45 protein-coding genes and 1 tRNA gene (2 of these 46 running past the window's edge) are annotated in these 57,671 nt (G+C 35.1%); 30 read left to right on the top strand and 16 right to left on the bottom strand.

The annotated features are described in order from the left end of the window. The 4 genes from IEV85_RS09480 to IEV85_RS09465 form a co-directional block, all read right to left on the bottom strand. Positions 1-2,244, bottom strand: the 5' portion of a protein-coding gene (locus tag IEV85_RS09480) for a SusC/RagA family TonB-linked outer membrane protein (protein WP_188462645.1). It extends 957 nt beyond the left edge of the window; only the first 2,244 of its 3,201 coding nucleotides appear in the window; its start codon is at positions 2,242-2,244; its stop codon lies beyond the left edge, outside the window. A 488-nt stretch (positions 2,245-2,732) separates the two neighbouring features. Continuing rightward, positions 2,733-3,605: an AraC family transcriptional regulator gene (locus IEV85_RS09475; RefSeq protein WP_188462643.1), complete on the bottom strand. Its 873-nt coding sequence runs from the start codon at positions 3,603-3,605 to the stop codon at positions 2,733-2,735. A 65-nt stretch (positions 3,606-3,670) separates the two neighbouring features. Then, on the bottom strand, positions 3,671-5,644 hold the full coding sequence (locus IEV85_RS09470) for a glycoside hydrolase (RefSeq protein WP_229712549.1): 1,974 nt from the start codon (positions 5,642-5,644) through the stop codon (positions 3,671-3,673). Between the two features lie 7 nt (positions 5,645-5,651). Next, on the bottom strand, positions 5,652-8,150 hold the full coding sequence (locus tag IEV85_RS09465; RefSeq protein WP_188462639.1) for a glycoside hydrolase family 9 protein: 2,499 nt from the start codon (positions 8,148-8,150) through the stop codon (positions 5,652-5,654). Positions 8,151-8,338: 188 nt separating this feature from the next. On the opposite strand from IEV85_RS09465, the gene IEV85_RS09460 reads away from it, so the two are divergent. From IEV85_RS09460 to IEV85_RS09430, 7 genes are all read left to right on the top strand, one after another. Continuing rightward, positions 8,339-9,712: an AGE family epimerase/isomerase gene (locus IEV85_RS09460; protein ID WP_188462637.1), complete on the top strand. Its 1,374-nt coding sequence runs from the start codon at positions 8,339-8,341 to the stop codon at positions 9,710-9,712. A gap of 152 nt (positions 9,713-9,864) precedes the next feature. Beyond that, complete coding sequence (locus IEV85_RS09455) at positions 9,865-11,076, top strand: glycosyl hydrolase (protein WP_188462635.1); 1,212 nt, start codon at positions 9,865-9,867, stop codon at positions 11,074-11,076. A gap of 19 nt (positions 11,077-11,095) precedes the next feature. Continuing rightward, positions 11,096-12,934 carry a sodium:solute symporter family protein gene (locus IEV85_RS09450; protein WP_188462633.1) on the top strand — a complete coding sequence of 613 codons (1,839 nt, stop codon included), beginning with the start codon at positions 11,096-11,098 and terminating at the stop codon, positions 12,932-12,934. Positions 12,935-12,943: 9 nt separating this feature from the next. After that, positions 12,944-14,140: a glycoside hydrolase family 130 protein gene (locus tag IEV85_RS09445; protein ID WP_188462631.1), complete on the top strand. Its 1,197-nt coding sequence runs from the start codon at positions 12,944-12,946 to the stop codon at positions 14,138-14,140. Further along, entirely contained in the window at positions 14,137-15,330 is a 1,194-nt protein-coding gene (locus IEV85_RS09440) for an AGE family epimerase/isomerase (RefSeq protein ID WP_188462629.1), read from the top strand. The genes IEV85_RS09445 and IEV85_RS09440 overlap by 4 nt, the downstream gene beginning before the upstream one ends. After that, positions 15,327-16,601: a glycoside hydrolase family 26 protein gene (locus IEV85_RS09435; RefSeq protein ID WP_188462627.1), complete on the top strand. Its 1,275-nt coding sequence runs from the start codon at positions 15,327-15,329 to the stop codon at positions 16,599-16,601. Before IEV85_RS09440 ends, IEV85_RS09435 begins: the two co-directional genes overlap by 4 nt. 44 nt (positions 16,602-16,645) lie before the next feature. Then, positions 16,646-17,614 (top strand): type I phosphomannose isomerase catalytic subunit, encoded by a 969-nt coding sequence (locus IEV85_RS09430; RefSeq protein WP_188462625.1) that lies wholly within the window; start codon positions 16,646-16,648, stop codon positions 17,612-17,614. A 31-nt stretch (positions 17,615-17,645) separates the two neighbouring features. On the opposite strand, the gene IEV85_RS09425 is transcribed toward IEV85_RS09430, so the two are convergent. From IEV85_RS09425 to IEV85_RS09410, 4 genes are all read right to left on the bottom strand, one after another. Continuing rightward, the gene (locus IEV85_RS09425) at positions 17,646-19,025 is read right to left on the bottom strand and encodes a sialate O-acetylesterase (protein ID WP_188462622.1); all 1,380 of its coding nucleotides are present in this window, start codon (positions 19,023-19,025) and stop codon (positions 17,646-17,648) included. Positions 19,026-19,062: 37 nt separating this feature from the next. Then, positions 19,063-20,058, bottom strand: a complete 996-nt coding sequence (gene mgrA / locus IEV85_RS09420) for an L-glyceraldehyde 3-phosphate reductase (protein ID WP_188462620.1) — start codon at positions 20,056-20,058, stop codon at positions 19,063-19,065. A gap of 522 nt (positions 20,059-20,580) precedes the next feature. Continuing rightward, positions 20,581-21,528, bottom strand: coding sequence for a YihY/virulence factor BrkB family protein (locus IEV85_RS09415; protein WP_188462618.1), 948 nt, complete (start codon positions 21,526-21,528; stop codon positions 20,581-20,583). Positions 21,529-21,571: 43 nt separating this feature from the next. Beyond that, positions 21,572-21,727, bottom strand: a complete 156-nt coding sequence (locus tag IEV85_RS09410; RefSeq protein ID WP_188462616.1) for a lmo0937 family membrane protein — start codon at positions 21,725-21,727, stop codon at positions 21,572-21,574. Positions 21,728-22,255: 528 nt separating this feature from the next. On the opposite strand from IEV85_RS09410, the gene IEV85_RS09405 reads away from it, so the two are divergent. The 4 genes from IEV85_RS09405 (at position 22,256) to IEV85_RS09390 (ending at position 26,037) form a co-directional block, all read left to right on the top strand. Beyond that, a complete protein-coding gene (locus IEV85_RS09405; protein ID WP_188462614.1) occupies positions 22,256-22,816 on the top strand; it encodes a helix-turn-helix domain-containing protein in 561 nt (186 codons plus the stop codon). A 31-nt stretch (positions 22,817-22,847) separates the two neighbouring features. Beyond that, positions 22,848-23,294 carry a response regulator gene (locus IEV85_RS09400; protein WP_188462612.1) on the top strand — a complete coding sequence of 149 codons (447 nt, stop codon included), beginning with the start codon at positions 22,848-22,850 and terminating at the stop codon, positions 23,292-23,294. An 84-nt stretch (positions 23,295-23,378) separates the two neighbouring features. Then, positions 23,379-25,574, top strand: a complete 2,196-nt coding sequence (locus IEV85_RS09395; RefSeq protein WP_188462610.1) for an ATP-binding protein — start codon at positions 23,379-23,381, stop codon at positions 25,572-25,574. A 235-nt stretch (positions 25,575-25,809) separates the two neighbouring features. After that, the gene (locus tag IEV85_RS09390; RefSeq protein WP_188462607.1) at positions 25,810-26,037 is read left to right on the top strand and encodes a hypothetical protein; all 228 of its coding nucleotides are present in this window, start codon (positions 25,810-25,812) and stop codon (positions 26,035-26,037) included. 179 nt (positions 26,038-26,216) lie between these two features. Here IEV85_RS09390 and IEV85_RS25070 read toward each other — a convergent pair whose 3' ends face one another. Further along, positions 26,217-26,348: a hypothetical protein gene (locus tag IEV85_RS25070; protein ID WP_262892142.1), complete on the bottom strand. Its 132-nt coding sequence runs from the start codon at positions 26,346-26,348 to the stop codon at positions 26,217-26,219. 188 nt (positions 26,349-26,536) lie between these two features. Between IEV85_RS25070 and IEV85_RS09385 the strand changes: the two genes are divergently transcribed. Further along, the gene (locus IEV85_RS09385) at positions 26,537-26,944 is read left to right on the top strand and encodes a hypothetical protein (protein WP_188462605.1); all 408 of its coding nucleotides are present in this window, start codon (positions 26,537-26,539) and stop codon (positions 26,942-26,944) included. A 104-nt stretch (positions 26,945-27,048) separates the two neighbouring features. Here the strand turns inward: IEV85_RS09385 and IEV85_RS09380 are convergent, their stop codons facing one another. The 3 genes from IEV85_RS09380 to IEV85_RS09370 all read right to left on the bottom strand — a co-directional run bounded on the left by IEV85_RS09380 (position 27,049) and on the right by IEV85_RS09370 (position 30,004). Continuing rightward, positions 27,049-28,482, bottom strand: a complete 1,434-nt coding sequence (locus IEV85_RS09380; RefSeq protein WP_188462603.1) for a sigma-54-dependent transcriptional regulator — start codon at positions 28,480-28,482, stop codon at positions 27,049-27,051. Positions 28,483-28,712: 230 nt separating this feature from the next. Beyond that, positions 28,713-29,234, bottom strand: coding sequence for a hypothetical protein (locus tag IEV85_RS09375; protein WP_188462601.1), 522 nt, complete (start codon positions 29,232-29,234; stop codon positions 28,713-28,715). 374 nt (positions 29,235-29,608) lie between these two features. After that, complete coding sequence (locus IEV85_RS09370; RefSeq protein WP_188462599.1) at positions 29,609-30,004, bottom strand: PRC-barrel domain-containing protein; 396 nt, start codon at positions 30,002-30,004, stop codon at positions 29,609-29,611. A gap of 366 nt (positions 30,005-30,370) precedes the next feature. Here IEV85_RS09370 and IEV85_RS09365 point away from each other — a divergent pair, with 366 nt between their 5' ends. The 14 genes from IEV85_RS09365 to IEV85_RS09300 all read left to right on the top strand — a co-directional run bounded on the left by IEV85_RS09365 (position 30,371) and on the right by IEV85_RS09300 (position 51,295). Beyond that, positions 30,371-31,603 (top strand): PAS domain-containing sensor histidine kinase, encoded by a 1,233-nt coding sequence (locus IEV85_RS09365; RefSeq protein WP_188462597.1) that lies wholly within the window; start codon positions 30,371-30,373, stop codon positions 31,601-31,603. Positions 31,604-31,818: 215 nt separating this feature from the next. Then, positions 31,819-32,682: an SDR family oxidoreductase gene (locus IEV85_RS09360; protein WP_188462595.1), complete on the top strand. Its 864-nt coding sequence runs from the start codon at positions 31,819-31,821 to the stop codon at positions 32,680-32,682. A gap of 19 nt (positions 32,683-32,701) precedes the next feature. Beyond that, positions 32,702-32,869, top strand: coding sequence for a hypothetical protein (locus IEV85_RS09355; protein WP_188462593.1), 168 nt, complete (start codon positions 32,702-32,704; stop codon positions 32,867-32,869). Positions 32,870-33,152: 283 nt separating this feature from the next. Continuing rightward, positions 33,153-33,226, top strand: a tRNA-Pro gene (locus IEV85_RS09350). 699 nt (positions 33,227-33,925) lie between these two features. After that, a complete protein-coding gene (locus IEV85_RS09345; RefSeq protein WP_188462591.1) occupies positions 33,926-37,141 on the top strand; it encodes a T9SS type A sorting domain-containing protein in 3,216 nt (1,071 codons plus the stop codon). Positions 37,142-37,236: 95 nt separating this feature from the next. Then, the gene (locus tag IEV85_RS09340; protein ID WP_188462589.1) at positions 37,237-38,763 is read left to right on the top strand and encodes a tetratricopeptide repeat protein; all 1,527 of its coding nucleotides are present in this window, start codon (positions 37,237-37,239) and stop codon (positions 38,761-38,763) included. A 1,605-nt stretch (positions 38,764-40,368) separates the two neighbouring features. Then, positions 40,369-42,813, top strand: a complete 2,445-nt coding sequence (locus IEV85_RS09335) for a WG repeat-containing protein (RefSeq protein ID WP_188462587.1) — start codon at positions 40,369-40,371, stop codon at positions 42,811-42,813. Between the two features lie 153 nt (positions 42,814-42,966). Further along, a complete protein-coding gene (locus tag IEV85_RS09330) occupies positions 42,967-43,596 on the top strand; it encodes a DUF2306 domain-containing protein (protein ID WP_188462585.1) in 630 nt (209 codons plus the stop codon). 387 nt (positions 43,597-43,983) lie between these two features. Next, complete coding sequence (locus IEV85_RS09325; RefSeq protein WP_188462583.1) at positions 43,984-44,958, top strand: ion channel; 975 nt, start codon at positions 43,984-43,986, stop codon at positions 44,956-44,958. Positions 44,959-45,230: 272 nt separating this feature from the next. Next, the gene (locus tag IEV85_RS09320) at positions 45,231-47,675 is read left to right on the top strand and encodes a TonB-dependent receptor (protein ID WP_188462581.1); all 2,445 of its coding nucleotides are present in this window, start codon (positions 45,231-45,233) and stop codon (positions 47,673-47,675) included. A gap of 11 nt (positions 47,676-47,686) precedes the next feature. Then, positions 47,687-48,922 carry a DUF4374 domain-containing protein gene (locus tag IEV85_RS09315; protein WP_188462580.1) on the top strand — a complete coding sequence of 412 codons (1,236 nt, stop codon included), beginning with the start codon at positions 47,687-47,689 and terminating at the stop codon, positions 48,920-48,922. A 96-nt stretch (positions 48,923-49,018) separates the two neighbouring features. Further along, positions 49,019-49,381 carry a hypothetical protein gene (locus IEV85_RS09310; protein ID WP_188462578.1) on the top strand — a complete coding sequence of 121 codons (363 nt, stop codon included), beginning with the start codon at positions 49,019-49,021 and terminating at the stop codon, positions 49,379-49,381. Between the two features lie 4 nt (positions 49,382-49,385). Next, complete coding sequence (locus IEV85_RS09305; protein ID WP_188462576.1) at positions 49,386-49,697, top strand: hypothetical protein; 312 nt, start codon at positions 49,386-49,388, stop codon at positions 49,695-49,697. Then, entirely contained in the window at positions 49,694-51,295 is a 1,602-nt protein-coding gene (locus IEV85_RS09300; RefSeq protein WP_188462574.1) for a PepSY-associated TM helix domain-containing protein, read from the top strand. Before IEV85_RS09305 ends, IEV85_RS09300 begins: the two co-directional genes overlap by 4 nt. A gap of 29 nt (positions 51,296-51,324) precedes the next feature. Here the strand turns inward: IEV85_RS09300 and IEV85_RS09295 are convergent, their stop codons facing one another. The 3 genes from IEV85_RS09295 to IEV85_RS09285 all read right to left on the bottom strand — a co-directional run bounded on the left by IEV85_RS09295 (position 51,325) and on the right by IEV85_RS09285 (position 54,263). After that, positions 51,325-52,527 carry a Gfo/Idh/MocA family oxidoreductase gene (locus IEV85_RS09295; protein ID WP_188462572.1) on the bottom strand — a complete coding sequence of 401 codons (1,203 nt, stop codon included), beginning with the start codon at positions 52,525-52,527 and terminating at the stop codon, positions 51,325-51,327. 162 nt (positions 52,528-52,689) lie between these two features. Then, entirely contained in the window at positions 52,690-53,724 is a 1,035-nt protein-coding gene (locus IEV85_RS09290) for a helix-turn-helix transcriptional regulator (RefSeq protein ID WP_229712548.1), read from the bottom strand. Beyond that, the gene (locus IEV85_RS09285; RefSeq protein WP_188462570.1) at positions 53,721-54,263 is read right to left on the bottom strand and encodes a DinB family protein; all 543 of its coding nucleotides are present in this window, start codon (positions 54,261-54,263) and stop codon (positions 53,721-53,723) included. Before IEV85_RS09285 ends, IEV85_RS09290 begins: the two co-directional genes overlap by 4 nt. Before the next feature lie 241 nt (positions 54,264-54,504). On the opposite strand from IEV85_RS09285, the gene IEV85_RS09280 reads away from it, so the two are divergent. Then, entirely contained in the window at positions 54,505-55,002 is a 498-nt protein-coding gene (locus IEV85_RS09280; RefSeq protein ID WP_188462568.1) for a DinB family protein, read from the top strand. A gap of 34 nt (positions 55,003-55,036) precedes the next feature. On the opposite strand, the gene IEV85_RS09275 is transcribed toward IEV85_RS09280, so the two are convergent. Further along, positions 55,037-55,777, bottom strand: coding sequence for a DUF3891 family protein (locus tag IEV85_RS09275; RefSeq protein ID WP_188462566.1), 741 nt, complete (start codon positions 55,775-55,777; stop codon positions 55,037-55,039). 303 nt (positions 55,778-56,080) lie between these two features. Here IEV85_RS09275 and IEV85_RS25065 point away from each other — a divergent pair, with 303 nt between their 5' ends. The 3 genes from IEV85_RS25065 to IEV85_RS09265 all read left to right on the top strand — a co-directional run. After that, the gene (locus tag IEV85_RS25065) at positions 56,081-56,209 is read left to right on the top strand and encodes a hypothetical protein (protein ID WP_262892141.1); all 129 of its coding nucleotides are present in this window, start codon (positions 56,081-56,083) and stop codon (positions 56,207-56,209) included. 202 nt (positions 56,210-56,411) lie between these two features. Beyond that, positions 56,412-56,894, top strand: coding sequence for a DUF4293 domain-containing protein (locus IEV85_RS09270; protein ID WP_188462565.1), 483 nt, complete (start codon positions 56,412-56,414; stop codon positions 56,892-56,894). 116 nt (positions 56,895-57,010) lie between these two features. Continuing rightward, a protein-coding gene (locus IEV85_RS09265; RefSeq protein WP_188462563.1) for a hypothetical protein crosses the window boundary here: on the top strand, positions 57,011-57,671 show its 5' portion. The gene runs 1,310 nt beyond the window's last position; 661 of the gene's 1,971 nt are visible here — the first part of the coding sequence; it begins with the start codon at positions 57,011-57,013; the stop codon falls past the right edge of the window.

Below are 57,671 nucleotides of genomic sequence, written 5' to 3'. Positions count from 1 at the left end.
AGGACCTGTTAAATACAATGGAAGAGGAAGTTGATATAAAAAGTCTTTTGAAGTTTTATCATATACTTCAATATTAAAGGAAAGGCTCTCTTTAAATAATGAAAAGTTTAACCCAATGTTAGTCTGGTAAGATTCTTCCCATTTCAAATCAGGATTAGGAATATTTGTAACATAATATCCTTGTCCTAAGCCTGTTCTTACATCAGCAAGACTTGCTCCATACAAATAGTTGGGAATCCCCTGATTACCTACTACACCATAACCAGCTATTAATCTCAAATTACTGAAAATATCTTTATTAACACCTTCCATAAAATTCTCGTTAAAAACTTTCCAGGAAGCTGAGAAAGATGGGAAAACACCCCACTGTGTATCGCCTAAGGGATCAAATTTGGAAGAACCATCAGCTCTCACAGTAGCAGTTACACCATATCTGTTGTCGAAATCATATAGTACTCTGGCATAGTATGAACTGAGCGCCTGACTTCCCTTATAAGCATCGGCATTAATTAAGGTACTGGCATTATTCATTGTTTGAATATCGTTACTTACGAAGCCCTGCCCTATAAGACTCCTACCTTCCCATGAGGATTGCTGAGCCTCTTGTCCAACCAACAAAGTGATATCATTCTTTTGACTGAAAGCTTTTTTGTATGTAAAGTAATTTTTGATGATCCAGAAAGTATTGTTTGCATTACTTTGATATAAAGTAGCGTTATCATTAATAAACCTTCCCCATTCATAAGTAGGAGTAAATAAGTTATTTTCATCAAACCCAAAATCACCACCAATTTCAGTTTTAAAACTTAAACCATCCATTAATTGTAATTCAGCATAAAAATTTCCCAAAACTCTACTCCTCACCAATGTGTTGGTTCTGCTCAGTGCCTGTGCTACAGGGTTAATATTTCCTTCCACTGCACTAGGGTTAGGTGGTGGACCGGCAAAAGAACCATCAGGATTTCTTACTGCCACGTCCGGAGCCTGTAACAGGCCTAAACTCACTATTCCATTCCTATTACTGTTTAATGTTATGTTTTCGTCTGTCTGACTTGCTGTTAAGCTAATTCCAACCTTGAACCACTCTTTTAATTTAGCATCAACATTAGATCGTAAGCTGATTCTATTAAAGTTAGAGCCTATCACTATACCATCCTGATCAGTGTAACCTCCTGAAATAAAATAATTTACATTATCCTTACTGCCGGAAAGAGATACTTCATGATTTTGCATGAAAGCTCTTTTAAAAACCTCATTTTGCCAATTGGTTCCTTCTCCTAATAGTTCAATATTAATAAATTCCACTCTAGGCTGAACTCCATAAATACCAGCTAAATCATTTTGTAACTTAGCATAAGCAGGAAGGTCCATTACATCTATCAATTTTTGAGGTTCCTGAATGGCAAAGTAATTACTATAAGTAATTTTACCGGTCTCCCCTCTTTGCCCTCTTTTTGTGGTTATAATAACTACTCCATTAGCACCTCTGGAACCATAAATAGCTGTTGCTGAGGCATCTTTCAAAATATCAAGTGAGGCAATATCATTCGGATTAATTGCAGCAAGAGGGCTCACTCCTGTTTGTCCGTTTCCATTAAATGAACTGGCCGCTGTTCTCCCGCTTGTGGCTGAGTTTGTGGCATCTCCTGAAACTGGCACTCCATCGATTACATATAATGGCTCATTGGAGCCTGTTATAGATGTAATACCTCTTACCCTTACAGAAACTGCTGCTCCTGGTTGACCAGAGTTTTGTGTAACTGTAACACCGGCAGCTCTTCCCTGCATTAATTGATCAAGACTTGGCTGCGGAATGTTTTCGATAACATTTGCATCAATACTTGCAACAGAACCATTTACATCTCCTCTTTGCTGAGTACCATAACCAATAACTACTACTTCTCCTAATTGTGCGATATCTTCCTCTAAAGCAACATTAATAACGGAGCGCGAACTAACAGAAATAGTTCTGGTTGTGAAGCCTATGAAACTAAATTTAAGACTAGCATCGTCAGGTACTTCTAAGGAAAAATTTCCGTCAATATCAGTAGTGGTTCCTGAAGAACCGTTAACTACTGTAATATTTACTCCCGGAAGGGACTGACCATCTTCAGCCGTGGTAACCTTTCCTGTCACCACATTCTGAGCTTCTGCCAAGTATGCAGTGAAAAAAATTAGCAACGTAAGGAATACTCTCTTTTTATGATGAAACCTTACCCATTTGTGACTTAAAATTTTATACATATTATTGTTTGTTTTGAAATAATAGAAATAAAAATTTTCCTATCGTTAATTAACCTAGTATTAATTTACCATTTATATATAGTATTTTGATTAATATACTACCAAATTTAAAGCATACATTACCCTTCTGTTAATATTATTTTATCAATTAATGATTAAATATATTCGATTATGAAGTGTAATTAAGCATAATGATTATGACAGCTTCTCTCGTGCAGGCTCAATTAGTATTTAAACACTTATAAGAATTCAAAAACAAAGCATTTATTACATCAACTTTTAACCAGAATCTACCTAGATGGTCACCCCAGCACCTAAATTGATTATAAAATATTTCTATCCACTTTGTGTAATATCAAATTATTCTTTCTCCTGAGATTGGACAATATTGAAGCTGGTAAACAGGGGTAGGCGATATATAATTTCTATCTGAAGCACCTTAATTTCTATTATCTCATAAATTGGGTAAGGTTTGATATTTGTATTTATCAGAGTACTCTTTTAATACCACTAAACTCTTCACGGTATTGGCTGGGAGTACAATTTTTATTTCTCTTAAATACCCTATTAAAATTGGCGATATTATTGAAGCCACATTTAAAAGCGGCTTCAGCTATACTTATGTCTTTTTCCAATAACCAACGCGCTGCATAGCCAATTCTGGTATCATTTACATAATCAATAAAAGTTTTTCCAGTTCTTTTTTTAATAAAGCGATTAAAAGAAACAGGACTCATATTTACCTGATCGGAGATTTCTGCAAGTGATATCTTTTTGTGATAATTCTCCTGAATATATTCGTAAACTTTTTTAATCTTTCCACTATTCTCAAAATCTTTGTTTGTAGCAGTATAAGAAGATAAAAGCTGTTGCTTTCTTGAATTAGCCAGATCGTGTAGAATAGAAACAAGCTCGAGGAAATAGTCTATACTATCAATCTTAGAAAGCTTGAGTATACGTGGCTTAATCTCTTCTGAAATTTTCTTAGAGAAGAGAATTCCATGTGTGGAGCGCTCAAACATATCTTTTATTGGTTTCATGATTCTGCGTTCCAATAATTTTATATCAAATAAATCATTATGAAACTGGATTGTTACTTCATGAATATTCTTCTTTTTACAGTTGTGCATTTCCCAACAATGCTGCAGGTTAGGCCCTACAAGCACTAATTCGATATCATCAATTTCCTCCATGTTATCACCCACAATTCTTCTTACCCCTTTCCCATTTAAAATAAAATTTAATTCATACTCAGGATGAAAGTGAATGGGGAAATCAAAATCATCCTTCATTCTATCAAAAACCAAAAAGCTATCTTCTGGAGAGAGTGGAGTAATTTCACGATGATAATCTTTGTACATTTTAATTATTTTAAGGATTCACCATATCTATTATTTAAAATAATTTAGTAAAAACTACTCATTTTCTACTTACTGAAAAAAGAAATAAAGCTAGCCCCCTCCAAATTGTACTCTGCAATTCCATTTTTCACCTTAATAGTTTTTACTTTTTTATTAGAATTGGTACGATTGGTAACACGCACATTTAACTTATCAATTCCATCAGGAATACCTTCTATTTTCACTTCTCTTGACGCGCCTTTATTAACCACATGAAGAGTGAAAGAAGTATTATTATCTTCCTTATATGCAGCAACAGTTAATCCTTTTTTGCTAATAGTTGCTGGAATAGAAAAACTTCCTTGAGGGGTTGCACCTAATTGTTGAAGATTAAAAAACCGTTGAGTAGGGTGTAATTCCTTTTCTGTATTACCAAAAACACCACCTCCTGACATCACAGAATAATCTGCTGTAAGCTGCCATTGCAAAATACTAAGGGGTTGAGCTTTCGCTAATATTTTAAGATAAACATCTATTTCATCTAAAGCATAAGTAGGCTCTTCTAAAATTCCAGGGTAGCGCCATGCACCAGCATCAATACTACCTTCACCTATGAATAATGGTTTCCCCACGCGGTTTGATATATCTAACCATTTAAGTAAATTTTCATCAGTCCAGCCTCTCCATGAATGAAAAGAAACTCCACCAATAAAGGGGCGGGTTTCAGGATCTGTTGAAGCTAAAGTTGTAAAAGGCCAGCCATCTGCATCAGCTGTATCCCCCAGCAAAAAGTCAGTTTCAACACCTCTTTTTCTAAAATAAGCCCCTAACTCTTTGATTAATTGATTGTGTTCCTCAGGAGTTTGCCTTACATCTATGCCTAAATCAGACTCATTAAACGAAAACATAACAGTTTCAACACCATACTCCTTTTTAAGGAATTGAATATAGGAAGTAATAGACTCATAGATTTCCTGCTTCTTAGTTTGATCCAACGCATTACCTCTTGAACCATCAATGTTCACGCCTTCAGCACGTTTGCCAATAATGGCCCATTCAGGAGCAAACCAAGTAGCTAAAATCACTGGAATACCCTGTTGATCTAATCGCTTAGCCATTTCCATAGCATCCCGAACTTTAGGATGAAGATTTCCTTTTTTAGCTTCATCAATCGGGTTTTTACTTAAATCAGGATGCCAGTATGACCAGGGTAACTCAACTCTTGACCATGAAACTCTTAAGTTTTTTAAGCTATAATCAATTACCTGAGGATCTGTAGATGGATTTTGTAATCTGAAATTACCTCCTACTCCATCAAATTGCTTTCCCTCCTGCTCAGGAAAAACCTTTAAATTTACAACAGATCGATCTATTTCTCCTGATGCCTTTATGGTGAATTGATTACTATAAATAGTATCTGCTAATACTTCTCCTGCTTGTATCAGAAAATCTAATCGTATATTTCCTTCACTCGTGTTTTTCACCATCACCTGAGTAATTCTTGAAAAAGATATTTCTAATTTCCTCAACGTTGAACTTACAATTATTTTACTTAAAGGAGCTATATAATTAGCTTCTGCCTGATAAGTGCTAATGGATTCTAAATTCATAACATTTTCATTTTGAACCTTAAAAATGGTAGAATTATCAAATTCTTCAGGTAGCTCTATTCTAAAAAATGCAGCATCAATTAAAGTGTCAGCCTTTGTACTCAATTCAACATCAATTAAAGCTGTGCCTTTCTCTAATGATTGAATAGTTTCTTTCCATCTGATTTCACCCATTTCATAACTAAATATTTTCTTCAAATCTGTTCTTTCAAAATCAGTAGTTTGAGCTTCTTTCCGTGTTACTCTGGTAAAACTTTTCTCCTCATCTATTAATACAAGGCTTGAATTGAACTGCATCAATTGGTTATCTACCCGTATGCCTGTTAAATTTCCCCATGTAGTAAATTCAACCTGCGCGTTTAAATACGTTGGAGTTATGTAGTTTAATAGGATGAATAAAAATATAAATAAGTATCGCATTGAATGTGTAATATTTGATTGTTGTTTCATTTTTACGCTATTGTTTTTTACTATTTAGCAATTGGTTCGCTGCCAGAACCAGGAGTATATAATCGGTTGTTCCACCACCTAAAACATACTCGGTTTGCTGCCATAAAAATGGCCATTCCAGCAACTCCGGGAAATCGGGACGAATAAGGGCGGTTCCTGAACCAATGCCGCCCGGAGTATAATGAAAATCTCCTCTGTTAATTCCATAAGCCTGAGTGAGAGATCGGGAGCCTACACCGGAAGCAAATGAAGAAGTATTTACTCCGGGATGTACCCCGAGTATAAAGTTCATAGCATTTAAAACATAGGTGTTCGGAAAAATGTCGGGGAAACCAGTGTGGAGAAAATATTGCTTTACTCCAAAGTTTTGGATGCCCCAACCTGCTCCCCAAATATTTGGTTCATACGGAATGCCGTAAGGATTTTTTCGTTCTAAGGAAGTCACTTCATTATAGTAGGCTGTAATTGCCTCCTTTATTTTCTTTTTGAAAGGCTTGTTTTTTACCCATGAAAAAACAGGAGCAATTATATACCCTGCTTGTGAAATATTATCAGCTATAAGTTTTTGATGCTCAACCAAAAAATTAAGATATTTATCATCTCCTGTAGTCCTTAGTAATTCAACTGCGAGGCTTATTTTGTGAAGAGGATTATTTGAATCGGTTTTTCCCCATAGTTCAATTGCAATTTGCTTACAATCTTTGGCTAAGCCTGGATTAAATTCATTTAAAGCTCTTGAAGTGGCAGCTAGAGCTGCTGCAGTATAGAGTTCTCTTCCAGGATTATCCTCAGTGAAAACCCACCTGTCATCAGGAGCACCAGGTTCACCTATTGGAATATTTTCATTAACATTTTTAGGATCAAAAAACTTCCCATCACTATGATTCACAGGATCTCCTAATAAAACATACTGATCTAGGGTAGGAACTATTATTCCTCTGTACAGACGTCCCATAGATTGATACCCGCGTACTATGGAAAGTGCTCCATGTTCTATTTGCTGAAGCAAATCATTTTTCCCATCAGGTTGAAGAATTTCAACACTTTTGGATTCCTGATCAATTGAAGTATTATCATATTCTACTTTAAAAATCTCGTAAATGTGTGACAAACCATGGATAGTGGCGGCTTGAGACTCCACCCTAAGGTCAAAGTCGCCAGCATCGTGCCATGCTCCAACATTCAGTCCTGGAACCATTTCTCCTGATTTGAAACTTGTTAAAGTCTCTTTTCCCTGCAAATAGCCATCAAAATGGTTAAGATCAGTAGGTGCCATTCTTGCATCATCTAAATGGCAGCGGCCATGCCATACTTTGTAGCGGTCAGCTACGCGCATATGACACATCTGTACTGGTAAAAAATATTCCAAAGTGGGCTGCCAAACATTTCTCTCGAAAACATCCTTGCTAATTTGAAAAGGCTCAGTAGTATAATTACCGTATTTTACGACATACATACCTGGCTCTTTCACACCAGAGAAATCCAATGTATAATATTGATACCGTAGAAATTTACCCCAAAGCTCCGGCTTTTGAGATAGCACTTCTGTAAAGCCTCCATTTTTATTAACCTGCATTAATGTGGCTTCATTTATTTGCTGATCATTTACATCAGTTTCAATAATAGCCTTTTTGGACTGTTGAGGATGGTAGCCCACTTGAGAAACCTGAACTACTGGTTTATATAAGTAATTTTTTAGCGCCTTAGGAGTAACTAACCAGTGAATGGCATTTTTAGTAACACCAGCAGGTACAAGCGATCTCACTATAAACCATCCATTATTATGCCGGGCCCTTCCATCCAGCAGCTGCAATTTATTTTCATTAAGGTTTTTTATGCTGAGTGTTTGCTTTTCATCTTCAGGAACTACTACCAATTCACTTCCAGTAGACATTACATCTAATTCATAGCCACCCTCCTTGTTATAAGCGCCAGGACCGTTGGCTTGTCTGTTGAAAATACCAAAATCATCGTCCATATACCACGATTTGCCAAACAGAATGCCTGGAAATAACTCAATATTCATTCCTACTTTACCTACCCATTCCTCCGGTAGCGGCTCATCCAGGTCTACAATAATTTCAAATGACTCTCCTTTTGGCTTTATTTTTAAGGTATAAGAAAAATCCAGATCAGGATAAATTATTGGGTTAAAACCTTTCCTATTCTTATCGGGATCAGGATACGCCATCTTTACACTAATTTCCTGTTGCTCTCTATTCACTATCCTTTTTCCTACTTTTGGCACAGGTTGCCATTGTCCAGGAGCTTGCTCTAACCGAAGGTCACCATTTGTAGCCACCCTCAAACCATTCTGGATTATACCTACACCTCCCTGATGACTTTCAGGATAAAAGTCATGGGCCAGCATTACATTTACTCCTCTTATTTGAAGGTATTCCAATTCATTTAATACAAAATGTTCAGATATAGAATTTTGGCCTGAAACAGAAAAAACATAAAACTGAAATAGAATAATTAAATGTATAAAATGCTTAAGTTTCATTGATTAAGATTTATTGAATATAGTTAATTTATTTGCAAACGATTTCAAAAAAATGATTAAAACATAAAAGTATGGGAATGATTAGCTATACTTTTATACTATTTTGTCATTTTAGAATAGCATTTTTTCAAAATAATTTTAATTACTTCTAATCATATATCTTTAGTTTTTAAAAATTATCGTCAAATATGAAATACTATAACATTCTTAAACTTTTTTTGCTTACAATTCTTGTAATAACAGCATGTTCTGAGAAAAATAACGATGATACTAAATCTACTCAACAAACCGAATTTGATGAAGCCATAAGTGTTGTCTTGTCAAATTGGTATCCGCTTGTGATCGATCAAGAAGATGGAGGGTATTACAGTGACATTACCTACGATTTTAAATTAGGTGAGCGTCATAACAAAATGATTGTTACTCAATCACGTCATTTATGGACCAGCTCTAAAGGAATAATGCTTTTCCCAAGCGATTCACTTTATAAGGTAGCGGCTGCTCATGGATTTTATTTTTTAAAAAATGTAATGTGGGATAAAGAATATGGTGGCTTTCATAGCTTAGTGAACAAACAGGGCATACCTGTTTTATTAAGCGAAGGACAGGAAAAAACTGCTTACGGAAATGCTTTCGCTATTTACGGATTAGCTACTTATTATAAAGCTACTAAAAACGAGGAAGCTTTATCACTTGCAAAAGAAACATTTCAGTGGTTAGAGGAACATAGCCATGACTCCATACATAATGGATATTATCAATCATTGGATATTGATGGTACCCCACATATAAGACCAGAAGATCAAAATTCTACTTCTGACTTAGGTTATAAAGATCAAAATAGTTCTATTCATCTGTTGGAAGCTTTTACAACACTTTATGAAGTTTGGCCAAATGAATTATTATCAGAAAGACTTGAAGAACTACTACTATTAATAAGAGATACCATTACTATTGATAAAGGTTATATGCATCTTTTTTTTCAGCCTGATTGGACTCCCATAACATTCAAAAATGAATCATTAGAAACAATCCAAAAGCACTTTTACCTTGACCATGTTTCGTTTGGACATGACATTGAAACAGCATATTTATTACTTGAAGCATCTCATACTTTGAAACTCAAAAATGATACGGTTACTTTAAATATAGCTAAAAGGATGACAGATCACGCTATCCTCACTGGATGGGATAATCAGCTGGGGGGGTTATATGATGGAGGTTATTACCTTCAGAATGAAGATTCAATTACTATATTAAATGAGCAAAAAAACTGGTGGTCGCAAGCAGAGGCACTCAATACTTTATTAATTATGTCTCGAAAATTCCCTAACGATAGCATAAATTACAAAGGCTATTTTGATGAATTGTGGAATTACACTAGGAAATACATGGTAGACAGCTCAAATGGAGGATGGTATGAATGGGGTATAGATAAAAACCCAGACGCTAAATTGGCATTAAAAGGACATATCTGGAAAGCTAACTATCATAATTTCAGAGCTATTACCAATATTTCAAGTATGTTAAAAGAAGAAAAAAATGGGGATATTTATGAATAGCTGAACCGAATTGAAGGCTTTATTATGATGATGTTACTTAATAAATTATTGGATTCTTCCCTTTTGTTTTTACAGAAAGAATCTGATCAATAAATGACAAAATCATATTATATTAATAATCAAACAGCACTTAATTTTGAATTATACATTTTATGAAGTTAATAAAATGCTGGATGCATTTGAACTTTGACTCCTTTAATATCTCAATGAAATCCTTGCATATTATATCCCTCCATGCTATTAGGCTTTTAAAACCCAGGTTTTTAGGTGTAGTTTTAACTGCATTATTTTGTGTAATTCATGCAAACGTATTCTCTCAAAGCTCTTTTGTTACAAATAATAGGCAAACAATTGAAACAGAGCAATTACTGGATTTAATTAAAAGAATACCCACAAAAGGGATAGCTTTCGGTCATCAGGATGCCACAGCATATGGTGTAAACTGGAAAGATGAAGACAGGCTTATCTCATTTTTAAGTGTAAAAAGCGATGTTAAAAAAGTAACTGGAAGTTACCCTTCAGTAATTGGCTTTGACCTTGGACATCTGGAGTTGGATAAAAAAGAAAACCTGGATACTGTTTCGTTCATCCTTATAAAAGACCATGTACAACGCATGTACAGAAAAGGAGCTATAATTACTATGAGTTGGCATCCGAATAATCCTGCCTCAGATGGTTCCTCATGGGATACAAGCCATGCAGTAACCCACATTCTTGAAGGTGGAAAGTATCATTCGACCTACATTCAATGGATAGATAAATTATCTGTCTTTTTTAAATCACTCAAGGATACACACAATAAAGCTATTCCGGTAATATTTAGGCCTTATCATGAAATGAATGGTGGTTGGTTCTGGTGGGGAGCTGCTAGTTGCACTCCTGAAGAATACAGAAAACTATGGAAGCTAACATGTAAGCTTCTTCAGAAGAACGGGGTTAATAATCTTCTATTTGCATTTAGCCCTAATACCCTGGCAAATCCTCAGGAGTTTGATCTTTACTATCCGGGAGATGAGTTTGTTGATATTATTGGTGTAGATATTTACAATCACAATGGTGACTCTACATTTATGGTAGATCTCAACAATAATTTAGCAATTCTTAAAAAGAAAGCAGCAGAGATTGATAAGCCCTTTGTGCTATCCGAAACAGGAAATATTTCAAGAAGCAACAAGAAAGACTGGTGGACTCAATCATTATACCCGGCAATAAAAAACTCAGGAATAGCGTGGGTATTGGTTTGGAGAAATGCTAATTACAAACATTTTTTTGCCAGTTATGAGGGTGATAGTGCTAAGAATGACTTTAAAAATTTCGTTCAAAGCGATGATATATTATTACTGGATCAACTTAAAAAAATTTAATTTTAAACTCGAAAACTGAATGCTTCAAGGCTTAGACATTGCCATTATACTTATTTACCTTTTAGGTACTGTAATTATTGGACTAGCCCTCAGAAAGAGAGCTCAAAAGAGTAAAGACGACTACCTGTTGGGAGGGAAAGATTTGCCCTGGTATATGCTTGGTCTTTCTAATGCCTCAGGAATGTTTGATATTTCCGGAACTATGTGGCTTGTAACAATAACATTTATATATGGATTTAAAAGCATCTGGATTCCCTGGCTTTGGCCTGTTTTTAACCAAGTATTTCTAATGGTTTACTTATCAATTTGGCTGAGAAGATCAAAAGTTACTACCGGAGCAGAATGGATTTTATTTAGGTTTGATAATGGAATCGGGGGGCGCAGATCACATACTATTATTGTTGTATTTGCTATATTAAGCTGCCTGGGGTTTCTGGCATACGGCTTTATAGGCTTAGGCAAATTCACGGAGATTTTTATTCCCTGGGAAATTGTTAGTCAATACATCCCATTTAATGTTCCTGCAAAATATATTCCCCATCTTTACGGAACAATATTTACGCTTTTCGCTGTATTTTATTCAGTTTTAGGAGGTATGTCCGGGATTGTTTGGACAGACTTACTACAGTATACCATTATGACTATTTCTTCAATTGCAATTGCCATTATTGCGTGGCAGGCAATGGCAGTAAATACTCTAAATGTTCCTGATGGATGGCTCAACCCTCTTTTTAATTGGGAATTAAATATGGATTGGTCAGGGATTATCACTGAAGTTAATGAAAAAATTGCATCTGATGGTTATTCTCTTTTTGGCCTATTTTTTATGCTTATGCTATTTAAAGGAATTCTCTCAAGTATAGCAGGTCCTGCACCTAATTATGATATGCAGAAAATTCTCTCTACAAAATCTCCTTTAGAAGCTGCAAAGATGAGCGCTTTTTCAATAGCTGTATTAATTCCAACACGCTACCTAATGGTAGGTGGTTTTGCTGTTTTGGGTTTATTATTTTATGAACAGCTTAATTTAACTACTGCGGGTATAATTGATTTTGAAAAAGTATTACCTTCTGCTATACAACAGTTTGTGCCAGTCGGTCTGCTAGGACTACTTCTTGCAGGACTATTGGCTGCTTTCATGTCCACTTTTGCCGGTACCTTAAATGCTGCACAAGCCTATCTTGTTAATGATATTTATCTGAAGCACTATAATCCTGAGGCCAGCGCTAAAAAAGTTAAACAGATGAATTACAGAAGTGGTATTGTTGTAGTATTACTTAGCATAATTCTTGGCTTTTTTGTGCAAGATGTCAATTCAATTTTACAATGGATTGTATCCGCCCTTTATGGTAGCTATGTAGTTTCCAATGTTTTAAAATGGCATTGGTGGAGATTTAATGGCAACGGCTATTTTTGGGGAATGCTTTCCGGAATGCTTCCAGCATTGATTTTTCCCATATTTACTGAAACACTGGATCTTTATTATTTTCCGATTATTCTATTAATCTCATTTATTGGAGCAATTATAGGAACTTATACAGCCCCAGCCACCAATGAGAAAGTTCTAATAAACTTTTATTATAAAACTAAACCGTGGGGATTCTGGAAACCAATTCTTCAAAAGGTAGAAGAAAAATACCCGGAATTTAGTAAAAACAAAGGCTTTTCGAGGGATATGTTTAATGTAATGATTGGCATTGTTGCTCAAACTGCTTTAGTAGTGCTCCCTATTTATTTCATACTGCATGAAAATATGAATGTTTTATATTCAATTATAGTCATTGCTGCATGCATTGTAATTCTGAAAAAGAATTGGTGGAATAATATTAAAAATGAAAAAGATATCACTGTCAAATAACTAAAAGACATGAAATTAAAAGAAGAGAGGAAAGCCCCTCATAAAATAGCAAATTATCAGGCACTTTTGGATCACCATCTTAGTGTTATTCAAAAAGCTAACTCCCCTATTAACGATATTAGTGGGATATTCACCAGGTATAAGAACCCTGTTATAACAGCAGAGCACGCACCTATATTCTGGAAGTATGATTTTAATGCGGAAACAAATCCACTCGGCATTGAGCGTATAGGAATTAATGCGACTTTTAATCCTGGCGCTATTAAATGGAAGGATAAGTACGTGCTGGCGGTGAGAGTAGAAGGAAAGGACAGAAAATCTTTTATTGCAATTGCTGAAAGTCCTAATGGGGTAGATAACTTTGAATTTTGGGAAAAACCTGTGGTAATGCCTCAGTTACAAGAGCCCGATACCAATGTTTATGATATGCGACTGATACAGCATGAAGATGGATATATTTATGGTATTTTCTGTACAGAAAGGAAGGACCATTCCAAACCTAATGATACAACAGCAGCAATAGCTAATGCAGGAATAGCGAGAACAAAAGATTTACTTCACTGGGAAAGACTTCCTGATTTAATTTCAGAGGCTGACCAGCAAAGAAACGTAGTATTGCATCCTGAGTTTGTAAATGGCAGGTATGCACTTTATACAAGGCCTCAGGATGGTTTTATTGAAGTTGGACAAGGCGGAGGAATTGGTTTAGGGTTTGTAAAAAGTATGGAAAACCCTGTAATTGAAGATGAGAAAATCATAAATGAAAAAAAATATCATACTATTTATGAAATGAAAAATGGCTTAGGCCCTGCCCCACTTAAAACTGAAAAAGGCTGGCTTCATATGGCGCATGGCGTAAGAAATACCGCAGGAGGATTAAGGTATACTCTGTATCTTTTTATGACCGATCTTAATGATATTTCTAAAGTAATCTATCAGCCTGCAGGTTATTTCATGGCCCCTAATTATGAAGAAACTGTAGGAGATGTACCTAATGTGCTATTTTGTAATGGCTGGATTTTGGATGATGATGGAAGGCTTTTCATTTATTATGCCTCTTCCGATACCAGGTCACATGTTGCCGTTTCATCTTTAGATAAACTTATTGATTACGTTATTAATACCCCGGAAGATAAATTCATTTCTGAAACTTCTGTAAAAAATATCATCCGCTTAGTGGATAGTAATAAGTCAATGGGTGAATGACTTTATATAATACAAAAATATTGAGATATGAACTGTCGGCAGAATTGCTGAATATTATTGACTATTGGCAGAAGTTTAGTCCGGATGAAGAAAATGGAGGTTTTGTAGGACAGAGAAATCATGACAATAAATTGGTTCCTAATGCATCTAAAGGTATAATACTCAATACCAGGATATTATGGACCTTTTCTGCTTACACAAAAAATAGTAAAGACAAAATCAGCTCCCAATATGCAAAGAGGGCTTTTCATTATCTTATTAATTATTTTAAAGACCAGAAGTTTAAAGGTTTTTATTGGGAGCTTGATGCAGAAGGAAGTGTTATCAATAAACGAAAACAGATTTATGCTCAAGCATTTGCCATATATGCCTTATCTGAATACTATTTAATTAGCAAGGATAACTCAGCTATTACGGAAGCACTAGAAATTTTTAAGCTTATAGAAGAGAATGCTTTCGACCATGTAAATAAAGGGTATTTTGAAGCTTTTGATCGTAATTGGAAGCCTATTGCAGATATGCGACTAAGTGAGAAGGATTTAAATGCTTCTAAAACAATGAATACTCACCTTCACTTACTGGAAGCTTATACAACATTATATACTGTCACGAACAAACCGGAGGTGAAAAAAGCACTGGAACAATTGATTAATTTGTTCCTAACCCATTTTTATAATCCTGAAAATCAGCATTTCAAACTCTTTTTTGATAATGATTGGAATAATTTGGATCGTAAAATTTCGTATGGCCACGACATAGAGGCTATTTGGTTATTAATTGAAGCAGCAAAAGCAATCAATAATAATGGTTTATTAAAAAGAGTGCAAAGTATCTCTGGCCCAGTAGCCGATACATTTATAAAAGAGGCAGTAACAAGCAATGGTGTTATCAATGAACATGATCTTGCTACAGGGCATACAGATACAGACAAACACTGGTGGCCACAGGCAGAGGCAATGTTGGGATTATATTATGCTTTTCAAAATTCGCCAAAACCAGAATATCTTAATGCAATCTATCAAATATGGGATTTCACTAAAAAAAATATCATTGACCACCAAAATGGTGAATGGTTTTTCAGAGTAGATAATAAAAATACGCCCTACTCTAGTGAAGATAAATTGGGCATGTGGAAATGTCCTTATCATAATTCACGCGCTTGCATGATACTTTTAGAGAAAATGCCATGAAAGAAACACTTTACATCTGCTTATTTCTCTCATTTATTATACTTACAGCATGCAATAAGGATGACGAAACTATTAAGCCTTCTATTGAAGAGGAAATGGAAAATCCTGAACCAAATGATGAAGAAAGGTTTATTCTACAGCCAGAAGAAACTACAAATTTTATGGTAGATCCAGCGGCTACCCCTGAAACAGTCGCTCTATTTTACAACCTTAAAATAAACTCTGAAACAAGCTTTGTAGTAGGCCAGCAAGATGCTCTCGCTGCATTCTATCAAAATTTAGCCGGAGATGCAGATATGAAAAAAACTACAGGTAGTAATCCAGGCCTATTAGGGTCTGACTTCATGTTTATCACAGATGACCAAAATAATGAGAATCCTGAAAACTGGTTTTATCAACAGGAATTAAAGATCACCAGCGATGCTATTTCTGCTTATAATCAGGGAATGATTAATACATTTTGCTGGCATTTCAGGGAGCCTTATGAAGGAAAATCTTTTTATACCAGTGAAATGACCTCATTTCAAAAATTTAATGCTTTTAAAAGTATCCTGCCAGGTGGCGAGAATCATGAATACTATAAACTTAAATTACAAAAAGTAGCACAAGTTGCCCAAAACTTTATTGGAGCAAATGGATCATTGGCACCTGTAATTTTCAGACCCTTTCATGAATTTGATAAAGACTTCTTTTGGTGGGGAAACATTTATTCAACTCCTGAAGAATTTAAAGAAGTGTGGAGGTTTACTGTTGAGTATTTAAGAGATGAACTGAAAGTACATAATTTTTTGTATGCTTTTTCGCCAGATAATAGCTACTTATCTAAAGAAGCATATTTGTCGCGTTATCCTGGTGATGAATATGTGGATGTAGTAGGCATGGACAATTATGGCGATATTATTTCGCAAGATGAAGTGGGAATTTCTATTGCCAACGAGAAATTAAAAGTAGTATCTGACCTTGCCCTCGAAAAAGTTAAAGTAGCTGCTTTTACAGAAACAGGATATTTTGTTAACCCTTTTGAAAATTCATTGACAGAAAATTTTTACACTGAGAACATTTATCAAGTGCTAACTGCTAACAATATTGAAATAGCATATATGATATTTTGGCAAAATTATACAGATTCTTACACAGTACCCACTCCTGGAATGCCCGGGGAACAAGATTTTATAGATTTTTCTCTGAAAGAAGATGTATTACTTCTCAAGAATATGCCAGATATGTATTCATTTCCTGAACAAATGGCTGCGAGAATTAGATTAAATTAAGCAGATCAATTAATTTTGATCAACCTTAATAATAAATTATTCTTATGCTTAATTATCCACTGAAATTTGAACCAGTTCTTAAAGAAAAAATATGGGGAGGAAATAAATTAACTACCCTATTCAACAAAAAAAGCGATAGAAATAATATTGGGGAAAGCTGGGAAATCTCAGGAGTTCCGGGTAATATTTCAGTTGTGGCAAATGGAGAGTTAAAAGGCAAATCATTAAATACCTTATTAGAAACTTACAAAGAGGAAATATTAGGTAATAAAATTTACCGGAAATTTGGTCCGGAATTCCCATTACTTATCAAATATATTGATGCTAAAACAGCTCTTTCGGTTCAATTACATCCTAATGATGATTTAGCTAAGGCCAGACATAACTCCTTTGGAAAGACAGAAATGTGGTATATTATGCAGGGAGATGAAGGTGCAAATATTAATGTGGGATTTAAAAAGACCACTTCTAAAGAAGAGTATCTAAAAAGCCTTCATAACAATCAATTGATAGACTTACTTCATTTTGAAAATGTAAAAAAGGGCGACAGTGTATTTATTAATACAGGAAAAGTACATGCCATTGGTGCGGGAGTTCTTTTAGCTGAAATTCAGCAGACTTCAGATATCACTTATCGTATTTACGATTGGGACAGAGTGGATGACGAAGGAAATGCCAGAGAACTGCATACTGAATTGGCTTTAGATGCTATTGACTTTGAGAGGAAGGATGATTATCAACTTCATTATAGTAAGGATGAAAACCAATCGAATAATTTAGCTAAATGTGAATACTTCACCACCAACTATATTCACCTCACAAAGCAACTTACAAAAAATTATAGCTCAATCGATTCTTTCATTATTTATATGTGCATTAGTGGTATAGCCAAAATTGAGATAAATAACAATATTGAAAAGATTGAGGCAGGTGAAACCATTTTAATTCCTGCTCAGAATAAAGAAGTAATTCTTCAATCTGAAGACTGCGAATTACTGGAAGTATACGTATAATGTAAGCCAATCCAAATAGTTTTACAACAGCTTAATACTCTGTTGTAAAACTACTTGAAGGTAAATTAGCATTATTAAAAAGGTTAGACTCCAATATATCTCCCCATGAAAAACGAGCATATACAGGGTTTTTAACCTTTTTAGACTTCAAGATCACCTTGTTTTCCTTGATAGTATAATCTGCAGTGTAAAACTTCTTGTCTTCTCCTGCTATTTCAAACTGACTCTCTTTTCTATCTTTGGGAACATATAACCCCTCTGCATTTTCAAAATGAAGAACTAATTTATTTCCCTGCACTTCAAGTTTTTGAAAGGCAGGCGCATAAGGTTGTGTACTTTTACCATACACTTCATGTAGCACCAGGTCAGCAAATCGATTACCAGCCCCCATCTTATTTCTAGGATGAATATCTTTGATATTACCTATATCAGAGGTAAGTATCATTCCGGTACCAGGTAAATCAACTCTTCTTTGAGCATCTCTCACTTTTACACCTTTGTTTCCTTCACCATAGCTATAGGGAGCAATTTGCGCATAATAAAAAGGGATTTCTTCTCCCCACTTTTTTCTCCAGGAACGGATTAAGCTTGAAAACATTTTTTGATAATATTGCACATTATCAACATTTGATTCCCCCTGATACCAGAGAATGCCGGCTAATTTAAAAGGAATAAGTGGTGCAATCATGGCATTGTAGAGAAAACCAGGGGTGTTAGGTCCCCATTCCACGTCCGGTAACAATTTAGCCGCTTCAGAGAGTTCCGCATTTTCTTCAATTACTTCGGCAGGCATCCAAACTTCGGCAGGTGTTCCTCCCCAGCTGGAATTGATTAAACCAATGGGCACATTATTTAGCTCTTTACTCAATTTATGGCCGAAGAAAAAAGCGATAGCACTAAAATTTTTCATCGCGTCAACAGAACCGACTTCCCATTTACCTGCCAAATCCTGCTGTGGAAAATCAGCACTTCTGTGATCCACAGAAAAGAACCTTAACTGACTATTTTCAGCCATTTTTAAAGCTTCCTCTTTATGATCTATCCCAAAATTAAAAGTCCACTCCATATTAGACTGACCGGAAACAAGCCAAACTTCACCTAAAAGCACGTTTTTTAATGTAACTTCATTATATCCTGAAATTTTTATTTCCTGGGCTCCTCGAATATCAGGGGTTGCAAGTAATAATTCCCAATACCCGCTATTCAAAGCTTTTGTCTTTATTTGTTCGTTGTTCCAGGAATTGCTCAAAATAACCTCTTCCATTGCTTTTGCCCAGCCCCATATCTTCACTTCAGCATTTCTTTGTAACACCATGTTATCGGAGAAGATACCTGGTAAACTTATATTGGCAAAAGAATTGAAACTTAACATCAACATAAGGTTTACACCTATCAAAATGTATTTAATCATTATTTTATTTAATTGTGAAAGTGATATATATACTGTATTATTTTAATACTTCTTCAATCGCTTGAAGTTCATCCTTTTCAAAATGAAGATAGTTTAAAGCAGCAATATTGTCCATCAATTGAGAAGGCTTGCTAACACCTACTAAAACGGAAGTTATTCTCTGATCCTTCAATAGCCAGGCAATTGCCATTTGTGCAAGACTCTGATTTCGATTAGCAGCTATTTCATTTAAACGCTTTACTTTCTTAATCAATTGAGGTGTAATTCTATCTGATGGTAAGTAAATACCTTCTTTGGCTGCTCGCGAGTCATCCGGAATGCCATTGAGGTATTTCCCGGTAAGGATACCCTGTTCTAAAGGTGAAAAAGCAATGCTTCCCACTCCCTGATTTCCTAAAACTTCTAACAAAGCATCCTCTGCCCATCTGTCCAACATACTATAGCGTGGTTGATGAATTAACAAAGGTGTACCTAAGTCCTTTAACATCTGAATTGCTCTTTGAGATTCGACTGCACTATATTGTGAAATACCTATATAAAGGGCTTTTCCAGATCTCACGATATGATCCAGGGCTTTTAAAGTTTCCTCCAGAGGTGTTTTAGGATCGGGTCTGTGGTGATAGAAGATATCCACATAATCCAAGCCCATACGTTTTAAAGATTGATCAAGGCTGGAAATCAAGTATTTTCTTGAGCCATAGTTGCCATACGGTCCCGGCCACATATCCCAACCTGCCTTCGTTGAAATCAGCAATTCGTCCCGATAAGGGGCGAAATCCTGCTTTAAAATTTTGCCGAAGTTCTCTTCAGCTGAGCCATACGGAGGCCCATAGTTGTTGGCCAGGTCAAAATGAGTAATACCATTGTCAAATGCAGTTCTCAAAATTTCTCTGGCATTCTGAAAATCATCATTTCCTCCGAAATTATGCCATAATCCCAATGAAAGCAAAGGTAACTTTAAGCCACTTTTGCCACACCGTCTGTAAGTCATTTTTTCGTAACGCTGCTCATCAGCTATGTACTGTTCTTTCATGCGTATATTTTCAATCTTTAGTCTCAGTCTTTTTATAGAGTTACCAAATACTTAATCCATAGCATCTATTTATTTTACAAAACAAGGTTTCATACCTATTCTTCCCCTTATTTAAAGAGTTAAACTTCCTCACCAGAACAAGTTTGTTGATGAACAATAGATACTATAAATTCAAATAGTAGTTCTGCTTAAATACTAAAATAGTCAAGGTATAAAAGTGATTTGCTTTTACCTTAATTATTGAGCTAAATATAAAGAATATTTACGGAGTTAACCCTAATAAGGCTGTTTTTAAGTCGATTTAAAGCAGAAATACAGTAAAAGACTAAAAATAGCAGCTTTTAAACACATTATTTTAATTAATTAACCATTTCGCTCTAATATATTTTTGAAGAAATTGATTAAAGCTTATACTAGTAAATAACGGCTAATCCTGCCTTTACAGTCATTTTTAAAGCTTACAGAATTGTCAGAAATTCCAGTTTAGAAAAGGAAGGTAAAATTCAGAAAAATGCTACCACATTAATTATCTGTACTTATGCTTTTTTTCTCCTGTGCATGGTCTGAAGGCTCCCTTTTACCATAATGATAATCTGAATACACTCTCGTAAATTCCGCACCAAAAAAAACAATCATTGCAGAATAGGATGTCCATAGTAAAATAAGCACAACAGAACTTGCCGGCCCATAACCTGAACCTGGATCGGCCGTTCCGAAATAAAAACCTAGCGCTGTTTCTCCAAGTACAAAAAGCAAAGCGGTCATAAAAGCACCAATCCAAACAGCACGCCACCTTATTTTCGCATCAGGTAATACTTTTAATAAAAGAGCAAATAGCAAAGTAATTACTCCTAAAGAAATGCATATGTTCAGTATTTTCACCAAAATGAGAATAGATTCTGAGAAATACTGTTGAATCCAATTTCCAAAAGCTGATAGAAGAGATGAAAGTAAAAGAAAAACTAAAAGCAAAAAGCCAATAGATAATATGAGTCCGAAGGAAAATAACCTAGTTTTTATAAAAGGCCAAACCCCGGTTTTTTGTTTATCGGTTTCAACCTCCCAAATATTATTAAAGGATTGCTGAAGCTGAGCAAAAACAGTAGTAGCACCTATTAAAATAGTGGCAAAACCTAAAATACTTGCCCATGTTGAATCTTCTGTCTCCAGGGATCTTCTCAAAAGTGCCTGTACAGAGTCCGCTGTACTTTCACCGATCGCATCTGAAATCTGAGCATGCAGTTCGCCAGTAACCACTTCATTTCCAAAAATGTAGCCGGCAATTGAAATAGATACCACAAGCAAACCTGGTAAAGCAAAAATGGCATAATAAGCTATAATAGGCCCCTCTCTAAATGGGCCTCTGGCCATCCATTTTTTTCCTGTTCGCTTAAGCAGCTTAAAAAAGGTTTTAATATTATTGAGATTCATCGCATTGTTTAGGTGATTATTGGCTAACCTGCTATTCATTTTCTGTATTAAAATTACTTAATGCAGTTTTAACAATTAATCATTAAGTATCACTACGCCATTTAATCACTTTTATTAAGATAAATATTACTGCAAGCACAAGCAACAGGTGAATAATAACCCCTATAGAGTAGATAAATAGGCCTATTGCCCAGCCAATTAATAATATAAGGGCAAGAGGAATGAGTACTTTAGACATAAGAGTATATTTAAAAATTGTTAAGAATAAGCCTTTGCTTAAAACTATCTAGATTATTACTCAATAAGCATCAAATAGTTACACCTTATAGTATTCAATTTTAAGAGTTATTTTAATAACTGAAAAATAATCGTTTGCAAATAAGATAGAAAAGATGATCAAATTTCAATACATTAATAGAAGATGTGCAAATAGTATTTTCCCTATAAATAAGGTGGTGAGAAATTTTATACAATTGTACAAAAATATACTTTTGATATTTCCTTTAAAACATTATATTTACTTACACTTAATGGTAAATTGGATGAATAGTTAAAAAATAAAGATCAAACTTAATAAATCCATTTAACGTAATGTAATGATTATCAAAATATAAGTAGTTTATTCTCGGATTTGTAAATCTTATGCCGTTATTTGTATCAGAATTAGCCATTCATTTGGTATATTTAGGCTTTCTTACAATATTTCAGAAGTATGATTTTTACGATATAGTCAAAAGTACTAAGTGATAATTAAAATCGATTGAAGATGGATCTTATTTTTAAGTATGACATTCATTACACCTGCAAAAAAATTATACAGGAAAAGCTGGATAAATTGCAGGCAGACTATACATACAGTGGAGTTTCCGAAGTAAAGTTGAAGAAAGAATTAAACCCTCAGCAAATGGACCAACTGAAACAGGAATTGGCGGAATATGGAATAAACCTGGTTGAGGATAAAAAATATTTACTGGTACAAAGAATAAAAAATGCAATTGTAGAGATGATTCATTTAAATGATGAGGACCTTGTCAATAAAACCTCCGTTCATTTAAGCGAAAAACTTAATTTAAGCTATGGTTATCTTTCCAATGTTTTTACGGAAGTAACCATGTCAACAATAGAGAATTATATTATTCTACAAAAAATTGAAATGGCTAAAGCTTTATTAACAAAGGAGGAACTTTCCCTAACAGAAATAGCTTACAAACTCAATTACAGCAGCGTAGCTCATCTATCTAATCAGTTTAAGAAGAAGATAGGTTTAACACCATCAGCTTTTCAAAGAGTTTTGGAAAGAAGAAAACAACTAAAAGAAATTAACTAACAATTTTTTCAGCTAAACTAACAACTTTTTTATGAACAACCAGCCCATTAAAATTCTTTTGGCAGATGACGATGAAGACGATCGTTTGTTTTTTGAAGATGCAATTGAGGCCTTACCGATGAGAACCACTTTAAAAATGGTGAAAAACGGAAAAGAATTGATGGATCTTTTACTTACAAATGATGTAATTATTCCGGATATCATATTTTTGGATTTAAATATGCCGGGAAAAAATGGACTTGAGTATTTAACAGAAATTAGAAATAATAGCAAACTTGAATCTATTTCAATAGCAGTTTATTCAACTTCCTCTTCAGAAAAAGACATTGAAGATTCTTTTGTGAAGGGAGCTAACATTTACATTAATAAACCTAATGATTTTAATGATCTTAAAGAGGTTTTAAAAAAAGTACTTTGTACAAATTGGCAATATATAAACACTAGCTTCAATAAGGAGAGCTTTCTATTGAGCGTATAATTATAGTACTTTTACTATGTCAGGTAGTTGAAACAAATGTTTTAGGCATGCGCTCATTTACCTGACATTTATTATTTACACAAAATGAAAAAATTTAGGTTTTCAGAAAACATCCTCAAAATATCCCTGATTGTTGCCATTTTTCTATTACTGGGAATTTCTGGCGAAAACTATAGACAATTCAACTCCTATACAGAAACACAGGAAAAAATTAATGAGTCTTATAAAACCCAGGCAAATCTTCAGGCTCTATTATATGTAATTGTAGAAACGGAAGCCACACATCGTTCGATTATTGTTACTAATGAGAGAAAGCTCATTGAAAAATACTTTGAAAAAAAAGCTAAAATACAACCACAGATAAATTTTCTAAAAAAATTAACCAAGGACAATCCTTATTCTCGAAATAAAATTGATTCCATTCAACGAATAGTTAATCAGCGAATCGATTTTTTAGACAACCACTTAAAAATATATGACTCGGCAGACAGCAATTTGATCTATAAACAGAACCTGGCCAGCTCTGCAAATCTTTTGCAGGAAATAGAAAGATTAATTGAAGAAGTGGTAAAGCAGGAAGATAATACACTCCATAAAACAAAAGATATAAGTGACAAAAAGCTTAAAATTACCCCACTGCTGCTTCTTGCAGTAGTGTTGTTTTCCATATTTATATTCATCATAAGTTCAATAATTTTATATAGATACCTTCAGAATGCCAGAAGAAATCTATCTCAATCACAAATCAATAATATGATTTATGAACAATCTGAAAGGATTTCCCGATCCGGTCATTGGCATTTTCAACCCTCAACTAAAAAAATTGAATTCTCCAGCAATTTGTACCGTTTATTAGGGTTTGAACCTAATAGCTTTAAACCCAGTCTCAAGAAATATTTAAGCGTTATTGATGAAGCCGACAGGTCACAATTAATTGCTAACCTTAAAAAGCTGAAGAGCGAGGGGTCTATTCCTTCAATGGACATTAATATTACTACTCCCTCTGGTGAATCGAGATGTCTGCGTTTTATCGCCCGATTGGTGACAGATGAAAATGGAAATGACTTAATTATTGGGGCTAACAAAGATCTTACTTTTGAAATAGAAACCAACAAAGAGCTAAATGAGCTAAACTCGGAGTTAAAAATTTCCAATAGTATTTATAAAAATGCCGAATCAATTGCTATGATTGGCAGTTACTCTTATGATTTTGATAAAAAGAAATTTGCTTTCTCTGATAACCTCTTTCATATTTTAGGTTACTTGCCAGAGAGTTTTGAAGCTTCAGAACTAAAATTTATTGAATTCATTCATGAAGATGACCGCTCAGTATTTATTGAGCATATGGGGCTGCACCAGGCTGTCAATAAGCATTCAATGAGCCGTATAAGAATTATTGATAAGAATGGTAACCTGAAATACCTTACTTCCAACAAGAAAATTTTTAAGGAAGATGAGAAAAAGATTATGATTGTTACCCTGAAGGATATTTCCGAAGAAGTAATGATCAGCAAAAGGCTTGAGGAAAAGAATGAAGACCTAATTAAAAGCAATTCTGAATTAGAATCTTTCAATCATATTGCCAGTCATGACTTGCAAGAACCTTTAAGAAAAATACAGACATTTATATCTCGGATTAATGTGACCGATAACGTTAATTTACCCCCCTTAATAGCAGACTATTTATCCCGCATTGCCTCTGCAGCCAACAGAATGCAAAATTTAGTGATTGATCTGCTGAGTTTTTCAAGGGCTTCCAAAGAGAATAAGGTTTTTGAGAATTACGATCTGAATATAATTTTAGAGGATGCCATCCAGGAGCTACAAACTGATATCCAGGAAAAAGATGCTCAAATCAATGCTGTCAATCTTCCTAATTCAACGGTTATTCCATTTCAGTTTCAGCAACTGTTTGTAAACCTGCTAAGTAATTCTTTAAAGTATGCTAAAGAGGATGTTCAGCCAATTATTACTATACAAAATGAAAGCATCTCTCAAAAAGACCTTTCCTCTTTCCCTAACTACAAAAAGAATGAACTGGTTAAAATTTCATTTGAAGACAATGGAATAGGGTTTGACCAACAATATGCGGATAATATATTCATTCTTTTCAAAAGGCTTCATGACAGAAGACGCTATTCAGGCACTGGAATAGGGTTGGCTATTTGTAAAAAAATTCTGCAAAATCATAAAGGCCAGATTTATGCTGAAGGTAAACCTGGGATTGGTTCAAAATTCACTATTATCTTTCCCGTTTCCCCTAATAATAACTCTTTTTGACTTTTTAAAACCGTGATGATGACCAGCATCTAATAGCACTTAACAGCTTACAATCAGATGCTTATTGTGCTTGCCCAAATAGTGTAAACTCTATCTATTATTGTGTAATGTTTTACCGAAAGGTATCTATTACTTTTGAAATAAGTTGTACTTCTAACAGAGTGATAAAAGCCCTCTAAACTTACGATTTGAACCAACTTAGATAATTTCATTTTTCACCACAAAAACAATCAACATGGAAAGAGATCACAAAGAAGGAAAATTGGCAAAAGAGATAGAAAATGAAACTGCTAAAATACCCTCAGATGTATATTTATGGACGGCTGTATCTGCAATGGGTGCTTCTTTAGCGCTCAAATTAATGGGGAAAGAAAAAACAGCACTATTTATTGGCCAATGGTCAGCACCAATATTAATTATGGGCATATATAATAAAATAGTTAAAACGGAAGGATCAGAATAAACCTTCTTATTAAACTATTATATTTCTGAAAAGAACTGTCGGGGAATTTAAGGTTTATTGTTTGCGATGACAGTAAAATCTAGGCACCTGACAAAACAAAGGAGAGTTAATTAGCTCTCCTTTATTGTTTAAAATCACCTTTACTTCTATTCAGTTTTTTCATTAATTTCAGGCTCTGCTCACCTGGTGAAATCCGCATCAGTTTTCTTTTCTTCATCGAGCGTTTCATCCAGTAATTTAATGCCATCTTCAACTCCCTCCCATTTTAAATTTATCAGGATATCACAAAATGCTACAAATTCACCACACATTGGAGCGTTAATGCAACTCCTTCAATATGTTAAGCAGAGTTTATCTTAACTACATCAAGTATGATTTAAACCCATCTCAAACAATTAAAGTAGTGTATTCGTACCCTTAGGTAAGGCATACTTTAAAGAGAAAAAAGAAAGGCATGCTGTTTGAACCAATTATTTAAAACTATATAACCCATTACAAAATGAAAAAAGCAATAATAACTTTTTGCGCAGCAGGATTTTTTATGATTGTAGCTTGTGACAACCAGGCAACAAGAAATGAAGATGTTAATGACGATTTAAATGATCAGACAGATACCACAAGTTATGGAAGCGAGAGAGGTAATGAAGATTTGAATAATGAAGGAAGTAGCCAATTTGGAGCAGGGGGAACTGAAGGCGATTATGATAACAAAACCGGCCCCACTTCAGGAGGTGTATCTGAAGATGAAGTAGACTATACAGAAAATGATTTACCTGAAAATATAAGACAAAAATTTACCGGTGAAGAGGCAGGAAATGTAATGATACAAAGCTCAAGGTCTTATATGAGAGATGGTAAAAAGTATTATGAAGTGATTTTAGAGGAAAAAGAAACACCAGCTAACTGAAATAACTTACAAAGAAAAACTTTTTGAAGAGTAGCATTACTGATAAGTTAATGGTTGAAATAACAATTACTTAATTTGGTTTAGTATACTGCTACTCTTTACTTTTAATATTGAATATCCATCATTTTCAGTTTGGTATAGAGTGTTTTACGATGGATGTTTAGCATTTCAGCGGCCTTTGTTTTGTTAAAATGAACTTGCCTAAGCACCTCAATTATTTTTTTAGATTCGGCATGAAAAGCCGTAGATTTCAAATCAGCAGATTCATTCTGAATATTACTAGAGTTCTGGAAACTCTCATTGTGAGGGCTTGGTGCATCCACTTTATCCGAAAAAGTATTTTCACTCCGTAGAACAGATGCCGGCAGCGCATCAAGATAAATACAATTATCATTAGCAACAAAAAGGCAGGCTCTTCGAATTACATTTTTTAATTCCCTGATATTACCCGGCCATGAATATTCTTGAAAATACTCTTTCACCTCTTCTGAGAGCACTGGAATAGGCCTTTCCAGCTCTGCAGCGGTATGTTCAAGAAAATAGTCAATAAAAAGAGGCAAATCTAACTTTCTTTCTCTTAAAGCAGGCACTTTTAATACAAATTCGCTTAATCGGAAGAATAAATCATCTCTAAAACCTCTGCCTTCAGCTTTCTCTTGTAGGTTTTCATTTGTTGCAGCAATAATTCTTACGTTTACAGGAATTTCCTTTGTACCTCCAATTTTTCTTATCACCTTTTCCTGCAAAGCACGCAAAAGTGCCATCTGGGTTTCAAGTGATAAATTAGCAATTTCATCCAAAAATACCGTCCCTCCTTCCGCCAATTCAAAAAGCCCTGTTTTCTTTGATACGGCCCCTGTAAAAGATCCTTTTTCATGACCAAAAAGCTCGCTTCCGGAGATTTCTTTTGAGATGCTACCACAATCTATGGCTATAAAAGGCATGTTTTTCCTGGGACTCTCATTGTGAATCATTCTGGCTAAAGATTCCTTTCCTGTACCAGTTTCACCCTCAATAATAACCGAATAATTAGTAGGGCCTACCCTTTTCACCTGTTTAAGTACATTAAGCGCTGATTTACTCCTCCCTACCACGAAGTTCTGTAAAGTGCTTTGATGGCCTTTTTGTTCTTTTTCACCGGCACATTGCTCCTTGGATTTCAAACTTTCACCTGAAGAAAAAGCTTCTTCAATTATTTCAAGTAGTTCATTAGGATTCAAAGGTTTAGCCAGGTAGCTATATGCGCCTTTTCTCACTAAACTTACTACATTTCTTAGGTTAATCTCACTACTAATAAAAATAATTAAAGCTTTTGATTGAATGGCAGATGCTTTTTCAAAAAACTCATTCCCCTCCAAATCCGGTAAGCGGTAATCGCACAAAATAAGGTCAAATTTTACGTCCTGAATAATCTGTAGCGCTTTTTGCCCGTAACCGGTAGTTTCTACCTCAAAATTATTAACGGTTAATAACTTTCTTAGCCGTTCACAGGAAGAAAGCTGGCAATCCACAACAAGTATTTTCCTTTTCCTTTCCATTCAATCACATTTAATTAATATGCTACTACTTATACTTTTGTATTAGGACCTTTTCCGGTACTTATTTACCCAATCTATTTTAAAATATGAGATGGATGATAGTAAGTAAGCTTCAAAGCTACTCATTACTAACTGGCATTATGTTACATCAATTCAGCCTCAGGTTACATAATTCATCTAAAAGACTTGGGAATAATGAAGTAAAAACTGTGTAGGGATAATCCCACAGCTCAAACTAATAGCATTGCTGAGGCACCCTCACTTACTTTTTTATTAAGCTGATACCAAAACTCAGGGCTGTCGGTAATTAAACGGAATATATTAACTGTAGTGATTCCAAAAACTATATGTGCAATAAATAACGCAATAAAGTAATGTACAAAAGAAATTTTAGGAGGGTGAAGGTGTAGTGCAAAGTAAAGACGCCAAACAATAATAGCAATTGTACCACTAATAGCACCCACCCAAAAAGAGTCAATCCAGGAAACCTCAAACACACCCCAATTCCAAAAAAGAAAATACATAAGCGCAAATAATAACCCTACACCTAAATGACCAAGAGATCCGGCAGTCAGTTTTTTACCTTTCCCTTCTTCATTCTTATTCGTAGTACCGGTAATCATAGAGCCTAAGATATGAACAACTTTAGTGTCTTTTCTACTCAATTTGGCATAGAGGTACATCACAGCAGTCATAGTAATTGTGCCTGTTACACCGGAAACGATTGTGAGCAAGAAATGAGTTGGTGTCATAAATGTGAAACTACAATTGAAAAATTGTTCATAGTAAAGGTAAAAACCTATGTATTTAAATGCTTACATGATTGTTTTCAATTTTTACAAAATTGCTTTAAAGTCTTCTAAAGCTGCGGATTTCTTTCAGGTTCCATCTGGAATACTGCGAGAAAACATGAAAAATAAAAGTTAGGAATGATTTTAGATTTTTAATCTGCATTCATTATTTCTAATAAATTACACAATCTGTTACTTAAAATACACAGTGAGGTATAAAGGCCGGTAGCCCATATTAAAAAGTAATACTTCAGCTTTGAAAAAAAATACCGGAAAAAAGAAGATTTTTCTCTCTAATTTCCGGCATTCCTATCTTACTATAAATTGCTATTTTATTATAATCCGGGAGTGCGAGCCGCCACTCTATTTACCCGATTGGATTCAACACCGTAGTAAGTATTAACCTCATTAATAAACTCACTTTGAGGACCTTTAGGCCAATTATCCTTATCAAATCCTGGTGAATTTTTAAGTCTATCTTTATCTATATCCAGAACCAATACTTCATCTACAGTATTGAAACTAAATACCTGCCATGGAATTGCAAAATACTTGCTCTCAAGGTTTAAGAAGCCGGTATTAACTGATAAAACAACATACTGCACCTCACCCGTATCCGCATCAAGCATTATGTCCTTAATTTCCCCTACTGTCTCATTAGATAGGTTCTTAACTTTACTTCCTTCCAATGTGCTGGTAGAAAGTACTAAATCATTATTTTCGCTTTGCATAGTTTAAAAAATTAATTGGTTAAAAAATATTACAATTGTAGACGAATCAATATCTATGCCATAGGCCTAATTGCATTGCCTAAACATAATTATTAAATATTATACGACAAGTAAACAGCATTGGCTGAGCATTTGTAACAATATGTTTAACGATGATTAAGGCATTTTACAAGATTGTTAAACAATTGGAATTTTAATTTTTACAGATGAAAAATTCACCATTCTATATTTTTAAATAAAAAATCTACTTATTAGCTTGCAATAACCAAAACAATTAGCGGTCTAACTTGTTGGCTACACTACTATTTTTTGTCAATCGGCGAGGTCCCAAAGCTCCCCGCAATTTTTAACTTGAAATTTATCACAATGGATCACGGTGAAAAAAGTAAAGTAATTATTTTAAATAATAAAGACGACATTAACCTCACACTATTAAATGAGGATAAATTGTTTCTTTTTCGGGATAGTTTTATAAGTTCTGAAGTTTTATACCGTTCATCAGAAAAACTGGCGGGAATTGGTATATGCAATATTCATTTGCCCGAGAAGAAAGTTAATTTTTCTGATAACCTTTACAGAATATTAGGCTACGAACCGGGAAGTTTTATACCTACATTAAGGTTAATTCTTAAATTTGTTCACCCTGAAGATAAGAAAATTTTGAAGGGTATAACTAAAATAGAAAGTGAAGTTAATAACAATTCTGAATTTCATCGCCCGCTTAGAATTATTACCAAGAATGAGGAAACAAAATACGTAAGCATCAACAGCAAACTTAAGGAAACTGAAAATGCTCAAACAGTAATGATTTCCGTGAAAGATATTACTATGGAGATGAAGGAAATTATGAAATTGAGAGAGCAGAATAAAGAGCTGAAACGCATTAATGCACAATTATCAGCTTTCAATATGGTAGCAAGCCATGATTTACAGGAACCTTTAAGGAAGATTCAGATATTTAGTTCAAGAATGGAATCTATTAATGATGCTACACCTCACAATATATCAGATTATACCTTCAAAATTAAAAATACTGCTCAAAGAATGCAGCAGCTTGTGAGTGACCTTATTGCTTATTCTGAAACTTCAAAACCAGATATTAAATTTGAAAAAGTAAATCTGAAAAATATTGTAAAAGGGGTGCTGAAGGAAATGGCTTTTCACATAGATGAAAAAAAGGCTTCCATTACCACAAGTGAACTTCCGGAAGCTACAGTGATACCATTTCAGATACATCAGCTTTTTGTTAATATATTAAGCAATTCACTTAAATATTGCTTACCTGACGTACCTCCAAAGGTTACAATTAAACAAGAAGATGTTACCGATATTGATTTAAATAAGCTTACCGGATACAATAAGTCTGATCTTATCAGTATTTCTATTGAAGACAACGGTATTGGTTTTGACCCTATTGAAGCAGAGAACATTTTTTTGGTTTTCAAGCGCTTGCATGGAAAGCTTGAATTTGATGGAACCGGGATAGGCCTGGCTATTTGCAAAAATATTATAGATAACCATACGGGTTACATACGCGCTGAAGGAAATCCTGGCTCAGGAACAAAAATTACGTTTACTCTCCCAAGGGACAGAAACTAAAACATTCTCTTTCCTTTCTATTCCTTATCCAAACTTAGCTACTTTCTAGCACCTCTTTTTTCTGAATAAAGTGTTAATGATGCAACATCAGCATAAAAATATGTAAAGTTTCAGCACTTGCTCATGCCTACCTTTGTAATATAAAGATGTTTACACAATTGAACCTTTGCTTTTAAAAAAGCAAAAATTGTAAAAAACTATTTATAACCTACAGTATGGCAAAAAAGAACGACAAACCAGCTCAAGAACAGGAAAAGCAACCTGGAAAAGAGAATAAAATGACTCCCAGGCCAGAAGCTAAAAAGGAAAACGATGGCTATAAAGGAAGTGATAAGCTTAAAGATAAAGTTGCAATTATCACAGGAGGTGATAGTGGAATTGGAAGAGCTGTAGCTATAGCTTTTGCTCAGGAAGGAGCCAGCCTGACAATTGCTTATCTTGACGAAGATACAGATGCTGAAGAAACCAAAAAACTGGTTGAAGAAGCCGGAGGAAAGATTAAATTATTTAAAGGAGACTTATCAAAATCGAACCAATGTGAGAAGCTTGTTTCTGAAACAATAGAAGCCTACGGAAAACTGGATGTTTTAGTGAATAACGCTGCACAACAATATCCGCAGGAAGATCTTGAAAAGATTACTGAAGAGCAGCTACGTAAAACCTTTGAAACCAATATCTTCCCTTATTTTTTTGTAACCAAAGCGGCATTATCGCATTTAAAAAAAGGGGCAACAATCATCAACACTGCCTCTGTTACAGCCTACAGAGGCAGTCAGCATTTAATGGATTATGCTTCAACTAAAGGAGCAATTGTAGCTTTTACAAGGTCTCTTTCAGCCAATTTAACGCCAAAAGGAATAAGGGTAAATGGTGTAGCTCCCGGTCCTATCTGGACCCCATTAATTCCATCATCTTTTCCCAAAGATAAAGTGGATCAATTCGGGGCTAATACCCCAATGGGCAGACCTGGGGAACCTTCTGAAGTTGCTCCCAGCTATGTCTTTTTAGCTTCGGAGGATGCGAGCTACTTCTCAGGCCAGTTTTTACATCCTAACGGTGGCGAAATTATTAATACATAAACCTTAAAATTACGCTTAAATGAAAAGTCAAATACACTTATTGAACCCTGAGAGCTTTTTCCCTATGGACCTATCAGAAAAAGGAAAGCATAGCAGTAGTACCCAAAACAAAAGAAAAGGTATGGGAAGGAGAGAAAAGGCAAAGCGCCAGCACACTGATGAAAGTGATACTATTAATGATGATTAAAGCATATAATTTTTATAGAATTAAATGATTTGAGGGATTTTTTTGTGGCAACTTTACCAAATATTTTTTTGATCAGGTGAAGTGATTTTTTTCTGGAGATTATTATTTTATCTATTTTTTGGTTGCCACTCCCTCTCTTTTCCAATCATTTAATGAAGGGAGCATTTTGCTCCCTTTTTTATTTTAGCAATTTCTGAAAACACATCACTCTCTTTTAAAATTGAGTTTGAGATAATTTCTGCTTTTGTAATTTATCAAAAAAACTTATAATTGCACATCAATTCGGGGTGTGGCGCAGTCCGGTAGCGTACTCGTCTGGGGGGCGAGAGGTCGCAGGTTCAAATCCTGTCACCCCGACATAAATAAGCCAATAACATTCAGATGTTTTCTTACTACCAAAAGTTTTATACAGAATAAGAACAGAGGTTCTAACTCAAAACTCAGTGTAGATTCGCGAGAGCTTTGAGTTATAAACTTACTCGCTTGAGTAACCTACCACCCTAAAGAAATCCATTCTTTATTGTGTGAATTTTTAAGGTAAAATTACGACTATCATACTTAGCAATTTGCCAATAAGCATGCTTTAGTTATATTTTAATTTCCATAATTCAACAAAAGCATATTTCCTGGCCCTGTATCAGTCTATGAAAAAACACTTACTCATCTGTGTTGCTTTCCTATCCTTATTAACATTTAGTTGCACAAAGATTACCGAAGTAGATAAAGCTGAAGAAGCAAAAAAGCAAGTCCCTTGATGGAGTTTTTCAACAATGTAGCTTATGGAATTATGGATGCTTTTGAAGGAGCAACTTGACGAATAGTTATTGCATCAAATTAATACCTATTTTTTGGGTACAATTCATACCTGTACATTAAAGGAAAAATGGATTATAAATTTTTCAATGTTACTTCGATATTAAGGTCCGGATAATGAACATTGTCAACACTATTGTCAACAGTCTCTATTAGCGCATCTCTTTAATTACCATTAGTTTTGGAAATAAGCGTCAACGTATATACGCTCCATTTCTAATACTAAACTTTAACAATGATACGATGCTACAATTCAACATTCCAATTCTAAAACTGCAAAAATGTGTATTACTGCTTCTCTCCTTTCAACTGACATTTTCTCTTGTAGCACAAGAAAAACTTTCTAAATACCCATCCCCTAATAACTATAGTGTTTCCCAGCAGGATGGGATTTTATCCAAAATAGGAAACAACTCCATCCCAGGGCATTCCAAAGCTTCGCAGGAAGCATTTTATTCCAACACCCTGTTGAATAGAAAACATGGCTTCAATACTCATTCAAGCCGATTGAATTCAGATTTCGAATTTTTGCGACATTTGTGTACCGGAATGAACACTCCCTATGCAAGTGTGTCAGATGCTTCAGGAAACACCTATATTACAGGAGTAGGATCCAATGCTGAAAGTACACAAGGAGATTTTGTGACTATAAAAGTAGACCCTACCGGGACTTTGATATGGGAAACTCGCCAAAGTGGAAGTTTATATGCTGTGGAATATGGAGTACAGATACATTTGGATGCTATCGGAAATCCAGTTGCCACTGGAGTTGGCTGGAATGGAAGCGATATGGATGTATATACTATTAAATATGAACAAGCTACCGGGGTTGAAATATGGTCCACCACTTTTGACAGTGGGAATAGTACTTTGGATATTCCCACCGCCATGGATATATCTCCAACAGGAGATATCGTTATTGGAGGTATCACCTATACAGGTGCTTCCATGGAATACCTGGTATTGAAATACAATGCTAGTGGCCAACTCCTTTGGTCTGCGGCTGATTCCAATCCGATAGCATCCTCTTGGAATGAGCCCTCCGCTATTGCTGTCAACGAGTCCGGAGTTGTTGCTATTACAGGATATGCAGCAGTTGACGGAGATAGCCAAGGATATTGGGAGGGTTATCTTACACTCTTATATGATTCAGAAGGGAAACAAGTTTGGAGACGCCCATTTTTATTCCAAAGCCTTGTAGATGAAACCGACCCTTCCAGCGGGCTCAACAATACGCATTCTGCAGCTAAAAGTATAGCCTTTGATGCCAATGGAAACCTAATTGTTACGGGTACTTTTGATGTGATTAACGCACCTAGGATGGGAACAATAAAATATGATAGTGATGGAAATGAGGAATGGATAAAAACTTACCGTGCGGGTGAATTCAAGGATGATTATACCAATGGCCATTCTATTAAAATTGCCGGAAAAGACAAGATTTACGTAGTAGGCAGACATACAGCCGGTTGGATCAATGAAGGTCTGGTCTTGATTTCATATGCAGATGATGGACAAGAAAACTGGACGGATGAAAACCAAAATATTATTCAAATCCAAACTGCTAAAATGATTTTGGATGAAGATAATTTACCTGTTATTGCAGGTTTAGGATACGATGACGGCACCCAGGACTTACGTGTAAGGGTATTTAAATATTCAGAAAACGGAACCATTTTAAATGAAACGAGCTATCTAAAGATGTTTTCGGCCACTGAGAGCATAAAAAACTTAATAGGACTTTCCGTGGATAATAATGACAATGTATATTTAACTCTGGATAACTACTACACTTCCAAGGGTGGGGTATTTGAAACTGTAAGAATACCCTTTGATTCGGATCCAAACAATCCAGACTGGACAGCTGTGTTAGAAACCCCGCTATCCAGTTCCAACACACGAATGCTCAACAGTACTGTGGATTCTGAGAATAACACCTATGTAACTGGCGATTTTGGAGTGATAGAGAACAACCAATTCATTATGAATTATTTTGTTGCTCAATACAATGAAGCGGGAGAGGTACAATGGGAAAAGAATTTCAGCCCGCAAGATGGTATCGAACCTGGCGGCATCGTTGTAAAAGTAGATACGGATGACAATCTTATTGTTTTTCTACTGCCTAACCCTTATACCGTTTTACCATTGCGCATAAACAAATATACGCCATCGGGAGACCTGATTTGGGAAATTGAAAAGGAGGTTCATTCGGCTCTATTTAGCGCATTCTTTTTAGATGATGATAACAATATTTATGTTAGTGGGAGTGCAAAAGAGAATGATTCTGATGATTTTCCGGTTTTTGCGACCCTAAAATACAATGCAGAAGGTGAAGAAGAGTGGGCTCAGTTCAACACAACAGGGCAACCTGACGATTTTGTTTTTGAAATCAATGCCGGTGAGGTAACTTCAGATGGAGCGGTTATTTTAACTGGAGTTAGCGGCTATTCTTCAATGTTTGCGCAAGTGGTGGATCTCACAGTCATAAAATATAATAGTGCTGGCAATTTGGAATGGTTGAACAAATATCCGCAACCCGATTTTGGCAGTAATGGAGTTGATTTGTTAACCGACCAAGATAACAATATATATGTGTGCGGGAGGCAAGTGGAGCCACTAATGCAGGTGGAAGAACTACTGGCCTTAAAAATTGACCCAGATGGGGAAGTCCTATGGACCACTTCATACGGACAAAGTGATGAAGGTAGACGCATCAATCCTTACAAGATAATGCAAAACAGCCTTGGTAACCTGATCATACCATCTTATAGTTTGTATTGGGTGGCTGGTGAACCATCAAACAATAGAATCAACTCCATTGAACTTGACCAGCAAACTGGTGAAATAGTATGGGAAAACAATTCTGAAATCGGAAGATATTACAAGGATGCTTATATTGATGGAGACAATACGCTTTTCATTTTAGGGCAAACCCAAGAAGTAACATACAAAAGATTGGGAACAAACACGATAGCAAGTCTTCTGAAAATTAATAGTGTTGGTCAGACTATTGAAGAATTGGATTTTGCTGGACCTGCATTATCTGATTATAATCCAAGCAATATAACCCCATTGAACAACGGCTCCCTTTTATTGGGAGGCACACTTTATAATATAGACTTTTATAGCGGAATCTACTTTTTTGAATCCTCTCACATTGTTCTGGGGACATCAGAACATGGCTTTGAACATCCGAATGTGTCAAATTGGTTAGGACAAAACTTTCCGAACCCTGTACAGGATCAAACCACCATTCCTTTCTTTCTTAAAAATGGGGGAAAAACATCAATCATAATTTACGATAGTACGGGAAAAAGCGTTTATAGCATTATGGACAAAAACTTTTCCGCAGGGAATCATAAAATTAACATCAACCTAGACCAATTGGACAGAGGTATTTATTATTATCAAATTAAGAATGGCACTTACAAAACAGCAAAAAGATTGTTAAAACAATAACTCATAATAAACCTGTATGAAATTTCTTATATTCATTAATTTTGGTGTAGGAAATTTTGTATTGGTTTTTTTAAGCAAGTAGTGAAACACCTATAATGAATCGCGGAATACAAATAGCAGCATATCTTGTGACTTCGATGATATGCCTAATTAATTGTACTTCACCTTTGGAAGAGACCTACAATCAGAAGTCTTTTCATTCTGAAACTGGCAAAGTGGATAGCGTGGCATTGCAATCGTTATATGCCTACGTAAAGAATGATTCCCTAAACAATCTCGCATTGGACTATTGGAGATCCGGGGATTACCAAAAATCACTGAATATCATCAATATTGCTTATAAAAGAGCTGAGAAGGAAGAGAATGATACCGAATTAGCAAAAATACTTAACACCTTAGGCTTGGTACAATGGCGACTCGGCAACAATGAAGATGCGATGAGTAGTTATTCCATAGCCGGAAATATTGCAGCCAAATTGAATATGACCAGACTTCTCGGACTCACCCATACTAATCGTGGCTTGATTCTAAAGGAACAGGGAGATTACGAATCCGCCTTTATGCATAATAATCGCGCCATTCAATTATTTAGAACAGAACATGAATATCGGGACCTTGGCATTGCCCTAAACAATCAGGGACAGATTTTCAAAAACAAACAGCTGAATGATTCCGCCAAGTCTTATTACCTGGAGGCCTTACGGCATTATGAAAAAGCGGATTACAAAGATGGGGAAGCAGCTACTTATTACAATTTATCGGATATCTACTTGCGTGAAAGAAACCAGGCACTTGCCCTGAATGCTATCCAAAAAAGCCTGCGATTGAGCTTACAAATTGAAAGAAAAATAAGAATTAGCGAGGCCTACCAAAAGCTCTCGGAAGTTTATGAAGCCTTTAATAAAACTGATTCAGCATTAAAATATTACAAACTTTATGCGGTAACAAACAATGGTATTTTAATTGCTAACCAATCGAAAACCCTCGCAGAATACCAGGCGAAAATGGGTTCTGAAGTTAAAAACCTGCAAATACAGAATCTAAAAAAAGAATCCCAATTGAATGAAAATAGAAACTGGTTCATAGGGCTTGCCATTCTGTCCTTTCTTTTAATAGGCGTCTTTTTTGTCTATCGACATTTTCAGAAAATACGTTTCAAAAAAAGAAAATTGGAGATTCAGTTAAATAGCTCCAACAAAATACTCACTATAAAGGAACAGGAACTCAAGACTTATATCCTGGATCTTTCAAAGAAAAACGCAATAATTGATTCCCTCCAAAAAGAACTACAGGAGACTAACGCTTTTCGTAAAAACGATACAGCAGTTACCAGCTTGCTGGAACAAAAAATTCTAACAGAGGACGACTGGACTGTTTTCAAAAGTAGATTTAATAGTATCTATCCTGGTTTTTTTGGAAAAATACAACAACATAATATCGCCCTTACTGAAGGCGAAATCCGTTATTTGGTGCTGCTAAACCTAGATTTAAAGAGTAAGGAAATGTCTCACATTTTAGGTATTTCACCACAAAGTGTTCGCGTCAGCAAAATGCGATTAAAGAAAAAAATAATAGTTCGAGGATATCATAGTGTGGAAGAATTCTTAGGTGAGTTGACCTAATATGCTCATATATTAAAGTGTTTTTCTTTGAATGAGGATTAACGAAATTCAAATTCTTTTCCTATTCTATTGCAGATTCCCTAAATCTTTCGGAAAAGAAAGAGAAAATAATGACAACGCTCCTGCATCAAATGCAGGGTGAACTAAAAATAATATTGATTATTATAGACAGAATCTTATTGCTTCCCACCTTAACTTTCTTTTCCAGTACTCTAAGCGCTTTCACAATAGATAGTTTCTTACAAGAAATGAATGCTTTATCCTATATTGAAGAATTTGTCATTGATAGAGTTAAATAAATGCTTTCAAGGACTAATTTAAGTGTAAAAGAAATAGCTTACAATTTGTGGTTTGAATGTACAAAATCCTTTAATACCATGTTCAAGAAAAAGATAAAACAAACTCATTTAGAATTAAGGCAGTCATTCAATTGAGGTTTAATAACGCTATGACATTTTAAATTGGAACCAGAAACCAAAGAAGAAACCCAAAGATTTTTAATTTTCTTTTTAAAGGGAGAAAAAACAATGCTTTTATAAGACCTTTTATTTTTTACGACCTTCACCTTCCTATATTCAAACGACCATTAGCCAGGAGGGTAATCTTGCAGAGCATAAGTGGGAAGAGTTCCTAAAGCTTCAGTCAGCCATTGCTTATTGGATTGAAGTTGTCTCATTTGAGGTTTAGTTTCTCAGCCTTTGGCTGAAAGACTTTGATATCTTAACACAAAAGGAACAATGCTAAAAGACCTATGAGAAAAATCAAGACTTGCTTTTCGTAAAACCTATTATGCCTCGTTTTGTACCACTACGCATATATTCGAACCCAATTACAGCCACGCATATATGCATACTACTTTTACACCACTCATATATACGCACTACTAAAATTGAGTATGCGTGATTAAAATTTTCAACCACGCATAATTTTTTAAAAAATAAAATATGCCATGAGTAAATTTTGTTTTTGGCATAGTCATTAAATATTATTTTAGCTATGGTTAAACCCTAAAATAAACATCCTGTGAAAGCTAAAGATGCAAGTGCAAGGGTATTCGCCCATACGCTGTCCTTCAATACTCCGATATTATCGGATAAGGTGGTAGCACATTTCCCAGGTAGTTCTCAATTCATATCTTCTGGTATCAAGTGTTCTTTTTGCTGTACTTCTGCCACTGGCATTGTTCAGTTACATTATTCTTCTTTAACTAAATACCTAAACTATATCTGAATTACTCGCCATATTTTTGGCATTTGCCTCTTGCAAAAAATAGTCAAATTCTTAACTTACCGACATTGAGGGTAGCGGTCTGGAGCGAGAGATGGCAGGTTCAAATCCTGTCACCCCGACTTAAGCCAGTAGCATTCAACTATTTTTTTGATATTTTTACTTCTATAAGTTCTTAGCCAGACTGAGAGCAAGATGCTCAATCGAAACACAGAGCAGATTAGTAAGCATCTTTGGTATCATGGCTAGCAGATACAAGTAACCTTCCAAGTGAACAAAACTTCTTATTTATTACATACCCTTTAGCGTAAAAACTAAGTCTCTTGTATTTAGCGATTTGCCAATAAGTATGCTTTACTTATATTTAAACTTCCATAATTGAATAAAAGCACATTCCAGTATCAGTTTATGAAAAAATACTTGTTAATCTGTATTGCTTTCCCATTTTTATTATTTATTAGCTGTAAAAAGAGCCCTGAAACTAATAAAACGGAAGAAGTTAAAGCTATAGAAAATATAATCGAACTTGTGGATGAGGACACATCCTTCGTTTTGAAAAAATTTAATACCGAGCAAATATGGCCCTATAATAGAAATGGCAGGTGGGGATACATTAACAATGCTGATGAGTTTGTTATTAAACCCATTTTTGATGGTTGCGGATTTTTCGCAGAAGGTTTTGCATGGGTAAAAATAAATGGATCATATAAAATCATAAATAGTAAAGGAGATTATATAAGTGAATCAGCAACATTTGATGCTGTTGGTAAAGCAAAAGACGGTATAATACCCACAAAAAAAGGAAAGTTATGGGGAGCTGTTGATACTACCGCTAATCAAATAATTGATTACAATTATGAAGAGCTGAAAGTACTTGAAAAAGATCTAATATTAATTCGAAAAAATAGAAAGTGGGGTCTCATCAACAGTAACGGTAATGATATCTGCCTTCCTGTGTATGATAAAGAAATTATCTTTAAAGATGACCTTTCCATAGTTTCAAGAAACTATAGTGACGTAGGTATAATTAACAAACTAGGAAAAGAAATTGTAAAATGTCAATATGATAATGTAGAAATACTAAATGATTCCATATTCAAAATTGCAATAAAACAAGGCTACAATAAGAGGGTTTTCGGATTAATCATTAACGGGAAAGTTAAATTTCCTGAAGAATATAGCCGGATAGAATTTTTTCATGATAGCCTACTATTATTAACTAAGGATAGCCTTTCAGGTATCTTAAACATGAAAGGGGACACAATTCTACCTTTTAAATATAATGATCTCAAAGCAGGAAACACTAATCTTCTTGCTGCCAAAGCAGGCGAAAAATGGGGATATATAAATCTTAATAGTGATACTATAATCGATTTTCAATTTAGTGAAGCTGATGCATTTAAAGGTGAACTAGCAATAGTTTATCGTGGCCCGCACGATCGTTACAATTCAAAACCAGAAAATAGTTCTCTAATTAATTATAAAGGCGAGACGATACTTCCTTTCGAAAATACAAATCTAAAATTCTTATCAAATAACTTATTGATGAGGTCAAGGTATAATTACTCTATTAACCTATTTAATAAAAATGGTATTTCGATTGATTCAATTAATTATGACAGTGATCAATTCAATTCACCTTCAGATGTAATTACTGGCTATTTCGAGGATCCTATAGAGTTCTATAAATTCATTAACGGTTTTGCCATTATTGGTCATAATGGAAGAGTAGGAATGATTAATGAAGCAGGTGAAATAGTCATTCCATTGAAATATCATCACTTGGAACCTATGAACGAATATGGCTATACCAAGGCCCAGTATTTGGATAAATATGGTATAATTGATAGCGAAGGCAATGAAATAGTAGCAATTGGTTATGACAATATTGGTTATGATGATGAGTTTGGCCTCTTCTATTTACAAAAGTTAGATGATACTAATCCAAAGAAGAAACTAATTAACGAAGGATATTGGAAATATGACGGTGAACTCCTGAGTGATTCTCCATTAAAAACAGCAACAAAATATGATCTGGAAAACCAAATTAGTAAGATCAGACAAGCTTATAGCAGAATTGAAAATGAAAGCCGGAAAGCAAAGTTTTCAACCTATGAAATTCCAAATAGCAATATTTCTATAAAAGAGAATTATAATAAAATGATCGTAAACGATAAAAATAAAGGTTTAAGATATGAATATTTTTTCGACTCCAGCCTTAATAAATATGGCCCATTTTTCATTTTTAAAGTAGAAGGTTCAAAAGAAAACCGATATTATTTTGACCATGGAAGGATTATACGATGGCTTGATGAAGAAAAAAAAGACCGATTAATTTCTGATGCCATTTACTCTCCTGAACATGAAGAACATTTCAGAGCAAGAGAATTCAAAGCAATAATAGCAAACAAAGATATTAGAGAAAAATACGGTTTAGATATTATCAAAACTAATATTGACAGCCTCTGTGAATTAATTACATCTAACATTGCAAAAGGCATTTACAAAAAAGGTGATAGTAAAAGCAGGTCTATAGGTGAATATCAAACAACAAATGAAACTTATGTGGATTCTTTGCAAAATATCATGTATAAACTTGATGCAGGTTCAGATGAAGGAGGTAGCTCTAAGTTGGAAGAATTTTATTATAATGGAGAAATAATACGAGAATATTCTAATAAAAATTATTATGATAATTCAGATAATTTACCTGAAGCTCAATGGTTATCAGGACAATATGCTCTAACTAAGTATTATGATAAAGGTGATCTTATTTTTACAGAAAAAGAAAAGAATAGAGTCATGACTGTTTTAAAAAACTAATCAAAAAGAAAGAATGCATCAAGGAGATTATATACATAAGGACAATTGTGAGGAAGAATCAATGGAATTAAAATTATCTGTAATAGCATCATGAAAAATAGTTCGCTATAAAGCAACTAACATCTGCCGGTAGAGGCTACAACTAAAAAATAAATGAAAAGATTCTCGTGGACTGTATTATGTATTCTATCTGCCTTCGTAGGACTATATCCTGTCATATATTTTATGATTGACAGGAAATTTGGACTATTATCATCGAAAACGGCTGAACTTTTAAATGACAATTTATGGAATATTGGATTTTACGGACATATAGTTCCCGGAGGACTTGCTCTTTTAATAGGTTGGTTGCAGTTTAATAATAAATTAAGGAAGAAAAACGTAAAAATACATAGGGTAATCGGTAAAGCATATGTGATTTCAGTTTTAGTAAGTGGAATTTGCGGACTATATATTGCATTATTTGCAACTGGTGGAATCATTACCAAAATTGGCTTTTCTACCTTAGGAATTATTTGGTTAAGCACAACCATTTTGGGTTTTATAGCTATTAAAAAAGGGAATAGAGTAAAGCACGAAAACTACATGATATTTAGTTTTGCTGCTTGCTTTGCTGCAGTAACTTTAAGAGTTTGGCTTCCTGTTTTAACTAATGTTTTTGGAGAATTTATCCCGGCCTATAGAATAGTTTCCTGGCTATGTTGGGTACCAAATCTCATTATTGCCTATTTTATTGTGAGAAATAAAAACTCAAAATATAAAATGACTCCAAAGCAAATTTAATTTATTGAACCCATTAAGGCGGAAATTATCATTTTTATTTAATGAGAATGTAATCCATTAATTGAATGTAAATCCTTTTAATACATTGAACTCTGATCTATTGCACAAAACCACAATCGATTTCAAATTAGTCTAAGGACAACAAGATAGTATTCCCCTCTGGAAATATAATGTGTAATATGAGGTAATGTAAAATCTGTTGAAACAACATCTCATTTATAGAGGTGATATTAAAGGAGATATATAACAAAACCATCCATGATTGTGAGCCTCTCCGCAAATTATCTGCATAAGGCTCAACTCCCATTAAAAAGACCTCGTAAAATTTAACAACCTATATTCTCTCTTTTTATAAAAAATGATAGATAATATAAGAGAGCACTCTTTATGAATGAAAATTTCTCCCTTATTAGCGGAATCAGCATTTTAGCCATAGTAATGTATGATTTCTTTTACACTACAATGTCAGGAAGTGGGGCAGCAATGCTTACCCGCTTCTTTTCTCTCGTTAGCCATAAAATAATTAAGCTGGGTGTTAAGTTAATTGGTAGAAGTATTTTTAGCTACAGTGGATTGATTGTAAACCTTGTAGTTTTCAGTGCCTGGGTTATGATGGTATGGGTAGGCCTATACCTTGTCTACTCTTCTGATCAAGCCTCAATAGTGAGCTCCAGCGGGTTGGTAGCAACATCAACTGAAAGGTTTTACTTTGCTGGCTATACACTTTCCACTATGGGCCTGGGTGATTTTAAACCTATTTCACCATCATTTAAAATATTAACAAGTATCTTCTCTTTTTTTGGGTTTATATTCTTCACTACAGCAATGACCTATCTCATTTCGGTGTCCAATGCAGTTATCCATAAAAGATCATTGGCTTTAGCTATAAGAAACCTGGGCACCAACCCTGAAGAAGTAGCTAAAAATTTAGTAAATAAATCCCCCTCCTATTGTTACCAAAAGTTCTCCTCCTTACAGGAAATGATAGATACCCACACCGTAAACCACGAAGCTTACCCAGTACTTCATTATTATGGAAACGCAGATTATACCAGTTCATTTAGTATAAACCTTGCTTCTCTGGATGAAGCCATAAGCCAGATTTTAGGAGACATTACGCTAAAAGACTTTCATCTGGAAATAACGCCCCTAAGAAGTTCAATTAATCACCTCCTTCTGCATATGGAGCATAATTTTCACAGAACTTTAGATAAAGACGTAGCTCCTGACTTCCCACTGCCCAAGCCTAATAAGTATCTTATTGACCCTTTAGAAAATGACATGTTATTACAACATAGAAGAAGCATAATAGGCGGCCTTTTAAAAAATGAAGGTTTTAGATGGAAGGATGTTTATTCATGATTGCCGGTTTTCCTTAACTGAAACAAGTAATTAATTCGCGCTTTCAATTTCAACACATTGCATGGTTAAAGTACTGACTTACAATCTTTATACTTAACCCAATCATTATATAGCTTTCAATAAGTGATTATTTTTATTTAAACTTATTCTAAATAATTTGCTTCTTATCTGGAATGATTCTAGATTTACCCTAAATTAGAATCAATCTACATAGCGAGAGTAGTGATTCAATTGTATCTCCGAATAAAGTCAATAGAGAATTCACTGGTTGAATGGAAAAAAACAATTACGTACAAAATGCTTTCAATGCTCTTGGAAACCAAAAATTATCAGAAAATCAACACCTACCCAGAATAACACTTTTGGTAATGCTGTTCTCTCTTTTTGCCTTCTCTCTTGAGGCCCAAACAACCAAATCTGTAATAAGTGGTACTGTAAAAGACTCAAACGGAGAGGTTATACCCTTTAGCACTATAGTCATTGAAAAGCTTGAGCTTGGAACAGTAGCAGATTTTGAAGGCAATTTTATTTTGGAAAATGTTCCCACAGGATACCACCTGTTAACAATCCGTTCTATCGGATACACTACCTTAACAGAAAAAATTTCAGTTAAAGAAAATGAAAATACCCAACTACATTTTACATTAACTAAAGATTTACAAGAATTAAAAGAAGTACAGGTAAGAGGCAAATCAGAGGCTACTAAAATAAGAGAACAATCATACGCTGTCTCCTCGATAGATACTAAACCATTACAAAACTTAAACCTGGATGTAAATCAAGTATTAGGAAAAGTATCTGGTGTGAGAATTCGTGAAACAGGTGGACTGGGGTCACGTTTCGATTTTTCCTTAAACGGATTTAATGGAAATCAAGTGAGGTTTTTCTTAGATGGAATACCCATGGAAAACTTCGGTTCATCCCTTACTCTAAACAATTTGCCCATTAATGTAGCAAAACGCATAGAAATATATAAGGGGGTTGTTCCTGTCTGGCTAGGCTCCGATGCATTAGGTGGCGCAGTCAATATTGTTACCAATCAGGATATAGGTACCTACCTTGATGCTTCTTATACATTCGGGTCCTTCAATACACACAGGTCAGCATTAAGTGGTGGTTATACCAATGATAAAACAGGTTTTACTGTAAGAGCTAATCTATTCCAGAACTATTCTGATAACTCATATAAAGTAACAGTAAATAAAAAAGAAGGATCTGTTATTTTAAAAGATAAAGTGGAAGTGGAACGCTTTCATGATGCGTATGATTCTAAATCCGGAATTATAGATATAGGCCTTGTAAACAAAAAATTTGCGGATCAGCTTTTGGTAGGGGTTATTTTATCAGAAAGTGAAAAAGAACAGCAAACCGGGGCCACCATGGAAAAAGTATATGGCATGCGGAAGCAAATAAGCAGTACCATAATGCCAACTTTTCGCTATAAAAAATCCGATCTCTTGATTAAGGGTTTAGAGTTAAATGGTTTTGCCTCTTATAACTTTGGCTATACACAAACTATTGATACCACATCAAGAACTTACTTTTGGGATGGTTCATACGTAGAAAAAGCCGACCCCACTGATGGTGAATTAAACAGGACACTTTATAAATTCACAGATAATGCATTTATAGCCAGAGGTAACCTCAGCTACCTCATGAATGAAAACCATTCTGTAGTACTCAATTATACAACCAACCAAGTCAACAGAAAAGGATCTGATGCCGCCAACCCACTTGAAATTTCCAATAAAGAACCCAAAATATTAACGAAAACTGTAGTTGGACTGGGGTATAAATTTGACTGGGATGAAAGAGTAACCTTATCTCTATTTGCCAAAAACTACATACTAGGTGGAGAAACTTATTATACTGACAATATTTATAGTAACCCTGAAAGGGTTAAACGTAACCTGGAACAATCCTACATGGGTTATGGAACAGCTTTTTCCTATTTGCTTCCTACAATTAATCTCAGGTTTAAGGGGTCAGTAGAAAAAGCTTATAGAATGCCTGAATCAAATGAGCTTTTTGGAGATGGCGCCAATCTTCGGGGAAATGTATTGCTGCAACCGGAAGAAGGCATGAACTATAACATAGGTGCCCTTTATGAATTCAATATCGCAGCTATCCACAGAATTAATTTAGAAGCGAACTACCTTAAACGAGATATTGAAAGATTTATCAGGGCCAGTGTAGGTAGTTCCGATCCTACTTCTTCCTTCACAAATGAAGATGCCGTTGAAGTTTTTGGTGTAGAAGGAAGTGTGGGGTATACTTATAAATCCTTACTAAGGATCAACGCAAATGCTACATACCAAACTCAGAGAGACAATGCTAAATATCTTGATGGTAAAATTAACCCTCACTATCAGGATCAAGTGCCAAACCAACCCTATTTATTTGCTAATACCAATGCTACTATCAGTTTTAACGAAGTAATAATGGGGAGTGACAGGCTCGGCATTAGTTATGGAGCCAGCTTTTTTGAGGAATATTTTCTCTTTTGGGAAAGCGATGGCAACAGCAAAGATAAAAAAACGATACCTCGACAATTTACCCATAACATTGACTTTAGTTACTCCCTACAAAATGGAAAATATAATATGTCTTTAAGCTGTAACAATCTGTTTGATGCGGAGCTCTATGACAATTTTAAGTTACAAAAGCCAGGCAGGGCATTCTATTTAAAAGTCAGATATTTTTTTAAAAACAAATAAACCATATACAAATGAGAAACAATACAATTTGGAAGCTATCAGTAAGCTTACTGATAATAGCATTTACAGTAAGTTCATGTAAAGATGACGATTTAGGGCCTGATAATGACACTGGTGCCTATACATTAGCACTTCGATCAACAGGAAGTAGTGATGTTTCTACAGACTACTTAGTAATGGAAGGTGAATTGATGCAGGGGGAAATTTCATTAATTGGCAGAGGAATTGAGCAATCGGGATATCACTTTTATCAACAAACCGGACCTTATTTAACCACTATTACATACACTGATGCAAATGTAGCAACTGTTTATAAATTAAATGAGGAAAAAGCTTTAGAAAAACACATCCAATTTACTATGGGTAGAACCCATTTGTTCCACCCGGTAGATGATAGAAACTTTATTGCAATGAATATTCCAAGAGGGGGGTCGGAAAACGCTGTATTTTACCAGGTAAATGCTGAAACAGGACAAGTTACTGAAACAGCCACAAGTGTTTTCACGCCAACAAGAGGTTCAGGTGAACAAGCTTACTTTTCAGGCATGACAATTAGGGGGAATAAATTATTTGTTCCTTTTTTCCAAATTGCTGCAAGTGATTTTTCTTCTACACAAACAGATTCAGCTTATGTTGCCATCTATTCTTATCCGGATCTTTCTTATGAAGGTGTGATAACTGACCCAAGAACAGGACCTATTGGCGCTTATGCTGCCCAAGGCCATATTTTCACTACAGAAAATAATGATATTTATACTGTTTCTCCCACAGCCATAGCTGCAGGTGCACCTCAGGAAACACGTCCTTCAGGTATTTTAAGAATAAAATCCGGTGAAGAAGTGTTTGATGAAGGTTACTTTTTTAATGTAGAGGAAAAAACAGGCGGCTATAAAATATGTAATGCCCAGTACATTGGTGACGATAAAGTATTGGCGAGTATTTTCAGCTTTGATAAAGATGCTTATACTGAAGATGACATGTGGAGTAGAAGAGATGTAAAACTAGCGATAATAGATGTAGTGGATCAAACAGTAAATTATATAAATGGTATTCCTGTGCATTATGGTGGTCCTACTGGCACATTTGCTAATCATATGGTTCAGGATAATGGTATGATTTATATTAAAATTACTAATAACGAAGGAATCTTTATTTACGAAATAGATCCACAGAACCTTACAGCAACCAAGGGAGCAGAAATCACTAATTCAGCTGCTGTTTATGGTTTATTCAAACTGGAGCAATAAAGTAATAAAGTAATAAAAGCTTGCCCGTTGCCTGGAGCAACGGGCAAATTAACTTTAAAATGAAACATAAGGAGAAGAATATAAAATTATCTGGCATTGTGCCACTTATTGTATAACTCTTTAGCAGATATGGCCACTCTTAGTTTACTCTTTATATTATCAGGTTTTTGGTTATTCTATCAAAGATCAAAGCGGGCGGAACTTCCAAAGCCCGGGAAATGGGAAGTTTATATTCGCCAAAATAAATATTGGGCAACATTAATAGGAATAAGTAATCTGGCAATTGGCTTTATATTTTGTTTAATGGTTTATGGTGTAGGCTCAGGAATCTTTGCCTACCTCATAAGCCTGGTAATGATAGCAAGCCTTGTTGTCATACTGGCTCCCTTAGGCTACATGAATAGATGGAGCATTGGGAGTATTTTACTTTTAGGTCTACTTCTGGAATTAACTTTATAATAATATGCCAGCCAATAAAAAACACCTCAGCCCTTCATTCCATCAGCGCTTTGCTAAAATAACTGCAGGCTTTATTGGTGGTTTTATGATTGTGGTTACATTCTTTCTGATCCTTGCCCATTTAATAGATCATCGGGTAGCACTATTCACGCTAAAGTTTGCAGGTTTTATAGTTTGGTGTGCATTCATGATTATCCCTTTTTTATTTAAAAATGGATGGAAAGCCTGGGCAGTGTATCTGGCTATTATTTTATTCTTATCAGCCATACTTTATTTTCTAATTCAAAACTCACCAATTTCTATTTCTTCATTATGAGTAATCGCATTTATAATGTCCTGTTTCATACCCATACAGTTAGTGGTCTGGTAATTAGTGTAGCCCTATTTGTTATATTTTTTGCAGGTTCCATCAGCTTTTTCAGAGATGATATTATTAACTGGGAACGTGAACAACCTATTAAGGAAAATTCACAAATGGACATTGATTTTAATACTGCTTTGGATTCTATAGCAGCTCGTAATAACTTAAGTGGACGAGATATTACAATACGCCAGATTCATCAGGAAAGAAGAGTAATGGTGAGCGCAACACCAAGCAAAGATACTACAGCTAATGAAGCTGATAAAAGCAGATTGTTTTTCTACCATGATCCGGCTACTCACGAAAATTACAGCTATTTTCAGGATTTCACTTTGGGTGAATTTATCTACCGTCTACACTTTTTTGCTCAAATCCCCTACCCCTATGGTTATCTTCTGTCTGGTTTTGTAGCTTTCTTTTTCCTTTTTGCTATTGTGACAGGAGTTATTGTACATTGGAAAAAAATAATCAGCAATTTCTACGTATTCAGACCCTGGGCTAAATTAAAGACTGTATGGACAGATGCTCATACCGCTTTAGGCTTAATAGGCTTGCCTTTTCAATTTATTTATGCAGTTACAGGAGCAGTGCTGATCATAGGAAGTTCTGTCATGCTAAGCCCTGTCACCTCATTATTATATGATGGAAATTCAGACAAAATGTTTGAAGATTTATCTACAAATGTTAAAGCATTCACCTACATGCATAAACCTCAATTTTATGAAGTAGATGTAAATGAATTGGTAGCAAAAGCAGAGCAAAATTGGGAAGGAGTATATGCATCACAAGTAGTTTTGCAAAATTACGGAGATGCCAGTATGCATGTGATAGTAGATGTAAAACCTGAAAATGATAAGCAGTTTGCAGGTTTAGGACAGGTAGCCTATAAAGCAGCTACAGGTGAAGTTGTATTTGAAAGAGATCCCTATAAAGAAACAACATATATAGCAGCTGTACAGGATTTCCTCATCAAGCTTCACTATGGAAACTTTGGAGGATACCCTTTAAAAATTATCTATTTCATATTTGGAATAATTACCTGTTTTGTCATCATTTCAGGTGTACTTATTTGGGTAGAAGCAAGGGATAAAAAAATCAACACTCCATTTAAAAGAAAAGCAAATCAATGGGTTGCTGCCATATTTTTAGCCATTTCATTAAGTATGTACCCGGTAACAGCATTTACTTTCTCGGTAGTTAAACTCTTTAAAGATGCTAATGACCCCCAACCTCATCTGTTAATTTTCAAAGCTTTTTTCATTAGTTGGTTAGTACTTTCCATTCTCTTCTCCGCTAAGAAAGATAACTATTTCACTAATAAGTATAGCTTATTATCAGGGAGCTTATTCGGCTTTATAGTGCCCTTTGCTAATGGATTGATAACAGGAAACTGGATCTGGAAGACTTTCAATGAACAACAACTACAGATTTTTGTAGTAGATGCCTTTTGGCTGATTACTTCTATTATAAGTTTATTAGTATTTTTTAAATTAAAGCCTAAAGCAAAGCAAAATCAACCAAAAGCAGTTAAAGCAGAATATTTGGCAAAATAAATTGTTCCTTCAACTAAAAAAAACGACCATTATTTTCCTTTAATTCTCCAATCCAGCATTTTTTTGCGCTGGTCTATTTGTATCTTTTTGCCAGTATCAGCGGCTTCATAGATGGCATAGATAATATGTACGTCCCTTAAACCCATTTCTCCGGGAACAGGCGTTTTTTTGTCATTGATAATACAGTCTGCAAAGTCATCCATCTGCAAAGCCTGCTGATTCACCTGCTTGTAATCAATGTCTCCTTTACTGGTATCTCCTTCTATTCCACTGTAGGAATAAGCCGGACTTAATTCGAACCACTCGTCTTTATTGGTTTCCGCACGTAGCAAATTTAAATTTTCTGCATAACTGGTTTTGCAATCAGCTACCGTTCCATCGGCAAATTGCAATTGCCAATCAATTCCCTGCTCTACCTCATCAAATTTCTCTTTATTATCTACTTCATGGTATTTTGCGGTAACAGAAACAGGCATTTCACCTTTTGTATAAATAGCACCCTGGATACAGTAAATCCCCACATCTGTTAATGGTCCTCCGCCAGATAGTTTCTTATCTAACCGCCAGCCTCCGTGGCCTATTCTGAAGCCATCTTCAGCAGTTATGCTTTGTACCTCACCATATACTTCTTTTTGTCCCAGCCTCATCACTTCTAAATTATGTGGTTCAAAATGTAGGCGGTAGCCAATGGAGAGCTTCACCCCTGCTTTATTACAAGCATCTATCATACGCTGGCAATCTGCTACCGAAGTAGCCATAGGTTTTTCACTAATTACATGCTTTCCTGTTTCAGCAGCTTTTATTGCGTATTCCGCATGCATTCCATTTGGCAAAACAATGTATATAATATCAATATCATCATTTCCTTTGATGGTCCCGAAGTTTTCATAATTGTAAATATTCTTATCAGCAATATTGTATTTTCTCTTCCATTCAGGAATCTTTTCAGGTGAACCTGTTACAATCCCTGAGAGTTTACAGAGCTTAGTTTCCTGCAATGCAGGTGCCAATTGGCCGGTACTGTAGCCTCCAAGCCCCACGAGTGCAACGCCTAGTTTTTCTCCATTTTGAAGTTTTTGCATAGTTTTTTCTGAGGGCTGAATACTTCTGTTACCCGCAAAAGAGGATAGACCGTGCAAGCCTAATGTGGTGGCTCCTATGCCCATAGATAGTTGACGAATAAACTGACGCCTGCCGTTGGAGCTGTGTAAGGGAGATCTGTGCTTTTTCATGGTGCTGGTAGTTTTGATAAAATTTTAGTTGAAACTGATAACTAATTTAAATGTCTTTACAGTTAAATTGTTACACAAGAAGCTGATTTTCTTCTAATTATAAGAAAAGAAATGCATAGTTCAAAATAGGAAAGCATGTGGAAAAGATGCAGTCAAAGTCTTTTAGCTATTGAGCTTCAATTCAGTCTCTTTTAAAAGTTTTCTGACTTGCTCTTTTAAACTTTCGGGCTCAAGAATAGTAGCATATTGCCCAAACATCAGGAACCATCTGGGAAAGCTGTGCTCTGCATCAATAGTAAGAAAAGTCATCTCTACATTATCTCCAACCACCTTTTCAGAAATAAATCCATAATACTTCTTGTCATTCTTTAGGTGCCTGGCAGTCCTTTTCTCCACAAGAATCCGCACTAAAACTCTTTCACAACTCTGCTCCTGCTCCTGCTTTCTATGTTCGTCAATGGTTCCATGAGCAAGTGTAAAAGCCTCCTTTGTTTTAGTAATGGCATGAATTCTATCTGTTCGGAACTGACGGTAATCTTTTCTTAAATGGCAATAGGCCCATACATACCAAAAATTATTTTCATGGAAAATACCTACAGGTTCAATTAGTCTCTCAGAACTTTTTTCTGCCTGAATGGACTGGTATCGAAGAACTACCTGCTTTTTATCTACAATACTTTCAAAAAGCAATTCCAGTGCATTGGGGATTTTTTCATTAAAGAGGGGTTGAGCCGGATTAATCATCACCTGAGATTCCAGCATAGAAATCCAGTCTTTCTCACTTCCTCTTAATACTGACTTTACTTTAAACATGGCAGAAGCAAAATAAGCTCCCAACGACTTGTCCGTAAACTTCTCCATCAATTTTTCCGCAGCCACAAAGCTTCCCGCTTCCTCTTTGGTAAACATGACAGGTGGTAATCGGTAGCCATCCATCAATGTGTAGCCCACTCCAGCCTCACTACAAATTGGCACACCACAGGATTCCAGGGTTCTGATATCTCTGTAAACTGTTCTCAGGCTCACTTCAAATCTATCTGCTAATTCCTGTGCTTTAACCACTCTTTTGGATTGCAAGTGAATAAAAATAGCAATAATTCTGTCAAAGCGTTTAAAAGTGTCGATACTCATAGCAGAATCTAAAATGTTTAAAAAGAAGCCTTGTAACTGCTTAAGGCTTCTACCAAATTTAGTCATCCTTTTACTTGAAGCAAATAAAAATTAAAATCTGTCATGGGCGCATCAGTAAAACCTAAATTTCTGCCAATGGTGATAATCTGCCCTCTGTGATAGGTACTGTGGTTCATACAATGTTGAATAAGCTCATAACGTGGTTGAATTGACTCGAACCATGGAGAAACAGTTGACACTTCCTCTAGTAAAGCTGCATCATCATAATTTTCAATTATACTGGCCATTACACCCGATTGATCTATAATGCTATCGAAAACCTGGCAAATTCCACATTTACTGTCATACAATTCCAGCAAATCCAGGTCTTCCGTTTCTTCCTGCCGTTGAAGGATATTACTTAGCCAAAATTGCTGTGTTTCTTTAATATGAAGAATTGTTTTTCTGATACTTGAAAAACTTGAAGGTATTTCTGTATCCATCAGTTCTTCAGGTTTAGTGATTAACCAATCGGCTAATTGCTTATTTGCCCAATAATTATAATTAGCAAAATCAACTACTAATGTCTGAAATGCTCTTTTCTCTGCTGTTTTTACTATTTCCATTGTTGATGAGTTTCAGTTTATCACAAATAAACAGCCTTTAAATGACAGCCTTATGTCAGTAGCAAAAGACGAAGTAGAAAAATAATTAGCTAACATACCAGATTGATAACTGAGAGCTATTTCATTTCTGATTTACAAGAATTTTAATTTATTACCTGTCCAGATTTACTGCTGACAATAGGCTGTCACCACCCTGTTCTACTTTTGTTTAAAACATTTTAACACACAAACTTTTTTAATCATGAACACCAACACAGCAGAAAAACCCGGAACAGCTCAGATCATCAGCCCTGAAGAACTTCTAAACCACTGGCAAGGACATAGAGCACTTACAAGAAGAGTGATAGAGGCTTTTCCAGAAGAAAAATTCTTCAATTATTCCATTGGTGGTATGCGTACTTTTGCAGAAATGACCATGGAACTTTTGGCTATTGCTACACCCGGACTCCGTGAAATAGTAAGTGGAAGTACTTCTGAATTGAAGGAACATTTTGATCATGGTAACAGCAAGGCCAAAATGCTCTCCCTTTGGGATGAAAGCACTGAAGAAATTAATCGATTATGGAATCAATTGAAGCCAAATCGTTTTCATGAAACAATTAAAGCATTTGGCGCATATGAGGGAACAGTTCAATCATCAATTCTATATTTTATAGACAATGAAATTCACCACAGAGGACAGGGATATGTCTATTTAAGATCATTAGGAATAGAACCACCTGCTTTCTGGGAAAGATAATAGAACGATTGAGAAGACAGAAGACCGGGGAGGATTACTTTCCGGCTTCTTTAACAATTCTGATCATTTTATTCTCAACCGGTACTGAACGAAAAACTTTCAGGAATTCAGCATTATTCTTAAAAGCAAGCTGATCCAATAGCCTTACTTCATAATTTACAATAAAACTATCTTCTTCAAACGGCCATGGATACACTACAATATGCTTATTAGGATTTTGATAAAGCTCAAACATTTTACCATCCGGCCCTTTGCTAATTTCTAATCTTCTACCCTCAGGTGGAAGTTTCTGCTCGCATATCAGTAGGGAAAATGCATCACATAGCTCCAGCAACCGGTAACTTTTATCTACATCTTTTCGGGTACAACCAGCCTGCTTCAGCCATACTTTTTCCTTTTTCTTCAGCTTTTCACAGTAAGATTGAGCCTCCTTTTCGCCCTCATACAAAAAGTGAATATGCTTTGCAATTAACAAAGTGATATAAAGCCCTTTTGTAATGGCCATTTTCAATAGATTATCACAATATTCAGGATCAAAGTTCCCCCTCCTGTGGCTTTTCATTTTATAATCTTTAGGACCTCCATTTTCTTCCAGGAGGTCCTCCTTATCTAATTCATTATGAGCATCATCATGTTCTGTGGTGGCTATTAAAGTATCGAACCACCGGGGAGGTCGGTTCTCTTTCTTCCATTGAGCACAAATTTGACCGGCTAAAAGGCCATGGGAACGCTGGGTGATGATCTCCCATCCTTCAGCAGTGTGATTGACTATCATGTAGTTAAAGTTTAATTAAAAATAACGGGGTTGATTTCAGCAGGTTTGCGATTTATACCGAAACCGAATGGATAGGTTGTAGTGATCATTATGAAAAGACTGTCCTCTGAAAATTTTTAACTAAAAACTACTATTCTGTCAGCAATGAGAGGAACACGCAGAGTGCATGTTGAGAAGGACTAACCGATTCCTGAAATCCACCACCCTCAGGATGCTTGTATTAAAGTGACCAGGTATTTGCATTTGTGGTTCAGCTATTCATTTGTATAATGGCTTCCGGATTAAGTGGTAGAATCAGGCGTTATGCATTCAAGCAAAGTGTCCGAAAAAGGATGGGCTGCTCAGTGGAAATATGACAGGCCTTCTCTTACCAAAAAAAAGGCAGTTGGAGCTGTGCTTGCGCACGGTTTAGTTATTTTACTTTCAAGGTGAAAGCGTTAAATCAATACTTGCATATACTTTTATTGATAAGCCCCTGAAACTATTTTTCAGGAGTTTATTTATTTTAACATAGTTCACATTTATTGGCAAATGCTAATCCATTTTATAGATATACCCCCAATCATTTAAGGTTTTTACAATTACCTACAAAAAAAATTCTTCTATCTTTGTGGCTTAAATAAATTCCTAATCCATGATTCAAAGAATTCAAACTGTATTTTTATTGCTCGTTGGCATTGCTATGCTGGTCTTTTTATTCGCCCCAATTTGGCAAAAACAGGAAATTAATACCGCAGTTTCTTATACTCAAACTGCATTTTATATGGAAAAAGTGACTATCGAAGAAGAAGGTGTTCAAAATACATTCATGCCCTATGCTATCCCCGGTATTTTAGGAATTATTTCAGTTTGCATAGCTTTCATCACTATTGGATTATATAAAAAAAGGATGAAGCAAATTATTCTCTGCGCTGTTAATTCAATAGTGATTGGAGTGGCATTGGGTTTATCTGCTTATTGGGCAACGCAGGCTGAAAGTAATATTTTACAGGATATTCAGGGTGGTTATCAGTATGGACTATTTCTCCCTGCTATTGCCATTGTTTTCAATTCTTTGGCCGGACGATTTATCAGAAAAGATGAAAGACTGGTTCGCTCAATGGATAGATTGAGATAAAACTTTCATTTATCATAAGGTTGGTATAACATAGTTTATCTATAATATCTATTCCTTTTCCTTCTGATCAATAAATTATAGTTTTGTACAACTATTATTTAAAAATATTGATTAAAATGACAGCTAAATTAAATATGATCCATCCGAAAAAAGCTGTATTTCTCTTTTTAGCTGTTTTGATGGGGAGTGTTTCTGCTGTTGCCCAAAAGAATTTTCAGTACGATAGTATTTATAACACTTCCAAAGTTTCATACAATACCTATTTTGAATATTATCTAAAGAAAAGCGACACAATATTTCATGGTCCTTTCACTCTACATGAGGAACATACTAAAGCTGACAGCACCTACTCATTTGTAGAGAAGAAAGGTCAATATATCCATGACGTTCCCGATCAGAAATGGAAAATGTTACTAGGTGAATTTAAACTTACTGAAGAAGGAAACTACAATAAGTATGGATACACTTTTAAAGTGAATGGTGAGGAAACTGAACTGAACGGATCCTTTGAAAAAGGAAAGAAAAATGGCTTATGGGAATTGTATCAAAAAAAAATTGTAAAATCTGAAATTCAGGATACTCTCCTATTCGCAACGCTGTCATATTCAGATGATACGCCTGTTGGAACAATTAAATTTGGAACAACAAATACATTTGCCGTGGGAAATTTGAATAATTCAGGTTTTCCGATAGAAAAATGGTCTCTTTACTCTCAAAATTCATCAGGAAAAAGCTCATTAATTGAAGAATGGGTTTTCAATAATATGAGGCTTGTAC

Source organism: Marivirga lumbricoides (assembly GCF_014636295.1).
GTDB lineage: Bacteria > Bacteroidota > Bacteroidia > Cytophagales > Cyclobacteriaceae > Marivirga > Marivirga lumbricoides.
This window is presented reverse-complemented; position numbering and strand designations above follow the sequence as displayed.

Bases quoted from the DNA above. Each gene is read 5' to 3' on its own strand.
- IEV85_RS09475 (WP_188462643.1), bottom strand. From the start codon at position 3,605: ATGTACAAAGATTATCATCGTGAAATTACTCCACTCTCTCCAGAAGAT.
- IEV85_RS09470 (WP_229712549.1), bottom strand. From the start codon at position 5,644: ATGAAACAACAATCAAATATTACACATTCAATGCGATACTTATTTATA.
- IEV85_RS09465 (WP_188462639.1), bottom strand. From the start codon at position 8,150: ATGAAACTTAAGCATTTTATACATTTAATTATTCTATTTCAGTTTTAT.
- IEV85_RS09460 (WP_188462637.1), top strand. From the start codon at position 8,339: ATGAAATACTATAACATTCTTAAACTTTTTTTGCTTACAATTCTTGTA.
- IEV85_RS09455 (WP_188462635.1), top strand. From the start codon at position 9,865: ATGAAGTTAATAAAATGCTGGATGCATTTGAACTTTGACTCCTTTAAT.
- IEV85_RS09450 (WP_188462633.1), top strand. From the start codon at position 11,096: ATGCTTCAAGGCTTAGACATTGCCATTATACTTATTTACCTTTTAGGT.
- IEV85_RS09445 (WP_188462631.1), top strand. From the start codon at position 12,944: ATGAAATTAAAAGAAGAGAGGAAAGCCCCTCATAAAATAGCAAATTAT.
- IEV85_RS09440 (WP_188462629.1), top strand. From the start codon at position 14,137: ATGACTTTATATAATACAAAAATATTGAGATATGAACTGTCGGCAGAA.
- IEV85_RS09435 (WP_188462627.1), top strand. From the start codon at position 15,327: ATGAAAGAAACACTTTACATCTGCTTATTTCTCTCATTTATTATACTT.
- IEV85_RS09430 (WP_188462625.1), top strand. From the start codon at position 16,646: ATGCTTAATTATCCACTGAAATTTGAACCAGTTCTTAAAGAAAAAATA.
- IEV85_RS09425 (WP_188462622.1), bottom strand. From the start codon at position 19,025: ATGATTAAATACATTTTGATAGGTGTAAACCTTATGTTGATGTTAAGT.
- mgrA (WP_188462620.1), bottom strand. From the start codon at position 20,058: ATGAAAGAACAGTACATAGCTGATGAGCAGCGTTACGAAAAAATGACT.
- IEV85_RS09415 (WP_188462618.1), bottom strand. From the start codon at position 21,528: ATGAATAGCAGGTTAGCCAATAATCACCTAAACAATGCGATGAATCTC.
- IEV85_RS09410 (WP_188462616.1), bottom strand. From the start codon at position 21,727: ATGTCTAAAGTACTCATTCCTCTTGCCCTTATATTATTAATTGGCTGG.
- IEV85_RS09405 (WP_188462614.1), top strand. From the start codon at position 22,256: ATGGATCTTATTTTTAAGTATGACATTCATTACACCTGCAAAAAAATT.
- IEV85_RS09400 (WP_188462612.1), top strand. From the start codon at position 22,848: ATGAACAACCAGCCCATTAAAATTCTTTTGGCAGATGACGATGAAGAC.
- IEV85_RS09395 (WP_188462610.1), top strand. From the start codon at position 23,379: ATGAAAAAATTTAGGTTTTCAGAAAACATCCTCAAAATATCCCTGATT.
- IEV85_RS09390 (WP_188462607.1), top strand. From the start codon at position 25,810: ATGGAAAGAGATCACAAAGAAGGAAAATTGGCAAAAGAGATAGAAAAT.
- IEV85_RS25070 (WP_262892142.1), bottom strand. From the start codon at position 26,348: ATGTGTGGTGAATTTGTAGCATTTTGTGATATCCTGATAAATTTAAAA.
- IEV85_RS09385 (WP_188462605.1), top strand. From the start codon at position 26,537: ATGAAAAAAGCAATAATAACTTTTTGCGCAGCAGGATTTTTTATGATT.
- IEV85_RS09380 (WP_188462603.1), bottom strand. From the start codon at position 28,482: ATGGAAAGGAAAAGGAAAATACTTGTTGTGGATTGCCAGCTTTCTTCC.
- IEV85_RS09375 (WP_188462601.1), bottom strand. From the start codon at position 29,234: ATGACACCAACTCATTTCTTGCTCACAATCGTTTCCGGTGTAACAGGC.
- IEV85_RS09370 (WP_188462599.1), bottom strand. From the start codon at position 30,004: ATGCAAAGCGAAAATAATGATTTAGTACTTTCTACCAGCACATTGGAA.
- IEV85_RS09365 (WP_188462597.1), top strand. From the start codon at position 30,371: ATGGATCACGGTGAAAAAAGTAAAGTAATTATTTTAAATAATAAAGAC.
- IEV85_RS09360 (WP_188462595.1), top strand. From the start codon at position 31,819: ATGGCAAAAAAGAACGACAAACCAGCTCAAGAACAGGAAAAGCAACCT.
- IEV85_RS09355 (WP_188462593.1), top strand. From the start codon at position 32,702: ATGAAAAGTCAAATACACTTATTGAACCCTGAGAGCTTTTTCCCTATG.
- IEV85_RS09345 (WP_188462591.1), top strand. From the start codon at position 33,926: ATGCTACAATTCAACATTCCAATTCTAAAACTGCAAAAATGTGTATTA.
- IEV85_RS09340 (WP_188462589.1), top strand. From the start codon at position 37,237: ATGAATCGCGGAATACAAATAGCAGCATATCTTGTGACTTCGATGATA.
- IEV85_RS09330 (WP_188462585.1), top strand. From the start codon at position 42,967: ATGAAAAGATTCTCGTGGACTGTATTATGTATTCTATCTGCCTTCGTA.
- IEV85_RS09325 (WP_188462583.1), top strand. From the start codon at position 43,984: ATGAATGAAAATTTCTCCCTTATTAGCGGAATCAGCATTTTAGCCATA.
- IEV85_RS09320 (WP_188462581.1), top strand. From the start codon at position 45,231: ATGGAAAAAAACAATTACGTACAAAATGCTTTCAATGCTCTTGGAAAC.
- IEV85_RS09315 (WP_188462580.1), top strand. From the start codon at position 47,687: ATGAGAAACAATACAATTTGGAAGCTATCAGTAAGCTTACTGATAATA.
- IEV85_RS09305 (WP_188462576.1), top strand. From the start codon at position 49,386: ATGCCAGCCAATAAAAAACACCTCAGCCCTTCATTCCATCAGCGCTTT.
- IEV85_RS09300 (WP_188462574.1), top strand. From the start codon at position 49,694: ATGAGTAATCGCATTTATAATGTCCTGTTTCATACCCATACAGTTAGT.
- IEV85_RS09295 (WP_188462572.1), bottom strand. From the start codon at position 52,527: ATGAAAAAGCACAGATCTCCCTTACACAGCTCCAACGGCAGGCGTCAG.
- IEV85_RS09290 (WP_229712548.1), bottom strand. From the start codon at position 53,724: ATGACTAAATTTGGTAGAAGCCTTAAGCAGTTACAAGGCTTCTTTTTA.
- IEV85_RS09285 (WP_188462570.1), bottom strand. From the start codon at position 54,263: ATGGAAATAGTAAAAACAGCAGAGAAAAGAGCATTTCAGACATTAGTA.
- IEV85_RS09280 (WP_188462568.1), top strand. From the start codon at position 54,505: ATGAACACCAACACAGCAGAAAAACCCGGAACAGCTCAGATCATCAGC.
- IEV85_RS09275 (WP_188462566.1), bottom strand. From the start codon at position 55,777: ATGATAGTCAATCACACTGCTGAAGGATGGGAGATCATCACCCAGCGT.
- IEV85_RS25065 (WP_262892141.1), top strand. From the start codon at position 56,081: ATGCATTCAAGCAAAGTGTCCGAAAAAGGATGGGCTGCTCAGTGGAAA.
- IEV85_RS09270 (WP_188462565.1), top strand. From the start codon at position 56,412: ATGATTCAAAGAATTCAAACTGTATTTTTATTGCTCGTTGGCATTGCT.